Consider the following 57,671-nt stretch of genomic DNA (forward strand, 5'->3'; position numbering starts at 1 on the left):
TAATTATCATAATCATTTGTGGTTATAAACTCAACTGTCTATTAAGAATAAAATGGCAGGTTGCTGATGGTATTGATTTAATAGAAGAAATAAATAATGGATAAATAGCAATAGCTGTTACACGGATTAAAACTTTATAAATAAAACGAGTAACGAATAAAATATATTTAAGTATTTATAACGCAAAACGGGCCACACTAATTGTGGCCCGCTTCAACATTAACCAATACTCTGCGAATTAAAATAAACGCGCTTTAGCCTCGACAATGGCCGATGCGACTTGTTGGGGTGAAACACCACCTTTAGCAACACGCTTATCTAAACAAGATTGCAACGCCAGGATCGGATAAACATCATCGCCAATGACTGCACTAAATTTTTGCAAATCACTTAGGGATAGCGCCTCTAATGCTTTCCCCTGACGAATCGCCTCAACCACCGCTTCACCGACAATATGGTGTGCCTCGCGGAATGGTACGCCTTTGGCGACCAGATAATCAGCTAACTCAGTCGCATTGGCATAACCTTGCTCAGCCGCTTCTTTGCAACGTGGGCGTTTCACCTGAATGCCATCCAGCACCAACGCCGCCATATGCAAGCAGTCAAGCCAGGTATCCAGCGCATCAAACAGCCCTTCTTTGTCTTCTTGCATGTCTTTGTTATAAGCCAGAGGCAGGCCTTTGAGCGTCATCATCATCCCAGTCAATGCGCCCTGTACCCGACCACATTTCCCACGGATTAATTCCAGCGCATCTGGATTTTTCTTTTGCGGCATCAGGGAAGAGCCAGATGTAACACGATCCGATAAATCGACAAAAGCAGCTTCACCGCTGTTGAAGAAAATAAGATCTTCAGCAAAACGGGACAAATGCACCATACCAATACTGGCATCAGACAATAATTCCAACACATGGTCACGGTCAGAAACGCTGTCCAGACTATTACGAGTGGCCGAAGCAAAACCTAACCAACCCGCCAGTTGTTCGCGATCGATAGCGTAGGCCGTTCCAGCTAAAGCGCCACTGCCTAACGGGCTGACATCCAGACGTTTCAAGGTATCTTGCAGGCGGCTTTCATCACGGGCCAGCATTTCAGCATAGGCCAGGCACCAGTGTGCAAAGGTCACAGGTTGAGCGCGCTGCAAATGGGTATAACCCGGCATCACGGCATCCTGATTGGCTTCGGCAGTGATAACCAGCGCTTGTTGCAATTGCTGCACGGCGGTTTTTAACTCGGTTATCTGGAATTTGCACCACAATTTCAGGTCAGTTGCCACCTGGTCGTTACGGCTGCGCCCGGTATGCAGTTTTTTGCCTAAATCGCCTACTTTATCAATCAGTTTTGTTTCTACCCAACTGTGAATATCTTCGGCATCACTGTTCAAAATAGCCTGTGGATCGGCCTGAACTTCCTCTAATAAAACAGAGAGCGCCTGCTCAAGTTGTTGCTGTTCGGCCGCCGTTAAAACGCCAACTGTGACCAGTGCTTTCGACCAGGCAACAGAACCTATAATGTCCTGCTCTGCCAGTCGGTAATCAAACCGCAGGGAATCATTAAATTGCTTAAAACGCTGATCTGCCGCCTGACTGAACCGTCCGCCCCACAATGCCATAATCTTTCTTCCCTAGTTTCAGAATAAAAACTCATAATATACCCAAAGTAGTTGGAGTGGCAGCAAGGCAGCAAACGCACGAATCCCGTTGAGCTGACTCAAGTCAGTGATTCGGGTGAGTAAGAGCCGCTAACACCGCTGCAACTTCAAATAAGAAGGGTATTTAGGCCAGAATACGCGTGCCAATTGGCACACCGTTAAACAACGCCGGTAACTGATCTGCATGACGCCAACTGGCGATATCCACCGGACGGCCCAATGAACGAGCCGCATCCAGCGCGGCATTCACTTTAACCACCATGCCGTCAGTGATGATGCCCTGCGCAATCAGTTGCTCGGCTTTCTGTGCGGTCATTTCAGCAATGCGTTGGCCTTTGCCATCTAAAATCCCACTGACATCCGATAGCAAAATTAAATCGGCTCCCAATGTCGCGGCCAAAGCCGTCGCGGCCTGATCGGCATTTACATTCATCAGGCTGCCCTCTTTGGTGATACCAATAGAGCTGATGATTGGCATGTAATTTGCAGCCAGTAAGGTTTGCACTAAAGCCGGTGAGCCAGCTTCGGCTTTGCCCACATGACCAAGTGCCGCATCCAGCGGGGTGACCGACACGGTATTACCATCACCCAAGCATAAGCCAACGGCATTGATGTCATGTTTAACCGCCCAGGCCAGCAATGTTTTGTTGGCAGTACCTGCCAATGCACCGGTAATAATGTCAATTTGATCTGCTGGCGTCACACGCAGGCCGTTTTTCTTCACCACCGGCAACGCGAGTTTTTTCATCAGATCATCAACCAGGCAACCACCACCGTGCATAATCACAAGCGGGCGCTCATGCTTCTCACGATAGGTCACCAATGCAGTAAACAGGCGTTCCAGCGCTTCTTCGCTGTCGAGCAACACGCCACCTAATTTAATGACCAACGGGTTTATCATGTTTCGCCTCAATATAATTAGAAAAAATGTCAGTTCCGACTCGGTTACAACTTCTGCTGCTTAGCGTTTTATTGCTCACAACAGAGATTGGGTTTCCGCAAAGCCAAAACGTATATTCATGCATTGCACCGCTTGGGCCGCCGCGCCTTTCAGTAGGTTATCTTCTGTCGCGACAATAATTAAATGTTCACCCTGCACAGAGAAACCGATATCACAGAAAGGTAGACCCACCACCGCTTTCAGCGCCGGTACACCTTGCTTATAGAGGCGCACCAGTGGCTTATCCTGATAGGCATTGTGGTATGCCTCGGCGATATCTTGTGCCGTTACACCCGCTTTCAGGCGGCAGGTAATGGTCGCCAAAATACCGCGGGCGAAATTTCCCAGATGCGGGGTAAAAATCACCGGTGTGCCAAGGTGGGCGACAATTTCCGGCTGATGACGATGATTAAACAAACCATACGGCTGCAAACTCACTTCACAGAAACTGTTGCCAATACTGGCTTTACGCCCCGCGCCACTAACACCGCTGACGGCATTAATGACTGGCCATTGCGCATCATTGAGCAAATCACCATCAACCAACGGCTTAAGCGCCAGTTGGGATGCGGTTGGATAACAACCTGGTACCGCGATCAATTGGGCCTGCTTAATTTGTTCAGCCTGCCATTCAGCTAATCCATAGACCGCTTTATCCAGCCAATCGGCATGTTGATGCTCAAAACCGTAATATTGACTATAAAACGCCGTATCCTGAACGCGGAATGCGCCGGAGAGATCGAATACCACACAACCCGCCGCCAGGAATTGTGGCGCTAAATCATGGCTGACCTCGTGAGCGGTGGCGAGGAAGACAACATCCACACCTTTTGCCGCTTGAGTCACATCCACCAAGGGTTGCAGCGGAAGATCAATGATGCCTTTTAGTTGCGGATGCAGATCAGAAAGCAATTTTCCTGCATCTGCACTTTGCGCTGAAACCGTTAAACCGGTTATGTTCATATGTGGGTGACGATTAAGGTAAGCCGTAAGCTCCGCTCCGGCATAACCGCTGGCACCAACAATTAGTGTATTTAACATGGGGGCCTTCTGGGACATAAGTAGTCAAAACCGGTATTTGGGTTCTCAGCAAGGTTTTACTGTTCTCCCACGTGATTGAGCATTGACATTTTCGTAAATTTAAGGGTGTTTTTAGGTTCCCTTACGCTCAAGCTTAATGTATTTTTATTCATAATTAATGCATGAATATTGATACTACCCTAACCAAAGGCTGTCAACAGTGAAGATGAAATTACCTCCATTTATTGAGCTGTATCGGGCGCTAATCGCAACGCCATCGATCAGCGCAACCGATAGCGCCCTCGATCAAAGTAATGAGGCGTTAATCAACTTGTTGGCCGGATGGTTTGCTGATCTGGGTTTCCGCGTCGAAATCCAGCCGGTACCGGATACACGCCACAAATTTAATCTGCTTGCCTCTATTGGTGAAAACTCTGTCGGCAAAAAAAGCAGCGGAGAGGGTAGTGGCGGCCTGCTATTGGCCGGTCATACCGATACCGTGCCTTACGATGAAGGTCGCTGGACACGCGACCCTTTCACTCTGACCGAACATGACAATAAATTGTATGGTCTGGGTACTGCCGACATGAAAGGCTTCTTTGCCTTTATTCTTGATGCGGTGCGTGATATCGATGCCAGTACATTGGGTAAGCCGCTGTATATCCTCGCAACCGCCGATGAAGAAACCACCATGGCGGGCGCCCGCTATTTTGCCGCTTCCACCCAATTACGCCCTGACTTTGCCATTATCGGTGAGCCAACATCACTGCAACCGGTGCGTGCGCATAAAGGGCATATTTCCAATGCGATTCGTATTACCGGTCAGTCCGGTCACTCCAGTGATCCAGCGCGCGGCGTGAATGCTATTGATTTGATGCATGAATCGATTACCGAGCTAATGAAGCTGCGTACCACCCTGCAAGAGCGCTATAACAACCCGGCATTTGCTATCCCTTATCCCACCATGAATTTTGGTCATATTAATGGTGGTGATGCTGCAAACCGAATCTGTGCTTGCTGTGAATTACATATGGATATCCGCCCATTGCCGGGGCTGACATTAAGTGATCTGGATGAATTAATGACCGAAGCACTGGCCCCTGTTAGTGAGCGCTGGCCGGGCCGCTTGAGCATTGACCAACTGCATCCACCGATTCCGGGCTATGAATGTCCGACAGATCATCATATGGTCGGGGTTATCGAGAAATTACTGGGTGAGCGCACGGCGGTGGTGAACTACTGCACCGAAGCCCCGTTTATTCAGCAAATCTGCCCGACATTGGTGCTGGGGCCAGGTTCCATCAATCAAGCCCATCAGCCGGATGAATTTATCGACATGGCCTTTATCGAGCCAACGCGTGAGCTGATTGGTCAATTAGTCGATCATTTCTGCCAGCAATAGTTACCTCTTATGGGGTAGGTGATCAATTTTGCCCATTAGAAAGACTGATAACCTGCCTCTGGTAATTAAATTTCAGAAATATCCCCAAAAATGATGTTTTTTTGCTGAAAATAGTGTCAATTGGGGTATGGAATTGAACGTGGCGAGTGGATTTTTCCATCTCAGCATCTTGGGTGAAATTAATTTACATACTCATCAAGTTACGAAGGGTACTAAAAGAAATCATATGAACGAACAATATTCCGCAATGCGAAGTAACGTCAGTATGCTCGGTACGCTACTCGGGGACACCATCAAGGAAGCGCTCGGTGAACACATCCTTGAAAAAGTAGAAACCATCCGTAAATTATCCAAATCTTCGCGTGCCGGTAATGAAGCGAGCCGTCAGGAGCTACTGACGACACTGCAAAATTTATCCAACGACGAACTGCTGCCGGTCGCCCGTGCTTTTAGCCAATTCCTCAATCTGACGAATACGGCAGAGCAATATCACAGCATTTCACCGCATGGCGAAGCCGCAAGTAACCCGGAAGCTCTGGCCCAACTGTTCACCCGCTTAAAAAACAAAAAGCTGAGCGAGCAAGACATGCGCAGCGCGGTTGATGAGTTATCCATTGAACTGGTATTGACCGCTCACCCAACCGAAATTACTCGCCGTACTCTGATTCATAAACTGGTCGAAGTGAATACCTGCCTGAGCCAGTTGGATCACAATGATTTAGCCGATTACGAACGCAACAAGATCATGCGTCGTTTGCGGCAGTTAGTCGCACAATCATGGCATACCGACGAAATTCGTAAAATCCGCCCTTCCCCGGTTGATGAAGCCAAATGGGGCTTTGCTGTGGTTGAAAACAGCTTATGGGAAGGTGTGCCAGCTTTCCTGCGTGAATTTAACGAGCAGTTGCAAAACTCCCTCGATTACCGCTTGCCGGTAGAGGCGGTGCCGATCCGCTTCACTTCATGGATGGGTGGCGACCGTGACGGTAACCCGAATGTCACCGCTGAAATTACCCGCCATGTGCTGTTACTCAGCCGTTGGAAAGCGACCGATTTATTCCTGCGCGACATTCAGGTATTGGTGTCAGAGCTTTCCATGTCGGAATGTACGCCGGAACTGCGTGAATTAGCGGGCGGCGAAGAGGTGCTCGAACCTTATCGTGAACTGATGAAACGCGTGCGCACTCAGTTGACCAATACTCAGGCTTATCTGGAAGCACGTCTGAAGGGCGAGCGCGTATTACCGCCAACGGATTTACTGGTCAGCAATGACCAACTGTGGGATCCGCTATACGCCTGTTATCAATCCCTAAAAGCCTGTGGCATGGAGATCATCGCCAACGGCCAGTTACTCGATACCTTACGCCGCGTGCGCTGTTTTGGTGTGCCATTGGTGCGTATCGATGTGCGTCAGGAAAGCACCCGTCATACCGATGCGATTGCTGAACTGACCCGCTATCTGGGCCTCGGTGATTATGAAAGCTGGTCTGAAGCGGACAAACAAGCCTTCCTGATCCGTGAATTGAACTCTAAGCGCCCACTGGTTCCGCTGAAATGGGAACCCAGTGCCGATACCCAAGAAGTGTTAGAAACCTGTCGGGTGATTGCCGAAGCGCCGCAAGGTTCTATCGCCGCTTATGTGATTTCCATGGCGAAAGTGCCATCGGATGTGCTGGCGGTGCATTTACTGCTGAAAGAGGCGGGTTGCCCGTTCACTCTACCGGTCGCGCCATTGTTCGAAACGCTCGATGACCTGAACAATGCCGATGACGTGATGACCCAGCTACTGAATATCGACTGGTATCGCGGCCTGATCCAGGGCAAGCAGATGGTGATGATTGGCTATTCTGACTCGGCGAAAGATGCCGGTGTGATGGCCGCGTCCTGGGCGCAATATCGGGCACAAGATGCATTAATCAAAACCTGCGAAAAAGCCGGTATCTCCCTGACACTGTTTCATGGTCGCGGCGGTTCTATCGGCCGTGGTGGTGCACCCGCCCATGCCGCACTGCTTTCTCAGCCTCCGGGCAGTCTGAAAGGCGGCTTACGTGTCACCGAACAAGGTGAGATGATTCGCTTTAAGTTTGGTCTGCCGGAAGTCACCATCAGCAGTCTGGCCCTGTATGCCAGTGCGGTGCTGGAAGCCAATTTGTTGCCACCGCCGGAACCGAAGAAAGAGTGGAATGAGGTGATGGATATTCTGTCTGATGCCTCTTGTGAGATGTATCGCGGCTATGTGCGTGAAAATCCACAGTTCGTTCCTTACTTCCGCGCCGCCACCCCTGAATTGGAATTGGGCAAGCTGCCATTGGGTTCGCGCCCAGCCAAGCGCCGCCCGAACGGCGGAGTTGAAAGCCTGCGTGCTATTCCGTGGATCTTCGCCTGGACGCAAAACCGACTGATGTTACCAGCCTGGCTGGGTGCCGGTGCCGGCTTACAGAAAGCCATCGATGCAGGTAAGAAAGAAGTATTAGCCACCATGTGTCGTGACTGGCCGTTCTTCTCAACCCGCATTGGTATGCTGGAGATGGTGTTTGCCAAAGCCGATTTGTGGCTGGCTGAATATTACGATCAGCGTCTGGTGGATAAATCATTGTGGCCGTTAGGCCAGCAACTACGCGATCAACTGGAAGCCGATATTAAAGTGGTGCTGGCTATTGCCAACGATGACCACTTGATGGCGGATTTACCGTGGATTGCCGAGTCGATTGCGCTGCGTAATGTCTATACCGACCCACTAAACGTGCTGCAAGCCGAGCTGTTGCACCGTTCGCGCCAGCAAGAAAATGCCGCCGATGCCCGCGTTGAGCAAGCATTGATGGTAACTATTGCTGGGGTGGCGGCAGGGATGCGCAATACTGGTTAGTCACTAGTAGAATTATCGAGAATAAAAAGACAAAGCGGGCCGAGCGCCCGCTTTTTTATTTCTAAATCAATATATTAAATTCACTCAACCAATAGCTGGTATTTTTTAAATCGGTTTATGAAAGATTGCTATTGGCCGCCAGTTCATTATTGCGCCTTATAAAACCATTTTTATTAAAATTATTAGGAGTAAGACAATGAATATCGGAAGAGCAGCTCGTCTCAGCATGGCTAACATAGCTAGCACCAAACCTCAAAAAGTTACGACCAGCGAAATAAATAATTTAAGAACTCGGTTGGAAGGAGTAAAAAATACTAGTGGAGGATTAGGAAATGGTGCTTTTACAAGTGATAACACTAAAACGTTATCAGAGTTAAAAACAAATATTATAAGTTCGCAAACACGTCTTGTAGGACAGAAAACATCGATATTTGCAAACAAAAAAGGGCAACTTAAAGACCTTCTGAAAGAAATTAATTCACTATCGAAGAAAATGCCAGCACCCCAAATAGAGTCAAACAATACTTTTAACAAACTCGAGATGAAAGCCATTAAAACACAAGACAATAATAAGTCTCACAATCCTACCATCAGTCGTACTATTGGCTTAAACACCAATATTAGCTCGCATCGACAGTTTAATAATTAATTCTATATAGCAAACCCATCAGCCTGAAGTGCACCCTATTTCACCTGACGGGTTTAACTTTAACTACGGCCTGACCCCCAGCGTATGGCAAATTGCATAACTCAGTTCTGCCCGATTGAGGGTATAGAAATGGAAATCCTTCACCCCTTCGCGGCTAAGAATCTTCACCATATCCATCGCTACTGATGCACCGACCATTTTGCGCGTTTCTGGGTCGTTATCCAGCCCTTCAAAAATAGTGGTCATCCAATTAGGCACCCGCACATTGGTCATGGTGGCGAAGCGCTGGAGTTGTTTAAAGTTAGATACCGGCAAGATGCCCGGTACAATTTCAACATCAATACCGGTCGCTACACAGCGGTCACGAAAACGCAGGTAACTTTCAACATCAAAGAAAAACTGAGTGATAGCGCGGTTGGCACCGGCATCAATTTTGCGTTTCAGATTAATCAGATCAGCTTGCGCACTTTTGGCTTCGGGATGCACTTCTGGGTAAGCGGCAACGGAGATATCAAAATCACCCACATCCTTTAATAAACCGACCAAATCAGAAGCATACATTTCCGGCTTGCCGCTATCAGGTGGTAAATCACCGCGCAGCGCCACGATATGACGAATACCGCTGTTCCAGTAATCGGTCGCAATTTCACGTAGCTGGGTAGGAGAGGCATCAATGCAGGTCAGATGGGGTGCGGCTTCAAGCCCGGTGCGCTCTTTAATCCCTTTGATGATACTGTGGGTGCGATCACGCTCACCGGAGTTAGCCCCATAAGTCACTGAGACAAATTTTGGTTTCAGCGTGCTCAGGCGGTCAATCGAGCTCCACAGGGTATCTTCCATCTCGCTGGTACGCGGCGGGAAAAACTCAAAAGAAACATTAATCTGGCCTTGCAGCTCTGCCAAACTTTGATTCAGCGCTTCCCGCTGGTTTGCGTGGAAAAAACTCATACCCTGTTACCCCATTGCCTATTGTCATCATTTTGACGACTTATGTTATCTGTCATTTTATAAGCGTCTATACGTTTAGACGTCTAAATAGAAAATGACCGAAGTTGGCTAAAGAGTCAACTTTTAAATAAGTTTAGAACGATGATTAATATTCACACGTAATGCGCGGAAAATTCATGCAGCAGGAAATATGGCGATTTCGCCTCCCCTGCGACAGGCAGAGGAGGTGAATAAGTGCAGATTACAACAACTGGGACAGGCGGTTTAAATCAGACTGAATAGCACCGGCGGTGACATCGCGGCCGGCACCTGGGCCACGAATAACCAACGGGTTGTCGCGATACCAACGGCTCTCGATGGCAAAAACGTTATCGCACGGCAGCAAGGAGGCTAGCGGATGGTCAGCACGCACCGCTTCAACGCCCACTCGCGCCTTACCATTGGCATCAAAGCGCGCGACGTAACGGAGCACCAGACCCATTTCATTAGCGGCTTCTAAGCGCTGAATCATTTGCTGATTCAATGCTTCGCCATTTTCAAAAAATTGATCCACCGATCCAACATCTGCACCCGCCGGCACCAGCGATTCTACCCGCACCTGATTCGGTTCAATGTCATAACCGGCTTCACGAGCTAAAATCACCAGCTTGCGCATCACGTCTTGCCCGGAGAGATCAACTCGCGGATCGGGTTCGGTCAAGCCCTGTTGCCAGGCTTGATCCACCAGCTCGGTAAAGGGCACCGTGCCGTCAAATTGCAAGAACAACCAAGACAGAGTGCCAGAGAAAATACCGCTGATCGCCAGAATACTGTCGCCGCTATCGCGCAAATCGCGCACGGTATGATTGACCGGTAACCCCGCGCCCACCGTGGCGTTATACAACCAGTGGCGGCCAGTTTTGGCAAAAGCATCACGGATTTGGCGGTAATTATTACTGCTGGAGGCGCCGGCTAATTTATTGGCGCTGATAACGTGAAAACCATAGCTGGCGAAATCCAGATACTGCTCGGCAAGTGACTCACTGGCGGTCACATCCAACACCACCAAATCATCAAATGGGTGCGCGCGCATCCACAAGAACAAGGATTCTTCATCCTGCTCTTTGGCTTCATCATCATAAAATGCCAGCGTCCGGCTAGCGTCCAGCCCGTCATAGCTCAACAGGCTGCGGCGGCTATCCACCACACCGGCCAGCACGAACTCAAAACCACTGCGAGCTGAGATATTCTTCTGCTCACGGGCAAATAGCTCCAGCCAGCGCGCGCCGATATTACCTTTACCAAACAGCATCAAACCGATGCGCTTCTCGGCGCGGAACAGTGATTGGTGTAAGCCCTGAATTAAGTGCTCAGTCGGCCCGAGACGCAGCACCGCAACCATACTGATGCCGTCTTCCGCCTGCCAAATAAACTCGACTGGCTGATCTTTCAGTTGTTGATAGAAACGGTGGCTATGCAATGGGTTCTTGCAAACCCCAGCGCCGACCAAAGCGACCAGAGCCAACCCCTCGCGCAGGGATAATTTCCCCGGCAGCGTGGCATCCTCCAACACTCTTAATGCGCTGTTAACCACTTCGGAGGTATAGCAAAGTTGCAATAGGTTACGGTCAGGGTGAATGCCGGTAGCCAGCGGCTTGATTTGCGCGCGTTTGAGCAGCAAATCAATCTCTTTCTGTGCCAGCGAAAAATCATGGTGGCCGGCAATCTGTAATTCGATCAGGCAGACATCATCGTGACTGGTGACAATTTTGGCACCTGACCCGGAAGCCAACACCCGCTCAATACGGGTTGAACCCTGTTCTGGCTGATAGCTACAACGCAGTTGTAAATCAATATCGCTGCCGGAAACCGGCTGTAGGGTGCGGGTATGCAGCACCGGGGCCGCCAACCGAGCCAGTTCACTGGCTTCATCCAGTCGCAGTAAAGGTAACAAACAGGCATCTTTCACTTTGCGCGGATCAGCACTGTATACCCCCGCCACATCACTCCAGATGGTAACACGTTCGACCCCTGCCAGCGCCCCGACCTGAGTGGCCGAGTAGTCACTGCCGTTACGCCCCAACAACACGGTTTCACCGGCGTTATTGCGCGAAATAAACCCCGTCACCACCAGACGTTGGTGTGGGTGTTGTGCCATTAATTGCTGCAACAACGGATACGAACGGCCTTCGTCGATTTGTGGCTGTGCCGCGCGTTCAGCACGCAGGAAACTGCGAGCATCGAGCCAGTCGGCATCCATATCGAGTTTGTTCAATACTGCAGACATCAAGCGGGCCGACCAAATCTCACCATGACCAACCACTTCGGCATAGATTGCATCATCGACTTTGTTGTCCAACAGGCCAGCCAGGCGTTCCAAATCATGAATAAACTCACTAATCAGCGGTTCAGCCATTTCTGGCGACAATAAACCACTAATCAGGTCATGTTGGTAACGACGCAGGTTTTGCTGCACCTGATGAGCAGAAAGCCGGTCAGTTTGACTAAGCTTCAACCAGCTAATCAGCTGGTTAGTGGTGCTACCCGCCGCAGACACCACCATAAGGTCGCCGGGATGACTGTAGTTGGCCATAATATTGGCCACCCGCAGGTAACACTTCACATCCGCAAGACTACTACCACCAAATTTATGCAGTTGACGGCCGGTCACCGCCGCTGCTACCGCTGTTGCATTCATACTTACCTCGGTCTCGCCAACTGGAAAGCATTGTCCAGATCGGCAATCAAATCTTCGCTGTCTTCGATACCCACGGAAATTCGCAATAAACTATCAGTAATACCAGCGGCAGTGCGCGCTTCTGGCGCCATACCGGCATGGGTCATGGTCGCGGCATGAGAAATCAGGCTTTCAACGCCCCCCAAAGACTCTGCCAGGGTAAATAATTCAAGGGCAGAGAGGAAACGACGCAATACCTGCTCATCACCATCAAGCTCAAAACTGAGCATCGCACCAAAACCTGACTGCTGACGGCGAGCAATTTCGTGGCCGGGATGTTGTGGCAGAGAAGGATGATACAGCTTTTTCACTAAAGGCTGTTGCTCTAAATAGCGGACAATTTCATCTGCGTTACGCTGCTGTTGAGCCATACGCGGTGACAGCGTGCGTAACCCACGTAATAACAAGTAGCTGTCAAATGCCGCACCGGTCACGCCGATATTATTCGCCCACCATGCCAGCTCGACAGCCAACTCAGGATCTTTGGCAATGACCGCCCCCGCCACCACATCAGAATGACCGTTCAGATATTTGGTACAGGAATGCACCACCAGATCCGCCCCCAAAGCCAGCGGCTGCTGTAACGCCGGGCTAAGGAAGGTGTTATCGCAAACCGTTAATGCGCCGACGGCATGTGCGGCTTTGCAGATAGCGGCAATATCCACCACTCGCAACAGCGGGTTACTTGGGGTTTCAATCAAAACCAACTTGGGTTTTTCAGCCAATGCCTGACTCAATGCCACGTCATCGCCCTGGTCAACAAACAGCACCCGATAGGCACCGCGTTTGCTTAAGCTGTCGAACAGACGATAGCTACCGCCGTAACAGTCATGCGGAGCAACCAGCAGATCGCCGGGTTTAAGGAAGGTGGTGCAGACCAAATGAATCGCCGACATCCCGCTGCTGGTCATTACCGCACCTGCGCCCCCTTCCAGCTCAGCCAATGCCCGTTGCACCACATCGCGCGTCGGGTTACCGCGACGAGAATAGTCATGGGCGCGCGGCTGATTAAAATCGATAAAATTATAGGTACTGGAGAGGTGAATCGGGGGGACAACGCAGCCGTATTGCTCGTCATCGTTCAACCCGCTACGCACTGCTATGGTTGCCTGTTTACGCGTCATATGGATTTCCACCAACCGGATATCGAGAAAATGTTACGCCAGAGTAGACGCACAAATTACGGACGTCAATACATCTGGACATCTAAACTTCTTTGCGTATAGATTGAGCAATGGGATAATAACCGCTAAAATTATAGAGGTTTTAGATATCCTTATGATGTCAGTCAGGTTTCAGTGGTGCCTTGTTTAACCATGAATTTGTTTAACCACAAAGATGGCATAGAAAGGTAATAGCTATCAATAAATAGCAAAAAAGGTTATTTCAGTGACATTAGTCTAGTAAAATCGACATTTATTTAGTGAGAACAGCGAAGATCGGGCATAATTGGCCGGTTTTCAGAACTTGGTATTTTTCCGACAAATTTAAGGTGTCCCATGGCTGAGTGGAACGGCGAGTATGTCAGCCCTTACGCTGAACACGGTAAGAAAAGCGAGCAGGTCAAAAAGATTACGGTATCCATTCCGCTGAAGGTTTTAAAAATCCTCACCGATGAACGGACCCGCCGTCAGGTGAACAACCTACGCCATGCCACCAACAGTGAGTTGTTGTGTGAGGCTTTTTTGCATGCATTTACCGGTCAGCCGCTACCGAATGACGAAGATCTGCGCAAAGAACGCAGTGATGAAATCCCGGAAGCCGCGAAGATTTTAATGCGTGAATTGGGTGTTGATCCCGATACCTGGGAATATTGATTTCCAGCTACCGTCCGGTTCAATCTGGACCTGATAGTAGAAATGAAAAAAAGGCCCCTGGAGGCCTTTTTTCGTCTGACGGGCAATAATTACTTCTTAGCACCCGGCACGCTGAAACGCTTGTTAAAGCGGTCAACACGGCCACCGGTCGCAACATCACGCTGCTTGCCAGTGTAGAACGGGTGGCATTCGCCGCACACGTCCAGATTCAGGTCATGACCAACAGTAGAGTTGATCTTGATAACGTTACCGCAAGAGCAAGAAGCAGTAACTAAGTCGTATTTAGGGTGGATACCTTGTTTCATGGAAACCTCTATATTAGGCCGTGTCGCTATCCAGCCCTGTTCCGCCAGACACCACACGATTAGAAAATAACAAGCGCTGATAAAACAAACAACGGTTGCTAACAGAATTTGATATCAAACTATATCAAAGGCGGCGAATAATACAGAATTTGACCAAGCCGTGCAATCGAATCCGCACATTGTGTAGCATGCGGTGTAAACTATTCAATCTTTTATTTAGACCATTTTATTTAGCAGGATAAGAATGTATGCCCGTTGTTCAAGTGGCGTTACCCGTTCCGCTGGCCCGCACCTTTGACTACCGCCTTGACAGTGCCACGGCCTGCCCGGTAGTGGGTGCTCGCGTCAGTGTGCCATTTGGTAAACGCAACGCCATCGGTATTGTCGTGGGTATCAGCGAGACCAGTGCATTTCCCCTTGAACAACTCAAAGCTATTGATGCGGTGCTGGACGGTGACAGCTTATTTCCACCCAGCCTGTGGCGCATTCTTTGTTGGGCAACAGAGTATTATCATTATCCCATCGGCGAAGTGCTGTTCCACGCCTTGCCCATTCTATTGCGTCAGGGAAAACCCGCGCAATCTGCCCCCTTGTGGCAATGGTTCGCCACTGAACAGGGCCGCGCCACGCCGCCAGAAAGTTTAAAACGCGCGCCCAAGCAGCAGCAAGCTCTGGCCGCATTATTACAAAAGCCAGTTTATCGCCATCAAGTTAATGAAATGGCATTAACGGAAAGTGCGCTGCAAGCATTGCGTAGCAAAGGATTAATTGACCTGCGGGCACAAGAAGTGGCAACCACAGACTGGCGCGACGGTTTTTCCGTGCTCGGCGAACGCCTGCGGCTCAATACCGAACAAGCCACCGCTGTCGGGGCGATTCGCAGTGAAGATACTCAGTTTGCCGCCTGGTTGCTGGCCGGGGTAACGGGATCGGGTAAAACTGAAGTTTATCTCAGTGTGCTGGAAAATATTCTGGCGCAGGGCCGTCAGGCGCTGGTTTTGGTTCCTGAAATTGGCCTAACACCGCAAACTATCGCCCGTTTTCGCGAGCGCTTCAATGCGCCAGTTGAAGTGCTTCATTCCGGTTTAAACGACAGTGAACGCTTATCCGTTTGGCTACGGGCGCGTAATGGCGAAGCCGCCATTGTAATAGGGACTCGCTCCGCGCTGTTCACGCCATTCTCCCGTCTCGGCGTCATCATTATTGATGAAGAGCATGATAGCTCCTATAAACAGCAAGAAGGCTGGCGTTACCATGCCCGCGATTTAGCGGTATTCCGTGCACGCGAAGAAGGTATTCCTATCGTGATGGGGACGGCAACCCCCGCGCTGGAAACCTTACATAATGTGCAAATGGGTAAATATCGCCAGTTAACACTATCGAAACGAGCAGGTAATGCCAAACCGGCAGTGCAGCACTTGCTAGATCTCAAAGGGTTGCCACTCAAAGTCGGCCTGTCTCAGCCGCTGCTAAAACGGATGAAAGCCCATTTGCAGGCCGACAATCAGGTGATTCTGTTCCTTAACCGCCGGGGTTACGCACCCGCGTTGTTATGCCATGAGTGTGGCTGGATTGCCGAATGCCAGCGCTGTGACCACTATTATACCTTGCACCAGAATTACCGCCAATTGCGCTGCCACCACTGCGACAGCCAGCGCCCAGTGCCACAGCAATGCCCTAAATGCGGCTCAACACATCTGATGTCCGTCGGTGTCGGTACCGAACAGTTAGAAAATGAGCTGGCACCGCTGTTCCCAGACACGCCGATCTCCCGTATTGACCGCGATACCACCAGCCGCAAAGGCTCGCTGGAACAGCATCTGGCTGATGTGCATCAAGGGGGGGCGCGGATATTGATTGGCACCCAAATGCTGGCGAAAGGTCATCACTTCCCCGATGTGACTCTGGTGGCTTTGCTGGATGTCGACGGTGCATTATTCTCGGCAGATTTCCGTTCGGCAGAGCGCTTCGCACAGCTCTATACGCAAGTGTCAGGCCGTGCGGGTCGTGCAGGTAAGCAAGGCGAGGTCATCTTACAAACCCATCACCCTGAGCATCCATTGCTGCAAATCCTGCTGCAACAGGGCTACGATGCCTTTGCCAAACAAGCACTAGCCGAGCGCAAAAGCGTATTTTTACCGCCTTATACCAGCCATATCATCGTGCGCAGTGAAGACCACGATAACCAGCAATCGGCACTGTTTTTGCAACAATTGCGTAATTTACTGGAAGCCAGTCCGCTGAAAGATGATGCATTATGGATTATGGGGCCGGTTCCAGCATTACAGGCGAAACGTGGTGGGCGCTTCCGCTGGCAATTATTGTTACAGCACCCCTCGCGGCAATTACTGCAACGACTGATTAAAACATCTCAGCCACTGATCAATACTTTGCCGCAAGCGCGGAAAGTTAAGTGGACATTAGATGTTGACCCCATAGACAGCTAAGCGGCTGATGCCACCACGATGTTAGCTGTAACACCAATGATTTTTGGCGTAGAACGGCATCACAAAGCAATCGTTTACACTGCTTTATGCGAGCCAGTGCGAAAAACTCCACTTCCGTCACACTTTTAATGCAAATTAGGTAACAAATTGCCCTCACTATCTGTATAGAATGATGGAAAGCCCGCATTGAGCATGAGTGCTGGCTCGGAGCCAGAGCAAGGAGAAAGGCGTTGGAACATAAGAAAGAATTCACCATGGCCACCATGAAAGACGTTGCCGAAATGGCAGGTGTTTCAACTGCGACGGTATCGCGCGCATTGATGAACCCGGAAAAGGTTTCAACAGTGACCCGGCAAAAAGTGGAACAAGCTGTTCTGGCTGTGGGCTACTCCCCTCACGCTTTATCTCGTAATATTAAACGTAATGAGTCGCGCACTATTCTGGTTATCGTCCCAGATATCAGCGACCCCTTTTTTGCTGACATCATTCAGGGCATTGAACATGCCGCAGCCCAACAAGGCTACCTGATCTTAATTGGTGATTGCGCACAACAAACCCAGCAAGAGCGAACTTTCGTTAACCTGATCATCACTAAACAAATTGATGGCATGTTGCTGTTAGGCTCCAACCTGCCGTTTGATGCCAGTAAGGAAGAGCAGCGCAATTTGCCGCCGATGGTGATGGCAAACGAGTTTGCACCGGAGCTGGAGCTGCCCACCGTACATATCGATAACCTGACCGCCGCCTATGAAGCCGTTAATTATCTGCATGAGTTAGGCCACAAGCGCATTGCCTGTGTTGCCGGGCCGGAGCATTTCCCCTTATGCCAATACCGGCTACAGGGTTATATCCAGGCGCTCCGCCGTAATGGTATTACGGTCGACAGTGACTATATTCTTCGCGGTGATTTTAGTTATGAAGCTGGAGCGGAAACCTTTGCCACTCTAATGGGGCTACCTCACCCCCCTACAGCAATATTTTGTCACAATGATGTCATGGCAATAGGGGCGATGTGGCAGGCCAAGAGAATGGGGCTGCGCGTCCCGCAGGATATCTCAGTGGTCGGCTTCGATGACCTGAAACTGTCACAGTATTGCGATCCCCCCTTGACCACCGTGGCACAACCACGCTATCAAATTGGTCAGCAAGCCATGCTACTATTGCTTGAACAGTTACAAGGGCATTCAGTACAAAGTGGCTCCCGCTTGTTAGACACCGAATTAATCATCAGGGAAAGTACTGCTGCGCCTAAACGCTAGGCAAATATTCAAGGGTTCAGTAACATGACGGACTTATTCCATCATCACGACGCAGCGAAACGATAGTGGCACAAAGAGATTATGTAAGCCGAGGGCGCTCAGGAGCGCGGCGCAAAAGCACCAGCCGAAAAAAACGCAGTGCTCCAGCAGTATCCAAAACCGTGATGGCACTGGCCGTCGCGCTATTAGTGGTATTTGTTGGTGGACTTTATTTCATCACCCACAACAAACCGGGTGAACTTCCGTTACTGCCTAGTCATGACCCGCGCACCGGCAATGGCTTGCCGCCGAAACCGGAAGAGCGTTGGCGTTATATTAAGGAGTTGGAAAATCGTCAGATTGGCGTGCCAACACCAACAGAACCGTCTGCTGGTGGTGAAGTTAATTCCCAGACACAACTGACTAATGAGCAGCGCCAATTGCTTGAGCAGATGCAAGCGGATATGCGTCAGCAACCGACACAGCTTTCAGAAGTGCCATATAACCAAGGGATGCAGGTGCCACGCTCCGCAGTGACCATCAAACCACCGGTCACCAATATGCAGCAGCAGCCCTTAACGCCGCCACGTCAGACGACAACGCAGCCAATACCGGCACCTCAGCCACAGGTCACACCGCCGCGTACGCAGCAACCTACTGCGTCGGTAACACAGGCAGCAACACCACCGAAGCCGGAAAAAGAGAAAGAAAAAGCACAACGCTGGATGGTGCAATGTGGTTCATTCAAAGCCGCTGACCAGGCTGAATCTATTCGCGCTCAATTGGCATTTGAAGGCATCGAAAGCCGCATTACCGCAGGCGGTGGCTGGAATCGCGTGGTACTCGGCCCATACAGCACCAAGGCTGCGGCCGATAAAGCCTTACAGCGTTTGAAAGGCGCAGGTCAATCAGGATGCATTCCCCTCGCTGTTGGGGGTTGAAAAGCCATAATCCTCCCCCATTTATAATCTCAATATGCCCCATACTGTTTTTCTGAATTCAGTATGGGGACTCATTCAGTCTGCAACGAGGGTCCGCTCGTGACAACAATTGTAAGTGTACGTCGTAATGGTCATGTCGTTATCGGTGGTGATGGCCAGGTCACTCTGGGCAATACCGTAATGAAGGGCAACGCTAAAAAAGTACGCCGCCTTTATAACAATAAAGTCATTGCCGGTTTTGCTGGCGGTACGGCTGATGCCTTTACCCTGTTTGAGCTATTTGAGCGCAAACTTGAGATGCATCAGGGCCACCTGACTAAAGCTGCCGTTGAGTTAGCCAAAGATTGGCGTACCGACCGCATGTTACGCAAACTTGAGGCATTGTTGGCTGTCGCGGACGAAACTGCATCACTCATCATCACCGGTAACGGCGATGTGGTTCAGCCAGAAGATGACCTGATTGCTATCGGCTCAGGCGGGCCTTATGCCCAGTCTGCTGCGCGCGCGCTGCTAGAAAATACCGAATTGGGTGCACGAGATATCGTTGAGAAATCTCTGAGCATTGCGGGGGATATCTGTATCTATACCAACCGCTTCCAAACCATTGAAGAATTAACGTACTAGACGTTATTAACATACAGAGCGTAAGGATAGAGTGACATGTCTGAAATGACCCCACGCGAAATCGTCAGCGAACTTGATAGCTACATTATCGGCCAGGATAAAGCTAAACGCGCAGTGGCTATTGCCCTGCGTAACCGCTGGCGTCGGATGCAGCTTAGCGAAGAGCTGCGCCATGAAGTTACCCCTAAAAATATTCTGATGATCGGCCCAACCGGTGTGGGTAAAACTGAAATTGCCCGCCGTTTGGCAAAACTGGCCAATGCTCCGTTCATCAAGGTAGAAGCGACTAAATTCACCGAAGTTGGCTATGTTGGTAAAGAAGTGGACTCTATTATCCGCGATCTGACCGATGCCGCAGTGAAAATGGTTCGTCATCAATCCATTGAAAAAATGCGTTATCGGGCCGAAGAGTTAGCCGAAGAACGTATTCTGGATGTGTTAATCCCACCGGCCAAGAATAACTGGGGCCAACCGGATGAGACCCAAGAGCCATCGCCGACACGTCAAGCCTTCCGTAAGAAGCTGCGTGAAGGTCAGTTGGATGACAAAGAGATTGAAATCGATCTGGCGGCTGCGCCGGTAGGCGTCGAAATCATGGCTCCTCCGGGCATGGAAGAGATGACTAACCAGTTGCAATCCATGTTCCAGAATATTGCTGGGCAAAAACAAAAACCGCGCAAAATCAAAATCAAAGAAGCATTTAAACTGCTGATTGAGGAAGAAGCGGCGAAACTGGTTAATCCAGAAGAACTGAAACAGCAGGCGATTGATGCGGTCGAGCAGCACGGGATCGTATTTATCGACGAAATCGATAAAATCTGTAAACGCGGCCAAACGTCAGGCCCGGATGTATCCCGCGAAGGGGTACAACGTGACTTGCTGCCATTGGTAGAAGGTTGCACCGTATCAACTAAACACGGCATGGTGAAAACTGACCATATCCTGTTTATTGCCTCCGGTGCATTCCAGGTCTCCAGCCCGTCAGACCTTATCCCTGAATTGCAAGGTCGCTTGCCAATTCGGGTAGAATTGCAGGCCCTGACGACAGATGATTTTGAGCGCATCCTGACCGAACCGAGTGCTTCACTAACTGAGCAGTATAAAGCGCTGATGGCAACTGAAGGGGTGACTGTTGAGTTTACCCGTGAAGGCATCCGTAAAATCGCTGAAGCGGCATGGCAGGTTAATGAGCGCACCGAGAATATCGGCGCACGCCGTTTGCACACGGTGCTGGAGCGTCTGATGGAGGATATCTCTTATGACGCCAGTGAGAGCAATGGTCAATCCATTACTATTGATGCTGCATATGTCGGTAAGCACCTGGATGAGTTGGTTGCAGATGAAGATCTGAGTCGTTTTATCCTATAATTCGCTTTATAAGCCTTTGCTGGATAAAATGGTTCGCCAAATTAAGAGTGGGAGGCGCTGCCTCCCACTCTTATTTTTATCGTATGATCGCTTTTACGTTTTTAACTCGCCGACATGGGCGGACCAGACTCCTATACAATGAAGCAGAACATGAGCCAATCAACTAATACCCGCTTAACCAGCACCAGCCAGACCCAGGCTTGGCTGGAAAGCCTGCGGCCAAGAACATTGCCACTGGCCTTTGCCTCTATCGTTACCGGTTCAGCGCTGGCTGTCTGGCTCGATAGTTTCAAGCCGGCAGTCGCATTGCTCGCCTTATTAACCGCTGGCCTGCTGCAAATTTTGTCCAATCTCGCCAATGATTATGGCGATGCCATCAAGGGCAGTGATACCGAAGAGCGTATCGGGCCATTGCGCGGCATGCAAAAAGGGATAATTACGCGCCACCAGATGAAAGTCGCGCTAATCATCACTGTGAGTCTGACCGTCATCTCAGGTATCGCACTCATTGCCGTGGCTTGTGAAAAACCCAGCGACGTTTTAGGCTTTTTACTGCTCGGGCTGATGGCAATTGTGGCTGCCATTACCTACACCGTGGGCAGCAAACCCTATGGCTATATGGGGTTAGGTGATATCTCGGTATTAGTATTCTTCGGCTGGCTGAGTGTCGCCGGGACTTACTATCTTCAGGCTGGCCACTTTGACAGTATCGTCATGTTGCCAGCTACTGCCTGTGGTTTACTGGCAACCGCTGTTTTGAATATTAATAATTTGCGTGATATCGAAAATGACAAAGCAAATGGCAAAAACACACTGGCGGTGCGTTTAGGCCCGGTCGTCGCACGTTATTACCATGCCCTGCTGATTATTGCGGCTATCTTCTGCCTGATATTATTCAATATTCTTTATCTGCATAGCTGGGCAGGTTGGATCTTTGTTCTGGCCATTCCCTTGTTAGCCAGACACGCGCTGTTTGTACTGCGTGACCCTACCGCCGCTGGCATGCGCCCGATGCTCGAACATATGGTCAAAGCTGCGCTACTGACCAATATCCTGTTTGCTATCGGTCTGGTACTGAGTTAATCCCGCCTCTTTTTTCTCCGGGTTGTGGTCGATAAAATCTGCCCGGAGAAATTTAACAATTGATGATTTTGCCAACAGTGGTCAGAAAGGGATATACTTAGCATCCCAGCCGCAACCAGACGTTAATCCTATGAAATATGATACTTCCGAACTCTGTGATATCTATCATGAAGAGATAAATGTGGTAGAACCACTGTTCTCCAATTTTGGCGGACGTACTTCATTTGGTGGCAAAATAACCACTGTAAAATGTTTCGAAGATAACGGCTTGTTGTTTGACCTACTCGAAGAAAATGGTCTTGGCCGTGTTTTAGTGGTTGATGGCGGTGGCTCCGTGCGCCGTGCATTAATCAATGCTGAACTTGCTGATTTAGCATTGAAAAACGAGTGGGAAGGCATCGTTGTTTACGGCGCTGTTCGTCAGGTTGATGAACTGGCCGAATTGGATATTGGTATCCAGGCGATGGCCGCCATTCCAGTCGGTGCTGCAGATGAGGGCATTGGTGAGAGTGATATTCGCGTTAATTTTGGCGGGGTGACATTCTTTTCCGGTGACCACTTGTATGCAGACAACACCGGGATCATCTTGTCTGAAGAACCTTTGGATATTGAATAGTATCTCTCTGATTTGCATATGATAATTATTAGATAGGGCGATATTGATATCGCCCTATTTGCACTTCAAACTCAACGTGGCTATGTGACTAGCGGCTTTCAACAACGCGTTGGTGATGCTTTAAGCCAACTGGCACTCAGACTTCTTCCATCTTTCCCAACAGTGCCCGCAGACGATCCTGCCACACATGCTGTTCTTGTTTCAGTTGCTCATTTTCGCGCACCAGGGCTTCACGACCACCAGCCGCTTCCTGAACTTCTTGAGACAGGGTGTTATTTTTCTCTTTCAGCTCTTCAATTTCCATCTGTAACAAAGTGATGGTATCAATCGCCTGCTGAACTTTAACTTCCAATTTCTCAAATACTTCAAATGACATTCTTCGGTCCCCTTATGAGTCGCAAGGCGTACATCTCTTGATCGCAGTCATCATTGTTAACTTCAGTTGCCACATAAGTGGGAGCAACTATCGATAAATGAAACTGCTGTGAATACTTATTTATCGCGCTATATATCCATCAAACGAGTGCAGCACGCACTCTATTTTAGGTGTCCCATCGCCCAGGCGAAGCAGCTTGATAAAACGATGGTCTTGTAAAGCGCCGCCCTTGTAAAGCGATTGTATGTAGCCAGTCCCCCCCTGTCTAGCGCCATGCCGGTACAAACCACACTCTGTTGCAATTTCATGTCAGGAACCATCAGTAAAAACTGAAAAACCTCTACGACCAATCCTGTAAAGTTATACATGCGCTTAACAACTGGAGATAAAAGTACTGGTCTGATCACACTTTCAAAGTCCTTTAACAGCCGTGAATAACGCGAAATCGCTCATTTTTATGACGTACCACACACATTTTGATTTCGCTATTTCTCGTTTGTGCTCGTTAACGATAAATTTACATCAACCCTTTTATAATTCGAAGGGTAAAAATAAGAAATACCCTATAAATCTCTGTCTCTAGGACATCTACTATGAGCCAAACCGCTAGTTCGACCTTGAAGGGCCAATGTATCGCGGAGTTTCTCGGTACTGCTCTACTCATCTTTTTTGGTGTGGGCTGTGTCGCTGCATTAAAGTTGGCTGGGGCCAGTTTTGGGCAGTGGGAAATTAGTATTATTTGGGGCCTGGGTGTTGCCATGGCCATCTATTTAACCGCAGCCATTTCAGGCGCACATCTTAATCCGGCAGTCACCATTGCATTGTGGTTATTTGCCTGCTTCGATCGCCGCAAAGTTCTCCCTTACATTGTGGCGCAAATTGCCGGTGCATTTTGTGCCGCGGCCTTAGTGTTCGGCCTCTACTACAATCTGTTTATCGATTTCGAACAAACTCATCAGATAGCACGCGGCAGTGTTGAAAGCCTGGATCAGGCTGGCATCTTCTCGACTTATCCCAATCCACACATTTCTGTTTTCCAGGCTTTCCTGGTTGAAACTGTTATTACCGCAATTTTGATGTGTCTGATCCTGGCGCTGACTGATGATGGCAACGGCATTCCACGTGGCCCATTGGCGCCATTGTTGATTGGTATTTTGATTGCCGTTATCGGCGCTTCTATGGGGCCACTGACTGGGTTCGCATTAAACCCGGCTCGTGATTTTGGTCCAAAGCTATTTGCTTATTTTGCAGGCTGGGGCGAAATCGCCTTCACTGGCGGACGTGATATTCCTTACTTCCTAGTACCCATCTTTGGGCCTATCGTCGGCGCATTGGTCGGTGCATTCGGTTATCGCGCCCTGATTGGTCGCCATTTGCCATGCGATGTGTGTGTCGCTGACGATGAAGAAACCACGGTTACGACCACAGAACGCAAAGCGTAAATAATAGATACTGGAAGAATATACCCACCGTAATTGGAGTTGTGGGTATAAACGGCAACTTAAAAGTAGGCTAATTATGACAACTGAAAATACTACTCAAAAGAAATACATTGTCGCGCTTGATCAGGGAACCACCAGTTCCAGAGCAGTGGTGTTAGATCACGATGCCAATATCGTGAGTATCTCTCAGCGTGAATTTGAGCAAATCTACCCTAAAGCAGGATGGGTTGAGCATGACCCAATGGAAATTTGGGCTACCCAAAGTTCTACATTGGTTGAAGTGCTGGCCAAAGCCGGTATCAGTTCAGATGAAATTGCGGGTATCGGTATCACCAACCAACGTGAAACCACCATTGTCTGGGACAAAACAACAGGTAAACCGGTATATAACGCCATTGTCTGGCAATGCCGCCGTACTGCTGATATCTGTGAAAAACTGAAAAAAGAAGGGCTGGAAGAGTATATCCGCCACAACACCGGGCTGGTGGTCGACCCTTACTTCTCCGGCACCAAGGTGAAATGGATCCTTGATAACGTAGAAGGCGCGCGTGAGCGTGCTGAGCGCGGCGAGTTGCTGTTTGGTACTGTTGACACCTGGCTGGTGTGGAACATGACACAAGGCCGTGTACACGTAACAGATTACACCAACGCATCACGTACCATGATGTTTAATATCCGCACCAAAGAGTGGGATGAACGTATGCTGACAGCGCTGAATATTCCGCGCTCAATGCTACCAGAAGTTCGCCCATCCTCAGAAGTTTACGGTCAGACCAACATTGGTGGTAAAGGCGGGACTCGTATTCCCATCGCCGGGATCGCCGGTGACCAGCAAGCCGCGCTGTTCGGCCAGCTTTGTGTCCAACCAGGGATGGCAAAAAACACCTACGGCACTGGCTGCTTCCTGCTGATGAACACCGGTACAGAAGCGGTTCAATCCAAGAATGGCCTGCTAACCACCATCGCCTGCGGCCCTCGCGGTGAAGTTAACTATGCACTGGAAGGTGCGGTGTTTATTGGCGGTGCATCTATCCAATGGTTGCGTGATGAGTTGAAGCTTATCAGCGATGCCGATGACTCTGAATACTTCGCCACCAAAGTAAAAGACAGCAACGGTGTGTATGTAGTGCCTGCTTTCACCGGCCTCGGGGCTCCTTATTGGGATCCGTATGCGCGTGGTGCAATTTTCGGCCTGACCCGTGGGGTTAACAGCAACCATATTATCCGTGCAACACTCGAATCTATTGCTTATCAGACTCGTGATGTACTGGATGCTATGCAAGCGGATTCCGGTGAGCGCCTGAAATCGCTGCGCGTTGATGGTGGTGCAGTTGCGAACAACTTCCTGATGCAGTTCCAGGCTGACATTCTGGGCACGCGTGTTGAGCGCCCTGAAGTACGTGAAAGTACAGCACTGGGTGCCGCATTCCTGGCAGGTCTGGCAACTGGCTTCTGGAATGATTTGGATGAAGTGAAGAGCAAAGCCACCATTGAGCGTGAATTCCGTCCAGGGATAGAAACTACTGAGCGTGATTACCGTTACAAAGGCTGGAAGAAAGCCGTGGCCCGCGCCCAAGCATGGGAAGAGCACGAGGAGTAACGGCCCGCCGGCTTTAAGCTAAAAATGTTTTATGCAATCGACGCCCCATCACTCCCCCTGATGGGGCGTTTTTATGGTGAAAAAAAACACCACATCAAAAGACACGCTTGCGGCTTCACGTCACAAAAGTGGTAGAATTCCGGCTTCCATTCTTCTATACCACCTCAATTAACAGGTTAATGATGAAACGTGAATTAGCCATCGAGTTTTCCCGTGTCACCGAAGCTGCCGCGCTGGCAGGTTATAAGTGGCTGGGTCGGGGCGATAAAAATGCTGCCGACGGTGCTGCTGTAAAAGCCATGCGTATTATGCTCAATCAGGTCAATATTGATGGGCAGATTGTTATCGGCGAAGGTGAAATCGATGAAGCTCCAATGCTGTATATCGGCGAAAATGTCGGCACAGGCCAAGGCGATGCGGTTGATATCGCGGTAGATCCCATTGAAGGCACCCGTATGACTGCAATGGGTCAGGCTAATGCACTGGCGGTGCTGGCGGTGGGAGATAAAGGCACATTTTTACACGCGCCAGATATGTATATGGAAAAACTGGTGGTTGGCCCCGGAGCGAAAGGCGCTATCGACCTTAACCTGCCGCTGGAACTCAACTTACGTAATGTAGCCATCAAGCTGAATAAGCCACTGACCGATTTAACGGTTATTACGCTCGCTAAACCGCGCCATGACGGCATCATCGCCGAAATGCAGCAACTGGGTGTCAAAGTGTTCGCTATCCCCGATGGCGATGTTGCGGCTTCCATTTTGACCTGCATGCCAGAAAGTGAAGTGGATGTGATGTACTGCATCGGCGGAGCACCTGAAGGCGTGATTTCTGCTGCGGTCATCCGCGCCCTGGATGGTGATATGCAAGGCCGTTTGCTACCTCGTCATCAAGTAAAAGGTGATAACGAAGATAACCGCCGCATTGGTGAAGAAGAACTGGTGCGCTGCAAATCAATGGGTATTGAGGCAGGTAAAGTGCTGTTACTGGGTGATATGGCCCGTAATGATAATGTGATTTTCTCTGCCACCGGCATTACCAAAGGTGATCTGCTGGAAGGCATTTATCGCAAAGGGAACATGGCAACCACCGAGACACTGCTGATTCGCGGTAAATCCCGCACTATCCGCCGTATCCGTTCCACCCATTTCCTTGATCGCAAAGATCCGGCGCTGCATGAATTCTTGCTGTAATTAGTCTCACGAATTCTTTAGCAAAAAATTAAAATGGTGGCGGCTGATAAAGTTAAACGAAGGGGAAGCGTGCCGTTGGGGTCGTAGCGATGCCAGTCGCCGGAGCGCCCATCGGTGCGTTAACCCCTTCGCTCACAAGAATCTCTTCGTAGTTAAACCCGATGTTCTTGCGGTTGCATCCGGTGAGATAACGGCCACCAGCACAGCAAAATCAAGACTGCCATAGCAAACATCAGCAGCCCCAGGCTGAATTGCCCGGTTTGCGGCAACATGGCTGATAACCAGGTCGCCAGACCTGAACCGACATTCTGTAACCCGCCGACCAAAGCCCCCGCCGCACCGGCCAGATAAGGGAATGGCTCCATCGCCCCTGTCGTGGCAAGCGGGAATAACATCCCAGCACCAAAGAAGAACAGCGCCGCCGGTATCACCAGCGTCCAAATATTCATAACGCCAAACCAGCCAGGTATCCACATCATCAAGCCCGCCAGCAGACAACTGATCACTGAATGCCACATCAGGTTATGGAAAGTTTTACCATCGCGACCGGCATACCATGCACCAAAGAATGCGGCAGGAATGGGCAGGATAAATAGGATACTGACCGTCACCCCGCTCAACCCCAGCACACCGCCCATCAACACACCGGCACTGGCCTCAAACACTGCAATTCCCGCCAATGCTCCAATCAGCATCACCAAGTAACAGCTAAAGGCGCGATCTGATAATAATAAGCGGAAGCTGGCCAGCATGCGCCGCTTCTCAGTTTGCTGCGGACGAGTTTCTGGCAACCAACGAAACATGCAAAATGCCACGCCACCACATAAAAAGAGCAGAAAAGCATAGCATGCACGCCAGCCAAACAGGCTTGCCAGCACCCCACCGATGACCGGAGCCATGAGCGGGCTGACCAAAATTCCCATGTTCAGCATACTGTTAGCGTAACGCAGTGCGGTGCCAGCATATAAATCTCGCGGCATGGTTCGTGCCATCACACCTGCGACACCCGTCCCCATACCTTGCAAAGCACTGGCCGCGACTAACAAGGACAAACTATTTGCCAGCCAGGCTCCTAATGCGCCCAACATAAATATCATCATGCCCGCCAATATGACTGGCCGACGCCCAATCCGGTCAGATAGTGGGCCATAAATCAGTTGCGAGAAGCCATAGGTTAATAAATAGGCCGCCATCACGCGCTGTACAGTGCCGGGACGCACCGAAAGGTCGCGGGCGATATCCGCGACAACAGGAACGTAAATGGTTTGTGCCATTTGACCGACTGCAACTAACAGAATCAACATCACCAGCAGGTGGAAATTTTCTATTTTTCTCATAATCTTAACTAATTGTTAGCCGGACTTCGTGTCACATATACCTGGCAGCGAAAACCATATTTTGCGACACACCTCACTATTTTTGCGACACCACTTACTGGGCGCATAAGCTAACAAATTCAGATTTTTTAGCGAGCCAGCACGACATATTGCCAAATAGCCAACTGGCAGATAAAAACACCATTGTCGTAAAGTTAACTGTCCATATTGCGTGACTACAACAAGTGCGAAGGGTGTCACACGTAATCGATAATACTTTTCAACCAAATGACCTAAAATATCGCCTGCGCTTTAGGTACTACTTTCGATAAGTATTTGAATAAAGGGAATCATAATTATGGCTGAATGGGTTAGTGGCAAAATTACTCACATTGAACACTGGACGGACGCGTTGTTCAGTATTCGGGTCAATGCGCCAATTGACCCCTTTACTGCCGGTCAATTTGCCAAGCTGGCATTAGATATTGACGGCGAGCGGGTACAGCGGGCCTATTCCTACGTCAATGCGCCAAGTGACAAGAATCTGGAGTTCTATCTGGTCACCGTGCCAGAGGGGAAACTCAGCCCACGACTTGACCAACTGGCAGTGGGTGGCGAAGTGATGGTGACCAAGCAAGCGGCGGGCTTCTTTGTGTTGGAAGAAATTCCGGATTGCGACACGTTATGGATGCTGGCAACCGGCACGGCCATTGGCCCGTATCTGTCTATTTTGCAGGAAGGGCGCGATTTGGAGCGCTTTAAAAATCTGGTACTGGTTCATGCTGCTCGCTTTGCCCGCGATTTTAGTTATCTGCCGCTAATGCAACAGCTTGAGCAGCGCTATAACGGCAAATTGCGTATCCAGACGGTTGTCAGCCGTGAAGAATCCCCAGGGTCATTGACCGGCAGAGTCCCCGCACTGATTGAAAATGGCTCACTGGAAGCGGCAGTCGGCTTGAAAATTGATGCGGAAGATAGCCATGTCATGCTGTGCGGTAACCCGCAAATGGTACGTGATACTCAGCAAATGCTGAAAGAACAGCGCGGGATGCGTAAACATTTACGCCGTAAACCGGGGCACATGACCAGCGAACAATATTGGTAACCAGAAGCACCGTGGGCCAAGGGTTGACCACGCCGAGGGGCACTCCGACGGCTTACGCCGTTACGACCCCTGCGGCATGTTTCCCCTTGGTTTAATTTAGCTAACATCGTGAAGATGTTACTGTGATTTTTCAGCCAAAAACTTCACCGGCACGGCCTCTGGGCCAAAGCGGTTTTCCCCCTCAGTGCCAAGAAATGCGCCACAGTCGATAAGCATCATGACCATAATAAGTGTGGGAATAAATCGCCCGACACCCCATTGCCAGATCGGCGCGAGCATCTGCCAGTTACCGGCCATCAGCATCCATGCCAGTACCACCAATAATGCCCACCAACCGGCTTTATTGCGGTCATGTAGCCGTTTAACCACCACTGCCGCCGTGGGCCACAGTAAAAATACGATAGCAAAAGCGGCGGTTTGAGTTGACAGCCAATTCTGCCCTGCCAATGTGAAAATAATCAGCATTGCCAATAACCACAGCCCAATCCAGATCCAAAAATCACGCCGCCCGATACGGCCTTTCAACGAGAAACACCACTGCTGTATTGTCATCAATAACTCGACCCATTTAACTGATATAACCTAAAGTTGATATGTTCGATAGAGTAACCCAACGCTGCAACTAACCTATAATCTTTGCAGTGAATTTTGACAATCACCACCAATTACCGTTTTAATTCCCTCCACACACTCTTAACAACGGCGTAGCCATGAGAAAAGAAATAACCGCAATGCTGACAATACTGCTGCTAATAGCAACGGTTAGCCGCGCTCATGCCGATCCCGACGCTGGCAGTTATCAGCAGGCTGAAGAGACTCAACCAACGGCACCTTATCTGCTTTCTGGTGCACCAACTTTTGATTTAACCTTGGTGAAATTCCGTGAGCGGTATAATCACGCCAACCCAACCTTGCCACTCAGTGAGTTTCACGCCATCACGGTCAAAGATGATGCGCCCCCGTTAACACGGGCAGCCAGCAAGATTAATGAAAACCTCTATGCTTCCACGGCGCTGGAGAGAGGTACGGGTAAGATAAAAACCATACAAATTACTTATTTACCGATCAAAGGCAGTGAAGAAAAAGCCGCCCGATTGGTCGCAGTAAATTATATGGCAGCACTAATGCGTCAGTTTGAACCGACGCTCACGCTCGAACAAAGTATCAGTAATGTGCAGCAACTGCTGACCCAGGGCAAAGGATCACCTTTCTTCGCCCATTCTGTCGGCGCAATTCGCTATGTGGTGGCAGATAATGGCGAAAAAGGGCTTACCTTCGCTGTTGAACCGATTAAGCTGTCACTATCTGATGCATAATCTCGCCGCAATTAATGACGAAAAGCAAAGCCATTACCGCTAATCATCTCTATACTGTTGGACAGGTAAACTGCCTGTCGGGCAGTCATTATTATTGACCCTCGTGTCCCCTTGTTGGAGGAAGAAACATGCGTCATCCATTAGTTATGGGTAACTGGAAACTGAACGGTAGCACTCACATGGTTAACGAGCTTATCGCTAACCTGCGTAAAGAACTGAGCACTGTTGAAGGTTGTGGCGTGGCTATTGCCCCACCAGCTATCTATCTGAGTCAGGCTAAACATGCATTATCGGGCAGCCGTATCGCGCTGGGCGCACAGAACGTTGATGTCAATCTGTCTGGTGCATTTACCGGTGAAACCTCTGCTGAAATGCTGAAAGATATCGGTGCTCAATACATCATCATTGGTCACTCTGAACGCCGTACTTATCACAAAGAAAGTGATGAATTCATCGCGAAGAAATTCGGCGTACTGAAAGAAGTCGGCCTGACCCCTGTATTGTGCATCGGTGAAACCGAAGCAGAAAACGAAGCCGGTCAAACTGAAGCCGTTTGCGCTAAGCAATTAGACGCTGTACTGAACACCTTGGGTGCTACAGCATTCGAAGGCGCGGTTATCGCTTATGAGCCAATCTGGGCTATCGGTACCGGCAAATCAGCAACTCCTGCGCAGGCGCAAGCGGTTCACAAATTTATCCGTGACCACATCGCCAAACAAGATGCCGCCATTGCCGCACAAGTTATCATCCAGTACGGCGGTTCTGTTAACGATAAGAACGCAGCAGAACTGTTCACCCAGCCTGATATCGATGGCGCACTGGTGGGTGGTGCATCACTGAAAGCTGATGCTTTCGCGGTTATCGTGAAAGCAGCCGCAGCAGCTAAAAAAGCCTAATTTAGGTTTTAAGCTCTCAATTAGGCTGGGGCTGATGCTCCGGCCTTTTATTGATATTTTCATGAATTCCTTTCTTATATAAATCAATACCGTCAGCACCTATCGAGCCAAGAAATTTGCTTATCTGAGCCTCTTGATTGGAAAGCTTCTTTTGATCAGTCGGGTTTAAACGCTTCACCTGTTGGCTGATACTAAGATCACAGCTTAAATGGGTTTTCTTCTGTGCATCAAAAAAATGAATAAGATTGCTATCTTTAAATTTAATCAGATTACAGGCATGCCCTCGTGTCGCACCCGGTAGCAACTGCCAACTCGCCGGGCGATGAATCACAATAACGCCATTCAGTTCATCCTCGCGTTTCAATTGCTGTAATATAATAGTCAGCAGTTCATTAACAGAGTTAGTGCTATTCACTGGCAGCCCCATTATCCCTTTGACATCTGCACCTCTAAGCTCCGGCATTGCCAGATGTAATACATTGCTCTCGAATGTTTCTGCAACGGCTGTGGCACAAGAAGCACAGTTAGTTTGTCCAAAACCGTGAATACCAAAAAGTGCAAGCAAAGCAGCCAGAGGCCGCAGTAACAAAGGCGGCTTACCCTCACGATTTACTGTACCCAACAAATAGTTTGCCAGGTAATTCTCTTTGGTGCCAAAGCAGGAATAGTTGCCAGGTTTTATACCAAAAGAGTCTTTCTTATTTTCTATGGCCGTGGGCGGTGTATAGGTGGCTAGCTTTTCTAAGTTGTGGGTTTCCGAGTCCACATGCTCATACCTTGCATCTACGCTATGCTGTGATACAAAGCTCTCGCGGTTTCTTATTAGGTCTGAATTTTCATTTTGTTGAGCCTGTGAGTTCGTATTGATTATATTTTCTGATCTCATTCCCTTATCCCCATTAATTGATAAACCTAATTAACCGAGTTAATTCAATAACGCATTTTTCACTGCGTGGCGAATCGGGGAGTTTTTATCTATAAGAAAGGGGAATATTGTGAAAATAATTAAATCATGGGCGCTGCTAACAAAACAAAGCGCCCGTAAGCATTAACTTACGGGCACTGAGTCTACTTCTGCTATCAAATCATTATGTTATATTTTCTTGCTTTATCGCTTACTAATTTCGTCAAATACGCCGCCAGTTGCAAAGTGCACCTGCTGTGCTTTCGTCCAACCACCGAACACATCATCAATGGTAATCAGCTTCAGTTGCGGGAATTCCTTGGTAAACTTGGCCGCGACCGCCGGATCACGTGGGCGATAGTAATTCTTCGCGGCGATAGTCTGGCCTTCAGGTGAATACAGATACTTCAGATACGCATCAGCCACTTCACGGGTGCCGCGTTTATCCACCACTTTATCCACGACCGAAACCGTCGGTTCAGCCAAAATAGAGATACTTGGCGTGATGATATCAAACTGGTCTTTACCCACTTCATTCACCGCCAGCAGAGCTTCATTTTCCCAGGCAATCAATACATCACCAATACCACGCTCAACAAAGGTATTGGTTGCGCCACGCGCACCAGAATCCAACACTTCCACATTCTTATACAACTGTTTGACAAACTCTTGCGCTTTGGCCTGATCGTTATTGTTGTGCTCTAACGCGTAGGCCCATGCTGCCAGATAGTTCCAGCGCGCACCGCCAGAAGTTTTCGGATTCGGCGTAATAACCGAGGTACCCGGTTTTACTAAATCCGACCAATCATGAATCTGTTTTGGGTTCCCTTTACGCACCAGGAAGACGATAGTTGAAGTGTAAGGCGCAGAGTTATCTGGCAGGCGCTTGATCCAATCTTTATCAATACGACCACGCTCAGCAATAGCATCGACGTCATAAGCCAGAGCCAAAGTCACAACATCAGCTTCAATACCATTAATCACCGAGGTCGCCTGCTTACCAGAACCACCATGTGATTGGCGCACAGTCACTTTATCACCGGTTTTCTCTTGCCAGTGCTTACTGAATGCCTGGTTATACTCTTGATAAAACTCACGTGTCGGATCATATGACACATTCAGCAATTGAATATCTTTTGCTATGGCACCTGATGCCAACAGCAGTAATGAAAGACCTACACCCCATTTACGCATTAACCCGCTCCCCAGATTTATTGTTATTAACCAAATTGGTTGGCCTGATACTGAGCGTGCCAGAAACTTTCCTGCCAATTAAAGAATAAAAAATTTTTGATTATACCAATATGAAATATATAACCTGTTGAATGCAAAAAGCCCCCGCGAGCGGAGGCTTTGTTTTCGGGCTATTAGCTGTTTTAGAACAGTTTTTTCGCCGTGTCGTACCAATCTTCTTTAAATTTACTTTTCTTGTTTTCTGGCGCAATACAAACGGAGATTAATTCATGCACCATCTTCTCGTTCTGTACACCCACGCAGAAGCCACCGCGTGAGTAATCATGATTTTCCAACAACAGGTCAACAGCATAAGCACCCATGCGGGAGGCCAGAATACGGTCATAAGGAACCGGCGCACCACCGCGCTGGATATGACCTAATACTGTGCCACGGGTTTCACGGCCCGTTTCTTTCTCAATGTATTTAGCCAGCTCGTCGATATTGTCCAGTTTTTCGGTAATAGCAACAATGGCATGCTTTTTACCTTTCTCGATTCCCGCTTTGATTTCTTTAACCAAATCATCGCGTTTGAACTCAACTTCAGGAATAGCGATAAACTCACAACCCCCGGCAATGGCCGCCGCCAGAGTCAAATCGCCACAATAGCGGCCCATCACTTCCACGATGGAAATGCGCTGATGCGAAGAAGAGGTATCACGTAAACGGTCAATAGCTTCGACTACAGTACCCAATGCAGTGAAAAAACCGATGGTGTAATCAGTACCAGCCACATCGTTATCAATGGTGCCCGGCAAACCGACACAATGAATACCACCTTCTTTGGTCAGCAAGTCTGCACCAGCATAAGAACCGTCACCACCGATAACCACCAGGCCATCAATGCCACGCTCTTTCATGTTCTGTAAGGCGACTTTACGTTTTTCCGGATCACGGAACTCTGGGAAACGCGCTGAACCGAGGAAAGTACCACCGCGGTTAATCATATCTGACACGCTATAGCGGTCCAGCTTCCTCATGCGATTCTCAAACAAGCCAAGATAGCCATCTTCAATACCGTAAACTTCCAATCCTGCTGACAAAGCTGCACGAACAACCCCACGAATGGCTGCATTCATACCCGGCGCATCACCGCCGCTTGTTAGTACACCGATTTTCTTGACCATGACTACCTCTGAACTTGTAGATGCGATTTTTTAAAATTCTTTATTTGCCGATTATGTCTTGCACAGGCGAACAGTACAGAAAATCAGCTTGATGAGCTTAATATTGAATATTATAGCAAAAAGACCAAGCTGAATTGATTCAAGTCATGCCATTTGGCGGTATTTTCTTCATGATTGAACCATTATGTAACCACAGTTTACCTGTAGTTAATGTAGCAATAGTTAATGTAGCAATAACTGATGAACAAATTATAACTCCCAATGCGCATGACGTTCTTTTGGCACCACCGCAGTGGGATCTTGATGGATAAGGATATCGGCACCTGGGAACCGATGTAATAATGCCCGTTCCACTTGATCCGCCAAAATATGCGCTTCCATCAACGGCAACATATCTTCCATTTCGAGATGGAGTTGGATAAAGCGTGTTGGCCCCGACTGACGAGTACGCAAGTCATGAGCGCCAATCACACCCGGCCATGACGTCACAATATTGATAATTTCCTGCCGCTCATCATCGGGTAAAGCGCGATCCAGCAAGGCTTGCACCGCCTCATAACCCATACGCAGTGCGCTATAGAGAATATAAACCCCAATCCCCAATGCAAACAACGCATCCGCCCGATGAAACCCATACCAACTCAATGCCAATGCAATAAGAATAGCACCATTCATCATGACGTCAGATTGATAGTGCAACATATCAGCTCGAATGGCCTGGCTTTGCGTTTTTCGTACCACCCAGCGCTGAAAAGTAACTAATATCAATGTACTGAATAAAGCGATTAATGTGACCCAGATACCAAGACCCGGATCTTGCAATGGCTCCGGTGAAGCCAAATGTTGAAAACCGGTCAGGAACAGGAATAATGCCGAGCCGGAAATAAACATACTTTGCGCCAGCGCGGCCAGTGATTCGGCCTTACCATGACCAAAAGTGTGTTCTTCATCAGCCGGTTGCAGCGAGTAGCGCACCACAAAAAGGTTGGTCAAAGAGGCGGCCAGATCCACCAGTGAGTCAACTAATGCAGCCAACAAACTCACTGATCCGGTGTGCCACCAGGCAAAAATTTTAATTATCAGTAAGATTGATGCCAGCACCGTGGCACTGAGCGCAGCAGCTTTAACCAGGCGCGCATATTGCGGATCCATAACTCATTCCGAATAATATTCAGGGGTTATTAGTATAACGGAATTGAGACAAAAAAAAGCCCTCCATCATGGAGGGCGAAAGACAGGGATGGTGTCTATGGCAAGGAAAACAGGGTATTACTGGGTACTACTTACTTCTGGGCAGAAGAGGGTTGTGCTGCTGGCGCCTGCTGCATTTTCTCAATGCGCTGCTGGTGCTTTTGGTTCAGGGCAGCTTTTTGCTCTGGTGTGAGCAAGTTAAACATTTGGTTACGTACCTTGGCCATTTCGACCTGACGGTCAATCTGGTCTTTAGACATTTTCTCTGCCTGCGCTCTTACAGCAGCTTCGTCGAATTTGTCTGCGGTAATCAGCTTGTGCATTGCTTCGCGGTCGGCGAGATCAACTCGAGGTTGGTCTTGGCGAGACTGGCGCATCAGGTCACGCATTTGCTGGCGTTGCTGTTCGGTCAGATTGACGCCATCAAACATGTTATGGTGACCGCGACCGTCTTTCTTGTTCATCATCGCACCGTCACCGTGGCACCAGCCATCAGTGGCCCCAGCCTTATCACCGGCGAAGGCGGCTTGAGAGCCGAGAACTAACATTGACGCCATGATTAACGTTGCTACTTTAGTTACTTTGCGCATCATTTAACTCCTGGTTTCTATCTGCTAAGCGATTTACTGCTCTGCGATTCAATAAGGAGCAGTCTACCGGCCCGGCTGCAAACTAGCGTCAGTGCATGTAAAACTGGAGTCAGGGCATGTAAAGCTAAGTAAAGTCATGGAATACCGGCAATTGATAACGTATTTTGCGTCAAGAGGAGAAACAATCATGCATAAAATCCTATTAGTTGATGATGATCGTGAACTGACGTCGCTGTTGAAAGAATTATTGGAAATGGAAGGTTTCAATGTTGTTGTTGCTCACGATGGTGAACAAGCATTAAACCTGCTGGACAGTTCTATCGACTTGTTATTACTTGATATTATGATGCCACGCAAAAACGGTATCGAAACCTTGAAAGAGTTACGTCAACACCACCAGACCCCAGTGATTATGCTGACGGCTCGTGGTAGTGATTTGGATCGGGTCTTGGGTCTGGAGCTGGGGGCAGATGATTATCTCGCAAAACCCTTTAATGACCGAGAACTGGTGGCACGCATTCGGGCTATCTTGCGCCGCTCTAACTGGAGTGAGCAGCAGCAAAATGTCGACCAAGGCGCGCCAACCCTGGAAGTTGATTGCCTGCAATTGAACCCGGGCCGTCAAGAAGCCAGCTTTGAAGGGCAGTCTCTGGAACTGACCGGGACTGAATTTACCTTACTCTACCTGTTGGCTCAGCACCTCGGCCAAGTGGTCTCACGCGAACATCTCAGCCAGGAAGTGCTGGGCAAACGATTGACGCCTTTTGACCGTGCTATTGATATGCATATTTCAAACCTACGCCGTAAGTTGCCGGATCGTAAAGACGGGCTACCTTGGTTTAAAACCCTGCGCGGGCGCGGGTATCTGATGGTCTCTGAAACATGATTAACAGTTTAACGGCGCGAATTTTTGCGATTTTCTGGTTTACTTTAGCGCTGGTATTAATGCTGGTGTTGATGGTGCCAAAGCTCGATTCGCGTCAAATGACCACCTTGCTCGATAGCGAACAGCGTCAGGGAACGATGCTGGAGCAACACATTGAGGCCGAACTGGCCAGCGACCCGGCCAACGATCTCATGTGGTGGCGCAGGCTTTATCGCGCCATCGAAAAGTGGGCGCCGCCGGGTCAACATTTAGTATTAGTGACCACCGAGGGCCGTGTCATCGGGGCTCAGCGTCACGAAATGCAAATGGTGCGTAACTTTATCGGGCAGTCAGATAACTCAGATCAGCCGAAAAAGAAAAAATATGGCCGCGTTGAGATGGTCGGGCCATTCTCTATTCGCGATGGAGAGGATAACTATCAACTCTATCTGCTACGCCCTGCCAGCAGCCCACAATCAGATTTTATTAATTTGATGTTTGATCGGCCGCTGTTGTTATTGATTGCCACCATGCTCATCAGTGCACCGCTGCTACTATGGCTGGCATGGAGTCTGGCAAAACCGGCGCGTAAGTTGAAAAATGCCGCTGATGATGTAGCGCGAGGTAACCTGAAACAGCACCCTGAATTGGAGTCCGGGCCACAAGAGTTTTTGGCCACCGGTGCCAGTTTTAACCAGATGATCAGCGCACTCGACAGGATGGTTGTAGCCCAGCAACGGCTGATTTCTGATATCTCCCATGAATTGCGTACCCCACTAACCCGCCTGCAATTGGCGACTGCGCTGATGCGCCGCCGTCATGGTGAAGGTAAGGAACTGGAGCGCATCGAAATGGAAGCGCAACGGCTAGATAGCATGATCAACGATTTGCTGGTGTTATCCCGTAGTCAGCATAAAAACGAGTTACATCGCGAGCCGATTAAGGCCAATGAACTTTGGTCTGATGTGCTGGAAAACGCGCAGTTCGAAGCTGACCAAATGGGCAAAACACTGGAAGTGACTGCCCCACCGGGGCCTTGGACCTTATTTGGCAATCCTGCGGCCCTTGACAGCGCGCTGGAGAATATCGTGCGTAACGCGCTACGTTACTCCCACCATCACATTGCCGTGGCGTTCAGTTCGGATAACCAAGGGATAACCATCACTGTCGATGATGATGGGCCTGGTGTCAGCCCGGAAGACCGTGAACAGATATTCCGACCATTCTACCGCACGGATGAAGCGCGAGATCGTGAGTCTGGCGGGACAGGTTTGGGATTGGCGATTGTGGAAACAGCGGTTAATCAGCATCGCGGTTGGGTGCGAGCCGAAGACAGCCCATTAGGCGGGCTGCGCCTGATAATCTGGCTGCCACTGCACCCACTCAAAGTTTAATGCGCTGCTTGCGCACCTGGCTTGTTAACGGCAATGCCAAGTGCGCAAGGTATCATTTCGACAACCCGATCATGCCGGATCGGGCTGATCCCTGGTTCCCGCTTCCTGCTGCTCTTTTTCCAGCAACCGCTTCTTGCGCTCAATCCCCCAGCGATAACCTGACAATGCGCCATCCTGGCGAATGACCCGGTGACAAGGAATGGCAACAGCTAACATGTTGGCAGCACAAGCACCTGCGACCGCTCGTACCGCTTTCGGTGCGCCAATTTTAGCGGCGATATCAGCATAGCTGGCAGTATCTCCGGCCGGTATTTCTCGCAATGCTTGCCAAACCCGCTGTTGGAATGCCGTGCCACGAATATCCAGTGGCAAATCCAGCCCAAGCTGCGGAGCCTCGACTAACCCCACCACCTGCGCGAACCATTGCTCAAACTCAGCATCCCCACCGATCAACTCCGCCTGAGGAAACTTATCCTGCAATTGCTGCACCAACAGGGCCGGGTCGTCACCTAACAAAATAGCGCATATCCCCAGTTCACTTTTCGCCATCAGGATTGCGCCGAGAGAACTTTCCCCAACAGCAAAACGCAGCGCAGTATCGCGGCCACCCTGGCGGTAGCGGGTCGGCGTCATGCCCAATAACTGATTAGATTGCTCGTAAAAACGACCATTAGAGTTATAACCTGCTTCAAAAATTGCATCAGTTACTGAGCCTTGCCCCGCCAATTGCTGGCGAATGCGCGCATTGCGGGTCGCGGTGGCATACGCCTTGGGAGTTAGCCCGGTAATAGATTTAAATAACCGGTGGAAATGAAAAGCACTGAGATTCAATTCAGCCGCCAATGCATCAAGTGTAAAGGGCGTTTCGGCTTGCTCAATTAATCGACATGCCTGGCTGATTTTCTCTGCGTGCTGTTGCGCTTGGGATAACTGAGTGGGCCGGCAACGTTTACAGGGCCGATAACCAGCAAGTTCTGCCGCATCATTATCAGTATAGAATTCAATGTGTTCTACTTTAGCCTGACGGGACGAGCATGAGGGCCGGCAATATACACCGGTGGTTTTCACCGCATAAACAAACTGACCATCGGCGGTTTTATCACGGTTAACAATGGCAACCCAACGTGGGTCCAGTGCATTGTCTATAATTCCCCTAACTGATGTCATGATGAATACCCCATTGATACTGACTATGGTGATCAGCTTATAAAAGCACCACGGTTGGCACACTCCGCTCCTTGCTTTCAAATTTTTGTTTTACGGCTTCCATCAAGAATAGGCAACCGCTGCACTGGAAGAGGGTTTCTGGTACCCTACGCCCCTCATTATTGGGGGACATATGCTTAATATCGTTTTATTTGAACCCGAAATCCCGCCGAATACCGGCAATATTATCCGGTTATGTGCGAATACTGGCTGCCAGCTCCATCTGATTAAACCTTTAGGTTTCACCTGGGATGACAAACGCTTACGCCGCGCGGGTCTTGATTATCATGAGTTTGCTAATATTAAGCACCACCATGACTATCAAGCCTTTTTAGACAGTGAAAACCTCGACGGCGCACAATCTGCTGGCACAAATCCGGCTCGCTTATTTGCCCTGACGACCAAAGGAACACCGGCCCACAGCGCGGTAAATTATCAGGTGAATGATTATCTGCTGTTTGGCCCGGAAACCCGCGGCTTACCGCCCAATGTTCTGGATGCATTACCTGCTCAACAAAAAATCAGAATTCCAATGCTGGCCGCCAGCCGCAGCATGAACCTGTCAAATGCTGTATCTGTAGTGGTGTACGAAGCCTGGCGGCAATTAGGCTATCCGGGTGCGTTACTGAAAGAGTAGTTTTTTTGACCAAAATATGTCGGCGGTCGGCTGGCAACTCAATAGAAAGGTGTCTATCCAAAGTAATTGGAGTTGTAGCAAGGCAGCAAACGAACTCATCCCGATGAGCTGACTCAAGTCAGTGATTCGGGTGAGTAAGTGCGGCTAACACAGCTACAGCTTTAAGTACGAAGGATAAGATTAGATGCCGTCGCCGTACTCAAACCCGTGGCTAACCCCATTGAAATGCTGATCCATATCCAATGATGGTTTATCACTCTCTGGTTTACCGACAATGCGAGCTGGCACACCGGCGGCTGTCGTATGGGGAGGTACAGCCTGCAATACCACTGACCCCGCACCAATTTTGGCACCACGGCCGACTTCGATATTTCCCAAAATTTTTGCACCCGCGCCAATCATCACACCTTCACGGATCTTCGGATGACGGTCGCCACTGGTTTTACCGGTACCACCCAAAGTGACGGATTGCAGAATAGAAACATCATTCTCGACCACGGCGGTTTCACCAATCACAATACCGGTGGCGTGGTCTAGCATGATGCCGCAACCAATGGTTGCCGCTGGATGGATGTCCACACCAAAAGCGACAGAAACTTGATTTTGCAGGTAAATTGCCAGTGCTTTACGATCCTGCGCCCATAACCAGTGGCCGATGCGGTAAGCCTGTAAGGCATGGAAACCTTTCAGATACAGCAATGGCGTGGAGTATTTATCAACCGCCGGATCGCGCAAACGTACCGCCAAAATATCGCGGGCAGCAGAGACAATCATCTGTGCATCGGCACGATAGGCATCTTCAACCACCTCGCGGATGGCAATCGCGGGCATGATAGGATTTGCCAATTTATTCGCCAGAATATAGCTCAGTGCGCTGCCTAAATTCTCATGCTTCAATAATGTCGCATGAAAAAAACTTGCCAGCATGGGTTCACACTCGGCCAGTGCTCTCGCTTCTGATTTAATGCTACTCCAAACCAGCTCTAACTCTTCTGACGACATTGCCTACTCCTGCCCATAAACAAGCCACTTCGGGGAACGACCGAAGTGACTGATACCCTAAGATCTTGAAACAACAAGGATTTCGGGTATGTCTTTATTATTTTATTTCAGCTGAACAGCTAAATGCCGCTTTTCTCATCTTTTTTGGTCCGACCCAATAAGGTCAGTGCCGCTTCACGCGCATTTTTGTGGCTGTACAGCACCTGATAAATTTGTTCAGTGATTGGCATCTCTACGCCATTACGCTGAGCCAGCGCCAGAACTTCCTTGGTATTGCGGTAACCTTCAACCACTTGACCAATTTTATCCTGCGCCTCTTGTACGCCTAATCCCTGACCAAGCATGATGCCAAACCGACGGTTACGGGATTGGTTATCTGTGCAGGTTAGCACCAAATCACCTAGCCCTGCCATGCCCATAAAGGTGGAGGGATCAGCGCCTAATGCAGAGCCAAGACGCGTCATTTCCGCCAAACCACGGGTTATCAAAGCGGTGCGCGCATTGGCACCAAAACCAATGCCGTCGGACATCCCGGCACCAATCGCAATCACGTTTTTAACCGCGCCACCCAGTTGCACCCCGATAAAGTCAGGATTGCTGTAAACGCGGAAACTTTTACCACAGTGCAACAGCTGTTGCAGGTCTTCACTAAACTGCACATCAGTCGATGCCAGTGCAATTGCTGTAGGTAAACCGGCGGCCAGCTCTTTGGCAAAGGTCGGCCCGGAAACCACAGCCAACGGGATGCTTTCTCCCAGCACTTCCCGCGCGACATCAGCCAGCAAGCGACCGGTTTCGGCCTCAAGCCCTTTGGTAGCCCAAACAATACGTGCATCTGGCCGCAAGTGGGGTTTGAGCTGATTTAATACCGCCCCGAAGACATGGCTCGGCACAACCACCAGCACATCACGACTGGCAGCCAGCGCACGTGCCAGGTCAGTTTCCAATAACAAGGTGTCGGGGAAAGGGACATCGGGCAGGAAAGCCTGGTTACAACGATCTTGTTGCAGGGTTTGAATATGTTTAGGGTCGTGACCCCATAACACAACTTGATAGCCATTACGCGCCAGCGTAATGGCTAATGCGGTGCCGTAAGATCCGGCACCGATGACAGTCATTGAAGCATGGGTGGTGTTCATCAGGCATCCTGACGTTGTTCAGCACCTTCGCCTTCAGCCTGCTGTTGCAGATAGTTCATGAACAGGGCATCAAAGTTAACCGGTGCCAGATTCAGCTGTGGGAAAGTACCGCGAGAAACCAGACTGGTGATGCATTCACGTGCATACGGGAACAGAATGTTCGGGCAGTATGCACCTAAGCAATGCGCCAGTTGGGTACCGTCGATACCTGCGATGGAGAAGATGCCGCCCTGCTGTACTTCACACAGGAATGCCGTTTCTTCGCCCAAAGAGGCGGTAACAGTCACACGCAGTACCACTTCATACACATCTTCAGCCAGCTGACTGGAAGCAGTATCAAGATCAAGTTTAACTTCTGGCTGCCAATCCTGCTGGAAAACCTGCGGAGCATTTGGTGCTTCGAAAGAGATATCTTTGGTGTAGATACGTTGGATCTGGAAAGCCATCTCGGTGTTGTTTTGTTCTGACATGTGTATAGATACCCTAAAGTTAGACGTCCTTATTAAACAGCACTTTCGCCGTGGGCTCTTTCCATTACATTAATGGGGCCCACTGACGAGTTAAAGCAGCGGGTCAAGCCCACCGCGCGCATCCAGGGCGTGTAAATCATCACAGCCGCCGATATGCTGCCCATCAATAAATACCTGAGGTACCGTCGTCCGCCCGCTGCGAGCAATCATCTCTTCACGTTTGGCTGGGTCGTTATCAATTGCGATTTCATGAAAAGCGGCACCTTTGCTGTTCAGTAGCGCTTTAGCACGATGACAGAATGGGCAGGTTGCTTTGGTATAAATCTCAATTTTCGCCATGGTACACCTCAGTTAAAGTTACAATCTATTGATATAGCGAATACAAATATTACTTGCCGCGCGCCAGTGGCAGATTCTCGCCACTCCAGCCGGAGATACCTTCTTTCAAGGTAAACACCCGCTCAAAACCAGCTTTATTCAGCAGCTCAGCAGAAGCACGGGAGGTTGTCCCTGTGGCACAAACTACAATGATAGGCTGTGCTTTATGCTTTTCCAACTCCGCCAGATTGCCGTTTTTAATATCACTTGGCAGCAAATTAATTGAGCTGGCGATATGACCCTTGCGGTAATCATCACGAGTGCGGATATCAACCACTACCGCATCTTCTTTATTAATCAGACGCGTCGCTTCACCACGAGTAATCTCTTTAACTTTTGACAGCGTTGTTTTAAAACTGGTGAAAATGACGGCGACGAACAACGCCACCCAAGCCAAGCTCAACACCGGATGCTGGCTAATGAATTGCATAATTTCTTGCAACATGGGGGTAAAAACTCCCGTTAGTTAGGGGATAATATTCAAGGTCACAGAGTATACCTGCGCGTTGCGGCAAATACAGCCAATATGCAAGTGCTATTGCAGAAACTGCGAGCAATCTCGGGAAGTTTTGTCGTCCCTTTGATGATTTTTACGCAAAACCCCACACCAATGTTGATCTCTTTGGGCTATTTTTAACCGGTTTTGTAGTAAATTACCGCCTTTCTAATAAGAAAGAGGTTATGCAATGTCGAGCACTAAAAAACCGCTGGTTCTGACAATTTTGGATGGCTATGGCCACCGCGAAGAACAGCAAGATAATGCCATTCTGAATGCTAAAACACCGGTTATGGACCGTTTATGGCAGCAACAGCCTCATACCTTGATTGCCGCTTCAGGTCTGGATGTTGGTTTGCCAGATGGGCAAATGGGTAACTCTGAAGTGGGTCATGTCAATCTGGGTGCTGGTCGTATTGTTTACCAGGATTTGACCCGCCTCGATAAAGAAATCAAAGACGGTGATTTTTTCACTAATCCAACCCTGACTGCCGCCGTGGATAAAGCAGTTAAAGCTGGCAAAGCGGTTCATATCATGGGACTGCTATCTGCCGGTGGTGTACATAGTCATGAAGACCATATTCTGGCGATGGTTGAACTGGCGGCCAAACGTGGTGCCACAGCAATTTATCTGCATGCCTTCCTTGATGGACGTGACACCCCACCGCGCAGTGCTGAGCCTTCACTGAAACGATTCACTGAAAAATTTGCAGCGCTGGGCAAAGGCCGCATTGCCTCTATCATTGGTCGCTACTATGCCATGGATCGCGATAACCGCTGGGATCGTGTACAGCTGGCCTACGACTTGCTGACTCAGGCAAAAGGCGAGTTCACCGCAGATAACGCGGTTGCCGGCCTGCAAGCCGCTTACGCACGTAATGAAAATGATGAATTCGTCAAACCAACCGTTATTCAGGACGCAGGCGAACCCGACGCGGCCATGAACGATGGTGATGCGTTGATTTTCATGAACTTCCGTGCTGACCGCGCCCGCCAAATCACCCGCACCTTTGTGAATGCCGACTTTGACGGCTTCAAACGCGATAAAGTGGTTAACTTCGGTGATTTCGTGATGCTAACTGAGTATGCGGCCGATATTAAAGTTGCCTGTGCTTATCCGCCAGCTTCACTGGAGAATACCTTCGGTGAGTGGCTGATGAAGCATGACAAAACACAGTTGCGCATTTCTGAAACTGAAAAATATGCCCACGTCACTTTCTTCTATAACGGCGGCGTTGAAGAGCCATTCAAAGGCGAAGATCGCATTCTGATTAACTCACCGAAAGTGGCAACCTATGACCTGCAACCAGAAATGAGCTCCGCAGAACTGACTGAGAAATTGGTCGGGGCTATTGCCAGCGGTAAATATGATGTGATCATTTGTAACTACCCAAATGGCGATATGGTCGGCCATACCGGTGATTATGATGCCGCAGTAAAAGCAGTAGAAACTCTGGATAATTGCATTGAACAAGTAGTTGCTGCCGTGAAAGCAGTGGATGGTCAATTGTTGATTACCGCAGACCACGGCAACGCTGAGCAGATGCGTGACCCGGCGACCGGTCAGGCGCACACCGCCCATACCAGCTTGCCTGTTCCGCTGATTTATGTCGGCAATAAAGCAGTTAAAGCGGTCGAAGGTGGCAAACTTTCTGATATCGCACCAACCATGCTGTCACTGGTGGAAATGGAAATCCCGCAAGAGATGACTGGTAAGCCGCTGTTCATCGTGGAATAATCCTTCGTTATGAAGGAAAAGGCGTCATTTGCTATATCAATGGTTACGGAAGATACCATCATCGGTAATACAGAACAGTTGTCTGTATTGCCGAATAAGTTGATGCGTCGTCCGTGGTCAGCACTGTACGCCGGCGTTTTTTGCGCTGGCGTATTGCTGTTGCCACTATCCAGCCATGCTGCTGATGCCCCTGCTGCAAAAACGGCAGATAACAAAACCCAGTTAAAAACTATTCAGCAAGATATCGCTGAAAAGGAAAAAAGTGTCCAGCAACAAAAGCAGCAACGCAGTGCCTTGCTCGACCAATTGAAAAAACAAGAAAATACCATTGCTCAGGCCAGTCGCAGCTTGCGCGAAACTCAAAGTACGTTGACGGAACTGGATAAAGAAATATCCAGCCTCACCGCCTCGATTGGCAAGCTGCAAAAACAGCAGTCCCAGCAACAAAATCTGCTGTCGAAACAACTTGATGCAGCCTTTAAACAAGGCCAGCACAGCGGTTTACAACTCATTTTAAGTGGTGAAGAGAGCCAGCGCAGTGAGCGTATTTTGGCCTATTTCAGTTATCTCAATGAAGCCCGACAAAAATCCATTGAGGAGTTGAAACAAACTCGCACCGACTTATCTGTTGAGAAAAAAACGCTGGAGCAAAAGAAAAACCAGCAAAAAGTTTTATTGGATGAGCAGAAAGCTCAGCAGCAAAAGCTGGAAGAAGCTCGAACTGCGCGCAAACAAACCCTCACGTCGTTGGAGGCCTCGCTGGAAAAAGATCAACAAGGTCTGGCGGAGCTAAAACTGAACGAATCACGTTTGCGCGATCAAATCGCCAAAGCCGAACGTGAAGCCAAAGCCCGTGCAGAGCGGGAAGCGAAAGAAGCGGCTCGCGTGCGCGAACAAGTTAAAGCCAAAGAGCAACAAGCCAAGAAAACCGGTTCCAGCTACAAACCTAGTGAAAGTGAGCGCTCATTAATGGCGCGAACGGGTGGCCTGGGGCGTCCAGGTGGTCAAGCCGTCTGGCCTGTTCGGGGTAACGTAACCCATCGCTTCGGCGAAGCCTTGCAAGGTGAACTCCGCTGGAAAGGGATGGTCATTTCCGCGCCAGAAGGTAGCGAAGTCAAAGCGATTGCGGATGGCCGGGTGCTACTGGCGGACTGGTTGCAAGGTTATGGCCTGGTCGTGGTGGTTGAGCACGGCAAAGGTGATATGAGTTTATATGGCTATAACCAAAGCGCGTTGGTCAATGTTGGCGCTCAGGTGAAAGCAGGCCAGCCGATAGCACTGGTTGGTACCAGTGGCGGTCAAGGTGAACCATCACTCTATTTCGAAATTCGCCGTCAGGGACAAGCTGTTAACCCACAACCTTGGTTAGGAAGATAGAGAACAACATTAGGGAACACCTATTGCGCTATTTCAATACACACCGGTTAATCATCGTAAGCACCCTACTCATCGCGAACACCACACTGGCGGGTAAACTTTCCATCGTTATTGATGACTTTGGTTATCGCCCGCAGAACGAAAACAAGGTGTTACAGATGCCGCTGCCTATTTCAGTGGCTATCTTACCTAATGCTCCCTATGCCAAAGAGATGGCTGTCAAAGCCCATAATCAAGGGCGGGAAATCCTGATCCACCTGCCGATGGCGCCGCTGAGCAAGCAACCGCTGGAGCGCGATACATTACAGCCATCAATGAGTAGCGAAGAGATCCAACGTATCATTCGCCAGGCGGTGAATAACGTTCCTTACGCCACCGGTATGAATAACCACATGGGCAGTGCCATGACCTCCAGCTTGCCGGGCATGCAGAAAGTCATGCAGGTACTGGAACACTATCAACTCTATTTCCTCGACAGTGTGACCATAGGCAATAGCCAAGCCAGCCGCGCGGCCGAAGGCACTGGCGTCAAAGTGATTAAGCGCAAAGTCTTTTTGGATGACTCACAAAATGAAGCTGCGATTCGCCAACAATTTAACCGCGCAGTAGAACTGGCGCGCCGTAATGGCTCGGCTATTGCGATTGGGCACCCGCATCCGGCCACCATTAAAGTGCTGCAACAGATGTTGCCTCAATTACCTGCGGATATTGTTTTGGTCAAAGCTAGCGCTCTGCTGAATGAACCAGTACACAATATTACTGAACACATTAATAGTGGCAGCGGCACTGTTTCACCGGGTAAATCAAAACCACGTGATCCGGCCAAAGGCCAGCGCCTGAAAGCTATCAAGCAATGCAACGCAAAAGCTGGCTATGCTCCAGAGAAAATCTACGCCGATAAGATGTTTATTGTTTTAGGTGAGAGCTTGATGCAAAGCCCGGCGGTGACATTTGTGCAGAAACATTGGCAGCAATATTTCCCGCCAGCGGTACCGATTGATAAACCTAAAGCGGATAAGTCCAAAGCTAAAAATCCGTAATTTGCTTAATAAAAACGAAGCCATCGTCATCTGATGGCCGAGGTTAATGATAAAGTGCCCGTATCGGTGAAAACAGGCAGATCGTAAAGACGCCGTAAACCCTTCCCTGGGGGCTTGAGCCGCGCCATCCGTGGCGCGGACGCTTTACTCTTCTACCTGTCCTCACCTTGCAAGATCGAGTCGTTGGGGTTTGTCCGCTGTCTGATCAATCCCAGTTTAATATTACCTTACCTGACTTACCCGAACGCATGGCGTCAAAGCCTTGCTGGAATTCATCGATGGAGAAACGATGGGTGATAATCGGAGTTAAATCCAAACCAGATTGAATCAATGCGGCCATTTTGTACCAGGTTTCGAACATCTCACGACCATAAATCCCTTTGATAAACAGCCCCTTGAATATCACCTGATTCCAATCGATAGACATATCAGATGGCGGTATCCCCAGCATCGCAATACGGCCACCGTGATTCATTGAATTAAGCAATGCACGGAATGCTGGCGGCGCACCGGACATTTCCAAACCGACATCAAACCCTTCAGTCATCCCCAGTTCGGCCATCACATCATTCAGATTTTCTTTACTGACGTTAACCGCACGAGTCACACCCATTTTCCGCGCCAGATCCAGACGATATTCATTCACATCTGTAATGACAACATGGCGAGCGCCGACATGCTTACACACCGCAGCAGCCATAATACCAATCGGGCCTGCGCCGGAAACCAGCACGTCTTCCCCAACTAAATCAAAGGATAACGCGGTATGTACCGCATTACCGAAGGGATCAAAAATGGCCGCAAGTTCATCAGAAATATTGTCAGGGATTTTGAAGGCATTAAAGGCCGGAATCACCAGATATTCTGCAAAAGAACCAGGACGATTTACGCCGACACCCACGGTATTGCGGCAAAGATGGGTACGACCGCCGCGACAGTTACGGCAATGCCCACAGGTGATATGACCTTCGCCAGACACCCGGTCACCAATATTAAAACCTTTAACTTCCTGACCGATAGCCACAACTTCACCGACATATTCATGGCCGACGACCATCGGAACAGGAATAGTTTTTTGTGACCATTCATCCCAGTTATAAATATGCACATCAGTGCCGCAAATAGCGGTTTTGCGAATTTTGATCATGATGTCGTTGTGGCCCAGCTCCGGCTGCGCCACGTCGGTCATCCAAATACCTTCTTCTGCTTTTAGTTTGGATAGTGCTTTCATCAAAATCCCTTACGCAATAACGTTAAGCTGTTTGCCAATACGGATGAAGGCTTCAACAGCCCGCTCAACCTGCTCTGGCGTATGGTCTGCCGACATCTGGGTGCGGATCCGCGCCTGACCTTTCGGCACCACCGGATAGAAGAAACCGGTAACGTAAATGCCTTCTTTCAGCAATGCATTGGCAAATTCTTGCGCCAGTGTCGCATCACCGAGCATGACGGGAATAATGGCGTGATCAGCACCAGCTAAGGTGAACCCGGCGGCACTCATTTTCTCGCGGAATAAACGTGCATTCGACCATAAGCGATCACGCAGTTCAGCACCGTCTTCCAATAGCGATAACACTTCAATAGAAGCCGCTACTATTGCTGGAGCCAATGAATTTGAGAACAAATAAGGTCGTGAACGCTGGCGCAACCACTCAACCACTTCTTTGCGGCCAGCAGTATAACCACCTGATGCGCCGCCCAGTGCTTTACCCAAGGTGCCAGTGATGATATCAACGCGATCCATCACCTCGCAGTATTCATGAGTACCACGGCCATTCGCGCCAACGAAACCAACGGCATGGGAGTCATCGACCATCACTAATGCCCCATATTGATCAGCCAGGTCGCAGACACCTTTCAGGTTAGCAATCACGCCATCCATGGAAAATACGCCGTCAGTAGCAATCATAATATGATGTGCACCATCTGCTTTGGCTTGTTCCAGCTGCGCTTTCAATTCGCTCATATCATTATTGGCATAGCGGTAACGCTTGGCTTTACATAGCCGTACTCCATCGATGATTGAAGCATGATTCAGCGCATCAGAAATAATGGCATCCTCTGGCCCCAGCAGAGTTTCAAACAAACCGCCGTTAGCATCAAAACAAGATGAATAAAGAATGGCGTCTTCCATTCCCAGGAAAGTGGCCAGCTTCTGTTCCAACTCTTTATGGGTATCTTGAGTACCACAGATAAACCGTACCGAGGCCATACCAAAGCCATGAGTATCCATGCCTTTTTTGGCCGCTGCGATCAGGCGAGGATGGTTTGCCAAACCCAAATAGTTGTTGGCGCAGAAATTAATGACACTACGGCCATCCGCCACAGCAATATCTGCTTGCTGAGCGGAAGTGATGATCCGCTCATTTTTATACAGCCCTTCAGCACGGGTCGTTTCGAGTTGTTCTTCTAATTGCTTATAAAAGGACTGTCTACAATAAGGCAGGGACATGCGGTTATCTCCAGAATGGGCTTTTTCACCCTACATTTTACTGCCTGACAGGTGAACTGACGAGAAACCTTGTCTTATATTATAAAAAATGCAGCACATATCACGGTGAACATTCCGAAAGCCGCATAGAAACAGAGAGATTAGCCCCTTCCGGCTGTGCGCTATCCTATGAAATGTTATGATAACGGCAAATAGAGTGTGGGGCATTGTGCCCGACCAAGAAGATTAGCAAGGGTGAACCTGATGATTATCGTCACTGGCGGCGCCGGTTTTATTGGCAGTAACATCGTTAAGGCACTGAATAATATCGGTTATAAAGATATTCTGGTCGTGGATAACCTGAAAGACGGCACCAAATTCGTCAATCTGGTTGATCTGGATATCGCTGATTACATGGATAAAGAAGATTTTGTTGCCAGCATTGTTGCTGGTGATGATATGGGTGATATCGACGCGATTTTCCACGAGGGTGCCTGTTCTTCCACCACTGAGTGGGATGGCAAGTACATGATGGATAACAACTATCAGTATTCTAAAGATATCCTGCATTTCTGTCTCGATCGCGGAATTCCATTCCTGTATGCCTCTTCCGCTGCCACCTACGGCGGCCGTACTGATAATTTCATTGAAGATCGTCAGTACGAACAACCACTTAATGTTTATGGCTACTCCAAATTCCTGTTCGATCAATATGTGCGCGAAATTCTGCCACAAGCTGATTCACAGATTTGTGGGTTCCGTTACTTCAATGTTTATGGCCCACGCGAAGGCCATAAAGGCAGCATGGCGAGCGTTGCTTTCCATCTGAACAACCAGATCAATGCCGGCGAAAATCCTAAATTGTTCTCCGGCAGTGAAAACTTCAAACGCGACTTCATTTATGTTGGCGATGTTGCTGACGTGAATCTGTGGTTCTGGCAAAACGGTGTATCCGGTATTTTCAACTGTGGTACTGGTCGTGCGGAATCTTTCCAGGCGGTTGCCGATGCGGTGGTGGATTTCCACCAAAGCGGGCCAGTGGAATACATTGAATTCCCTGAAAAACTGAAAGGCCGCTATCAGGCATACACGCAAGCTGATCTCACTAATTTGCGTGCTGCCGGTTACGATAAGCCGTTCAAAACCGTCGCCGAAGGCGTCAAAGAATACCTGACCTGGCTCAATCGCTCAGTCTAAATAACTTGCTGCAAGGAATTGATAAACGGTATGAAAATACTGGTCATCGGCCCTTCTTGGGTTGGCGATATGATGATGTCGCAAAGTCTTTACCGCACCCTGAAGGCCGAATATCCGGCAGCAGATATTGATGTGATGGCACCCGCGTGGTGCCGTCCGCTTTTGGCCAGAATGCCGGAAGTTCGCCATGCCGTCCCGATGCCGTTAGGTCATGGGGTTTTTGCTTTTGAGGAGCGTCGCCGCTTAGGGTTGGCCTTGCGTGAAACAGGCTATGATCGCGCTTACGTGTTACCAAACTCGTTTAAATCTGCCCTGATACCTTATTTTTCAGGGATTAAACAGCGCACTGGCTGGCGTGGCGAGATGCGCTACTTCTTGCTCAATGACATGCGCATTCTGGATAAACAAGCGTTCCCGATGATGGTTCAGCGCTATGTCGCATTGGCCTACGATAAAGAGCGCATTCACTCAGCCGATGATTTACCTCAGCCTTTGCTATGGCCACAATTGCAGGTTCAGGATGAAGAAATTGCAGAAATTACTGCGTCATTCAACCTGACAGATAATCGCCCAATTATTGGTTTCTGCCCTGGCGCAGAGTTCGGCCCGGCAAAACGCTGGCCACATTATCACTATGCCGCGTTGGCCCAGAAACTGATTGATTCCGGTTACCAAGTCATCTTGTTAGGCTCAGCCAAAGATAATGAAGCTGGTGAAGAAATCCGTCAGGCGCTGGATGAAAGTGCTCGCGAATATTGCCTCAATTTTGCAGGCCAAACATCATTGGATCAAGCCGTGGTAATGATTGCTGCCTGCAACGCCGTGGTCAGTAATGACTCAGGTTTGATGCATGTAGCAGCAGCATTAAATAAGCCATTAGTGGCTTTATATGGCCCAAGCAGCCCGGATTTCACCCCCCCGCTGTCTGACAAAGCCACGGTTATTCGCCTGATTACCGGCTATCACAAAGTGCGTAAAGGCGACAGCGCGCAGGGTTATCATCAGAGCTTGATTGATATTCAGCCAGAACAAGTGATGGCTGCCCTTGAGAAGCAACTCTCAGCACAAACCAGCTCTGTGAAAGAGGGCGATTAATGCATGTATTGATCGTTAAAACCTCATCAATGGGCGATGTTTTACATACATTACCTGCGTTGACTGATGCCATGAATGCCATTCCCGGCATTCACTTTGATTGGGTGGTAGAAGAGGGTTTCAGCCAAATTCCCGGTTGGCATCCTGCTGTAGATAAAGTGATCCCAGTGGCTATCCGCCGTTGGCGTAAAAATTGGTTTGGTAGTGATACCCGGCAAGAGCGCTGTGATTTTAAACGTGTTGTGCAGCAGCGCAGTTATGATGTGGTGATTGATGCTCAGGGGTTGATTAAGAGTGCCGCACTGATCACCCGCATCGCCAAAGGGGTTCGGCATGGTCCAGATTGCAAAAGTGCCCGCGAACCCTTTGCCAGTTGGTTTTATAACTGCCGCCATGAGATTGATACTAAACAACATGCCGTTGAGCGCATACGCCAACTGTTTGCCAAAAGCCTTGGCTATGACAAACCAGAAAGTGTCGGCGATTATGCTATTGCGCAGCGCTTTTTAAACGAGTTGCCCAACGATGCTGGCCAGTATCTGGTCTTCCTGCATGCCACCACTCGCGACAGTAAACACTGGCCTGAGAGCCACTGGCGGAAACTGATTGAGCTGGTTGCGCCGACGGGTTTAAAAATTAAATTACCCTGGGGTGCGGAACATGAGTATCAGCGCGCTTTGCGGCTGGCAGAGCATTTCCCTCATGTCGAGGTATTGCCTAAGCTCAGTCTCCAACAGGTGGCAGAGGTTCTGGCAGGTGCAAAAGCGGTAGTTTCCGTTGATACCGGTCTTAGCCATCTGACCGCCGCACTGGATCGCCCCAACATTACCCTGTTCGGCCCAACGGATCCTGGTTTGATTGGCGGCTACGGGAAAAATCAGATTGCGGTGATTTCCGAGCAAAAAAGCATGGATACCATTACCGCTGAAACCATTATGGCGCGATTGGATACGTTGATTTCATAAGCGATTATTATTTCTAGTCGGATTATGACTGCTCGTAAAATCCCTTAGTAAACATTTACTGTGTAATAACAATCGGCTCTGATAATTATCTAAGCCGATTGATCTCGACACTCAAATAGTTAAGCAGCGCTAATCTGTTAAATCAGTTATTAAGCGAGTCTATTAACTCACTTTTTGCTAATAACACCTCATGATTTTCTCTACATGTTTAATTAATTACTCAATACAATTCCGATAAAACTTAAATTTTATGAACGCGAGATAAACCGCTAAATAACAAACAATTACCAGCTAAAAATATCACCATTGAATAAGCTGAAGATATCTACAGCTACACAATTATTGTTTTATGTAGATAATGAAAATTATTCTCACTTTTAAACAAGAAAATTCAATTTTATCCCCGCCATTTGTTGAAATTTTATATTCTTTTTTATGAATATCCTGAGCCTGCTCTGGTTATCGGCCAGCCCCAGTGGAAAAGAGCCTTTCTTGTTCAAATATGGTATTATTCTTAATAATCCATATAAATGAAATTGATAGAATGTTGCTGCGTTTATATCAGGTACTACTCTACCTTATTCAACCTCTGATTTGGCTGCGATTGCTGTTACGTAGCCGTAAAGCCCCCGCTTACCGCAAGCGCTGGGGGGAACGTTATGGTTTTTGTGCTGGTAAAGTTGTTGCTGGCGGTATCATGCTGCATTCAGTTTCAGTTGGTGAAACACTGGCTGCTATCCCATTAGTCAGAGCATTACGCCATCGCTACCCGTCATTGCCCATTACCGTGACCACCATGACACCAACGGGTTCTGAGCGTGTCCAGTCCGCATTTGGCAACGATGTTCACCACGTTTATCTGCCTTATGACCTTCCAGGCTCCGTAAACCGTTTTCTTGATCAGGTGAATCCCAAGTTAGTCATCATCATGGAAACTGAATTGTGGCCAAACCTCATTAATGCACTACACCGTCGCAAAATACCTTTAGTGATTGCCAATGCGCGCCTTTCTGCCCGTTCCGCCGCTGGTTACAAAAAGATCGGTAGCTTTATCCGTAACATGCTGCAACGGATCACACTGATTGCCGCGCAAAATCAAGAAGATGGCGACCGCTTTATTGAGTTGGGCCTAAAGCGTTCACAACTGACGGTTACCGGTAGCCTGAAGTTCGATATCTCTGTAACACCTGAATTAGCCGCCAGAGCCGTCACATTACGCCGCCAGTGGGCACCACATAGACCGGTTTGGATAGCAACCAGTACCCACGACGGCGAAGAAACTATCTTGCTGGAAGCCCATCGCCAATTATTGCAGCAGTTCCCGACATTGCTGCTTATTCTGGTGCCACGCCACCCAGAACGCTTCCCGAAAGCGATTGAATTAACACAAAAAGCAGGGCTGAGTTACACATTACGTAGCAAAGGCGAAGTGCCTTCAAGCAGCACACAAGTGGTGATCGGCGATACTATGGGCGAGCTGATGCTGCTATACGGTATTGCTGATTTAGCTTTTGTTGGCGGCAGCCTGGTTGAGCGCGGCGGTCATAATCCACTGGAAGCGGCGGCGCATGCCATCCCAGTGTTGATGGGGCCACATACATTCAACTTTAAGGATATCTGCGCCAAGCTGGAACAAGCCGAAGGGTTGATTACGGTAACCGATACCCTGTCGCTGGTGAAAGAAATCACCCTGCTACTCACGGATGAAGATTGTCGCCTCTATTATGGTCGCCATGCGGTTGATGTATTGCATGAAAACCAGGGCGCGCTGCAACGGTTATTACACTTGCTGGAGCCTTATCTACCACAACGGAGCCACTAAATGAGTGCCAAAAAACGCCTGTCGGTGGTGATGATTGTTAAAAATGAAGCCTCACTGCTGGCGGATTGTTTGGCGTCAGTTACCTGGGCTGATGAAATAGTGGTATTGGATTCAGGAAGTGAAGATGAAACCGTCGCACTGGCCGAACAATATGGCGCGAAAGTTTACAGCAATACAGAATGGCCCGGTTACGGTAAGCAGCGGCAATTAGCCCAGCAATATGCCACTGGCGATTATATTTTGATGCTGGATGCTGATGAGCGCGTAACGCCAGAGCTTAAAAGTGCGATCGAAACTGTGTTATTGGCACCAGAAGAAGGTGCGGTTTATAGCTGTGCACGGCGGAACCTGTTTTTAGGCCGTTTTATGCGTCATAGCGGCTGGTATCCCGATAGAGTCACTCGACTATATCCACGTGAGCGGTACTGTTACAACGATGATTTAGTTCATGAATCACTTGATAGCGGTTCTGCAAAAGTTATCCCACTCGCGGGTGATTTATTGCATCTGACCTGTCGTGACTTTTTTGCCTTTCAACGAAAACAACTCAGCTATGCTCAGGCTTGGGCCAATCAGCGCTATCAGCAAGGTAAAAGTTGCAGTTATTTTGCGATTATCAGCCATACTCTCGGAGCATTCTGTAAGACATGGCTATTCCGTGCTGGCTTCCTTGATGGTAAACAAGGGCTATTGCTGGCGGTAGTCAACGCGCAATATACCTTTAATAAATATGCGGCTCTGTGGGCACTGAGCCACCAATATCAGAAAAGTGAGAATTCATGACCACTAAAGCCATCTATCCGGGGACCTTTGATCCTATTACCAATGGGCATTTGGACTTGGTCACCCGCGCTTCAGAAATGTTTAGCCATGTGATACTGGCGATTGCAGATAGCTCCAGCAAAAAACCGATGTTTACACTGGCTGAGCGGGTAGCATTGGCAAAGCAAGTCACAGCACCACTGAAAAATGTGGAAGTCTTGGGATTCAGTGAGTTGATGGCTGAGTTTGCCAAAAAGCATAATGCGAATATTTTAGTGCGAGGTTTGCGCTCGGTCTCTGATTTCGAGTATGAATGGCAACTGGCAAATATGAATCGTCACCTAATGCCAAAACTGGAAAGTGTCTTCCTGATGCCATCAGAAAAATGGTCGTTTATCTCTTCCTCTCTGGTGAAAGAAGTAGCGCGCCACGGTGGCGACATCACGCCATTTCTTCCTGCTCCGGTCACCAAAGCACTGATGTCAAAACTGGCTAAATAGAATTAATGCTGGCAGTGGCGGCAAAAAAAGGTGCTGCGCTGCCCATGTTTTGCAATTTCAATCACATTGCCACAGCGTCGACATAGCTCTCCTGCCCGCCCGTATACCTGTAATTCTTGCGCGAAATAACCCGGTTTACCATCTGACTGTAAAAAATCGCGCAATGTGGTGCCACCCTGCTCAATAGAGTGCAATAGCACAGCTTTGATTGTTGCCACCAGCTCTGTTATCTCGGTT

General features: G+C 49.1%; 53 protein-coding genes (1 of these 53 running past the window's edge). 29 read left to right on the plus strand and 24 right to left on the minus strand.

Annotated features, from left to right (window positions below; all coding sequences use genetic code 11):
* Window positions 1–238: 238 nt before the first annotated feature.
* The 3 genes from argH to argC all read right to left on the minus strand — a co-directional run bounded on the left by argH (window position 239) and on the right by argC (window position 3,632).
* Complete coding sequence (gene argH, locus HU019_RS08905; RefSeq protein ID WP_174848478.1) at window positions 239–1,612, minus strand: argininosuccinate lyase; 1,374 nt, start codon at window positions 1,610–1,612, stop codon at window positions 239–241.
* Between the two features lie 163 nt (window positions 1,613–1,775).
* Window positions 1,776–2,552 carry an acetylglutamate kinase gene (gene argB, locus HU019_RS08910; protein WP_019084401.1) on the minus strand — a complete coding sequence of 259 codons (777 nt, stop codon included), beginning with the start codon at window positions 2,550–2,552 and terminating at the stop codon, window positions 1,776–1,778.
* Between the two features lie 75 nt (window positions 2,553–2,627).
* Window positions 2,628–3,632: an N-acetyl-gamma-glutamyl-phosphate reductase gene (argC, locus tag HU019_RS08915; protein WP_174848477.1), complete on the minus strand. Its 1,005-nt coding sequence runs from the start codon at window positions 3,630–3,632 to the stop codon at window positions 2,628–2,630.
* A gap of 205 nt (window positions 3,633–3,837) precedes the next feature.
* On the opposite strand from argC, the gene argE reads away from it, so the two are divergent.
* From argE to HU019_RS08930, 3 genes are all read left to right on the plus strand, one after another.
* Window positions 3,838–5,013 carry an acetylornithine deacetylase gene (gene argE / locus HU019_RS08920; RefSeq protein ID WP_174848481.1) on the plus strand — a complete coding sequence of 392 codons (1,176 nt, stop codon included), beginning with the start codon at window positions 3,838–3,840 and terminating at the stop codon, window positions 5,011–5,013.
* A 226-nt stretch (window positions 5,014–5,239) separates the two neighbouring features.
* Complete coding sequence (gene ppc / locus HU019_RS08925) at window positions 5,240–7,879, plus strand: phosphoenolpyruvate carboxylase (RefSeq protein ID WP_174848476.1); 2,640 nt, start codon at window positions 5,240–5,242, stop codon at window positions 7,877–7,879.
* Window positions 7,880–8,075: 196 nt separating this feature from the next.
* Window positions 8,076–8,528 carry a hypothetical protein gene (locus HU019_RS08930; RefSeq protein WP_174848475.1) on the plus strand — a complete coding sequence of 151 codons (453 nt, stop codon included), beginning with the start codon at window positions 8,076–8,078 and terminating at the stop codon, window positions 8,526–8,528.
* 63 nt (window positions 8,529–8,591) lie between these two features.
* Here the strand turns inward: HU019_RS08930 and metF are convergent, their stop codons facing one another.
* The 3 genes from metF to metB all read right to left on the minus strand — a co-directional run bounded on the left by metF (window position 8,592) and on the right by metB (window position 13,316).
* Window positions 8,592–9,476 (minus strand): methylenetetrahydrofolate reductase, encoded by an 885-nt coding sequence (gene metF / locus HU019_RS08935; RefSeq protein WP_174848474.1) that lies wholly within the window; start codon window positions 9,474–9,476, stop codon window positions 8,592–8,594.
* Window positions 9,477–9,717: 241 nt separating this feature from the next.
* Window positions 9,718–12,153 (minus strand): bifunctional aspartate kinase/homoserine dehydrogenase II, encoded by a 2,436-nt coding sequence (locus HU019_RS08940; protein ID WP_050076959.1) that lies wholly within the window; start codon window positions 12,151–12,153, stop codon window positions 9,718–9,720.
* 2 nt (window positions 12,154–12,155) lie between these two features.
* Window positions 12,156–13,316, minus strand: coding sequence for a cystathionine gamma-synthase (metB, locus tag HU019_RS08945; protein ID WP_005175839.1), 1,161 nt, complete (start codon window positions 13,314–13,316; stop codon window positions 12,156–12,158).
* A 375-nt stretch (window positions 13,317–13,691) separates the two neighbouring features.
* Between metB and metJ the strand changes: the two genes are divergently transcribed.
* Window positions 13,692–14,009, plus strand: a complete 318-nt coding sequence (gene metJ, locus HU019_RS08950; RefSeq protein ID WP_004392248.1) for a met regulon transcriptional regulator MetJ — start codon at window positions 13,692–13,694, stop codon at window positions 14,007–14,009.
* Window positions 14,010–14,098: 89 nt separating this feature from the next.
* Here the strand turns inward: metJ and rpmE are convergent, their stop codons facing one another.
* A complete protein-coding gene (gene rpmE, locus HU019_RS08955) occupies window positions 14,099–14,314 on the minus strand; it encodes a 50S ribosomal protein L31 (RefSeq protein ID WP_005163858.1) in 216 nt (71 codons plus the stop codon).
* A 248-nt stretch (window positions 14,315–14,562) separates the two neighbouring features.
* Here rpmE and priA point away from each other — a divergent pair, with 248 nt between their 5' ends.
* The 7 genes from priA to rraA all read left to right on the plus strand — a co-directional run bounded on the left by priA (window position 14,563) and on the right by rraA (window position 22,631).
* Window positions 14,563–16,761 (plus strand): primosomal protein N', encoded by a 2,199-nt coding sequence (gene priA / locus HU019_RS08960; RefSeq protein ID WP_174848473.1) that lies wholly within the window; start codon window positions 14,563–14,565, stop codon window positions 16,759–16,761.
* Window positions 16,762–16,991: 230 nt separating this feature from the next.
* Complete coding sequence (gene cytR / locus HU019_RS08965) at window positions 16,992–18,020, plus strand: DNA-binding transcriptional regulator CytR (protein WP_174848472.1); 1,029 nt, start codon at window positions 16,992–16,994, stop codon at window positions 18,018–18,020.
* Between the two features lie 65 nt (window positions 18,021–18,085).
* Window positions 18,086–18,940 carry a cell division protein FtsN gene (ftsN, locus tag HU019_RS08970; protein WP_174848471.1) on the plus strand — a complete coding sequence of 285 codons (855 nt, stop codon included), beginning with the start codon at window positions 18,086–18,088 and terminating at the stop codon, window positions 18,938–18,940.
* 99 nt (window positions 18,941–19,039) lie between these two features.
* Entirely contained in the window at window positions 19,040–19,564 is a 525-nt protein-coding gene (hslV, locus tag HU019_RS08975; protein ID WP_004714422.1) for an ATP-dependent protease subunit HslV, read from the plus strand.
* A 36-nt stretch (window positions 19,565–19,600) separates the two neighbouring features.
* Entirely contained in the window at window positions 19,601–20,932 is a 1,332-nt protein-coding gene (hslU, locus tag HU019_RS08980) for an HslU--HslV peptidase ATPase subunit (RefSeq protein ID WP_174848470.1), read from the plus strand.
* Window positions 20,933–21,082: 150 nt separating this feature from the next.
* Window positions 21,083–22,015 (plus strand): 1,4-dihydroxy-2-naphthoate polyprenyltransferase, encoded by a 933-nt coding sequence (locus HU019_RS08985; protein WP_174848469.1) that lies wholly within the window; start codon window positions 21,083–21,085, stop codon window positions 22,013–22,015.
* A 130-nt stretch (window positions 22,016–22,145) separates the two neighbouring features.
* Window positions 22,146–22,631, plus strand: coding sequence for a ribonuclease E activity regulator RraA (gene rraA / locus HU019_RS08990; RefSeq protein ID WP_174848468.1), 486 nt, complete (start codon window positions 22,146–22,148; stop codon window positions 22,629–22,631).
* Between the two features lie 136 nt (window positions 22,632–22,767).
* Here the strand turns inward: rraA and zapB are convergent, their stop codons facing one another.
* Window positions 22,768–23,007 (minus strand): septal ring assembly protein ZapB, encoded by a 240-nt coding sequence (gene zapB, locus HU019_RS08995; RefSeq protein ID WP_004392238.1) that lies wholly within the window; start codon window positions 23,005–23,007, stop codon window positions 22,768–22,770.
* Window positions 23,008–23,600: 593 nt separating this feature from the next.
* Here zapB and HU019_RS09000 point away from each other — a divergent pair.
* The 3 genes from HU019_RS09000 (at window position 23,601) to glpX (ending at window position 27,242) form a co-directional block, all read left to right on the plus strand.
* The gene (locus HU019_RS09000; protein ID WP_174848467.1) at window positions 23,601–24,449 is read left to right on the plus strand and encodes an MIP/aquaporin family protein; all 849 of its coding nucleotides are present in this window, start codon (window positions 23,601–23,603) and stop codon (window positions 24,447–24,449) included.
* A gap of 76 nt (window positions 24,450–24,525) precedes the next feature.
* Window positions 24,526–26,049, plus strand: coding sequence for a glycerol kinase GlpK (glpK, locus tag HU019_RS09005; protein WP_174848466.1), 1,524 nt, complete (start codon window positions 24,526–24,528; stop codon window positions 26,047–26,049).
* A 182-nt stretch (window positions 26,050–26,231) separates the two neighbouring features.
* Window positions 26,232–27,242 carry a class II fructose-bisphosphatase gene (gene glpX / locus HU019_RS09010; protein ID WP_011815289.1) on the plus strand — a complete coding sequence of 337 codons (1,011 nt, stop codon included), beginning with the start codon at window positions 26,232–26,234 and terminating at the stop codon, window positions 27,240–27,242.
* Window positions 27,243–27,394: 152 nt separating this feature from the next.
* Here glpX and emrD read toward each other — a convergent pair whose 3' ends face one another.
* Window positions 27,395–28,579, minus strand: a complete 1,185-nt coding sequence (emrD, locus tag HU019_RS09015) for a multidrug efflux MFS transporter EmrD (protein WP_174848465.1) — start codon at window positions 28,577–28,579, stop codon at window positions 27,395–27,397.
* A gap of 337 nt (window positions 28,580–28,916) precedes the next feature.
* On the opposite strand from emrD, the gene fpr reads away from it, so the two are divergent.
* Complete coding sequence (gene fpr, locus HU019_RS09020; RefSeq protein ID WP_174848464.1) at window positions 28,917–29,663, plus strand: ferredoxin--NADP(+) reductase; 747 nt, start codon at window positions 28,917–28,919, stop codon at window positions 29,661–29,663.
* A 117-nt stretch (window positions 29,664–29,780) separates the two neighbouring features.
* Here fpr and HU019_RS09025 read toward each other — a convergent pair whose 3' ends face one another.
* Window positions 29,781–30,215, minus strand: a complete 435-nt coding sequence (locus tag HU019_RS09025; protein WP_005175880.1) for a DUF805 domain-containing protein — start codon at window positions 30,213–30,215, stop codon at window positions 29,781–29,783.
* A 158-nt stretch (window positions 30,216–30,373) separates the two neighbouring features.
* Between HU019_RS09025 and HU019_RS09030 the strand changes: the two genes are divergently transcribed.
* Window positions 30,374–30,979, plus strand: a complete 606-nt coding sequence (locus HU019_RS09030; protein WP_174848463.1) for a DUF1454 family protein — start codon at window positions 30,374–30,376, stop codon at window positions 30,977–30,979.
* A gap of 128 nt (window positions 30,980–31,107) precedes the next feature.
* Complete coding sequence (tpiA, locus tag HU019_RS09035; RefSeq protein WP_174848462.1) at window positions 31,108–31,875, plus strand: triose-phosphate isomerase; 768 nt, start codon at window positions 31,108–31,110, stop codon at window positions 31,873–31,875.
* A 16-nt stretch (window positions 31,876–31,891) separates the two neighbouring features.
* On the opposite strand, the gene HU019_RS09040 is transcribed toward tpiA, so the two are convergent.
* The 5 genes from HU019_RS09040 to cpxP form a co-directional block, all read right to left on the minus strand.
* On the minus strand, window positions 31,892–32,761 hold the full coding sequence (locus HU019_RS09040) for a hypothetical protein (RefSeq protein ID WP_174848461.1): 870 nt from the start codon (window positions 32,759–32,761) through the stop codon (window positions 31,892–31,894).
* A 222-nt stretch (window positions 32,762–32,983) separates the two neighbouring features.
* Window positions 32,984–33,973 carry a sulfate ABC transporter substrate-binding protein gene (locus tag HU019_RS09045; protein WP_174848460.1) on the minus strand — a complete coding sequence of 330 codons (990 nt, stop codon included), beginning with the start codon at window positions 33,971–33,973 and terminating at the stop codon, window positions 32,984–32,986.
* 182 nt (window positions 33,974–34,155) lie between these two features.
* Entirely contained in the window at window positions 34,156–35,139 is a 984-nt protein-coding gene (gene pfkA, locus HU019_RS09050) for a 6-phosphofructokinase (RefSeq protein WP_174848459.1), read from the minus strand.
* 249 nt (window positions 35,140–35,388) lie between these two features.
* On the minus strand, window positions 35,389–36,291 hold the full coding sequence (fieF, locus tag HU019_RS09055; protein WP_005175896.1) for a CDF family cation-efflux transporter FieF: 903 nt from the start codon (window positions 36,289–36,291) through the stop codon (window positions 35,389–35,391).
* Between the two features lie 131 nt (window positions 36,292–36,422).
* Entirely contained in the window at window positions 36,423–36,920 is a 498-nt protein-coding gene (cpxP, locus tag HU019_RS09060; protein ID WP_019080295.1) for a cell-envelope stress modulator CpxP, read from the minus strand.
* Window positions 36,921–37,107: 187 nt separating this feature from the next.
* On the opposite strand from cpxP, the gene cpxR reads away from it, so the two are divergent.
* Window positions 37,108–37,806 (plus strand): envelope stress response regulator transcription factor CpxR, encoded by a 699-nt coding sequence (gene cpxR / locus HU019_RS09065; protein ID WP_005164706.1) that lies wholly within the window; start codon window positions 37,108–37,110, stop codon window positions 37,804–37,806.
* Window positions 37,803–39,179: an envelope stress sensor histidine kinase CpxA gene (cpxA, locus tag HU019_RS09070; RefSeq protein WP_019084388.1), complete on the plus strand. Its 1,377-nt coding sequence runs from the start codon at window positions 37,803–37,805 to the stop codon at window positions 39,177–39,179. The genes cpxR and cpxA overlap by 4 nt, the downstream gene beginning before the upstream one ends.
* Before the next feature lie 69 nt (window positions 39,180–39,248).
* On the opposite strand, the gene ada is transcribed toward cpxA, so the two are convergent.
* Complete coding sequence (gene ada / locus HU019_RS09075) at window positions 39,249–40,325, minus strand: bifunctional DNA-binding transcriptional regulator/O6-methylguanine-DNA methyltransferase Ada (RefSeq protein ID WP_174848480.1); 1,077 nt, start codon at window positions 40,323–40,325, stop codon at window positions 39,249–39,251.
* Between the two features lie 193 nt (window positions 40,326–40,518).
* On the opposite strand from ada, the gene trmL reads away from it, so the two are divergent.
* A complete protein-coding gene (gene trmL / locus HU019_RS09080) occupies window positions 40,519–41,022 on the plus strand; it encodes a tRNA (uridine(34)/cytosine(34)/5-carboxymethylaminomethyluridine(34)-2'-O)-methyltransferase TrmL (RefSeq protein ID WP_019080299.1) in 504 nt (167 codons plus the stop codon).
* 180 nt (window positions 41,023–41,202) lie between these two features.
* On the opposite strand, the gene cysE is transcribed toward trmL, so the two are convergent.
* From cysE to HU019_RS09105, 5 genes are all read right to left on the minus strand, one after another.
* Window positions 41,203–42,024 carry a serine O-acetyltransferase gene (gene cysE / locus HU019_RS09085; RefSeq protein WP_011815280.1) on the minus strand — a complete coding sequence of 274 codons (822 nt, stop codon included), beginning with the start codon at window positions 42,022–42,024 and terminating at the stop codon, window positions 41,203–41,205.
* Window positions 42,025–42,143: 119 nt separating this feature from the next.
* Complete coding sequence (gene gpsA / locus HU019_RS09090) at window positions 42,144–43,163, minus strand: NAD(P)H-dependent glycerol-3-phosphate dehydrogenase (RefSeq protein ID WP_174848458.1); 1,020 nt, start codon at window positions 43,161–43,163, stop codon at window positions 42,144–42,146.
* On the minus strand, window positions 43,163–43,633 hold the full coding sequence (gene secB, locus HU019_RS09095; protein ID WP_005164715.1) for a protein-export chaperone SecB: 471 nt from the start codon (window positions 43,631–43,633) through the stop codon (window positions 43,163–43,165). The genes gpsA and secB overlap by 1 nt, the downstream gene beginning before the upstream one ends.
* Before the next feature lie 90 nt (window positions 43,634–43,723).
* On the minus strand, window positions 43,724–43,972 hold the full coding sequence (gene grxC / locus HU019_RS09100) for a glutaredoxin 3 (protein WP_005164717.1): 249 nt from the start codon (window positions 43,970–43,972) through the stop codon (window positions 43,724–43,726).
* Between the two features lie 49 nt (window positions 43,973–44,021).
* On the minus strand, window positions 44,022–44,456 hold the full coding sequence (locus tag HU019_RS09105) for a rhodanese-like domain-containing protein (RefSeq protein ID WP_005180986.1): 435 nt from the start codon (window positions 44,454–44,456) through the stop codon (window positions 44,022–44,024).
* 241 nt (window positions 44,457–44,697) lie between these two features.
* Between HU019_RS09105 and gpmM the strand changes: the two genes are divergently transcribed.
* From gpmM to HU019_RS09120, 3 genes are read left to right on the plus strand one after another with little or no spacing between them, the layout of a single operon-like run.
* Complete coding sequence (gene gpmM / locus HU019_RS09110; protein ID WP_174848457.1) at window positions 44,698–46,245, plus strand: 2,3-bisphosphoglycerate-independent phosphoglycerate mutase; 1,548 nt, start codon at window positions 44,698–44,700, stop codon at window positions 46,243–46,245.
* A gap of 9 nt (window positions 46,246–46,254) precedes the next feature.
* Window positions 46,255–47,622: a murein hydrolase activator EnvC gene (gene envC / locus HU019_RS09115; protein ID WP_174848456.1), complete on the plus strand. Its 1,368-nt coding sequence runs from the start codon at window positions 46,255–46,257 to the stop codon at window positions 47,620–47,622.
* A 23-nt stretch (window positions 47,623–47,645) separates the two neighbouring features.
* A complete protein-coding gene (locus HU019_RS09120) occupies window positions 47,646–48,662 on the plus strand; it encodes a divergent polysaccharide deacetylase family protein (RefSeq protein WP_174848455.1) in 1,017 nt (338 codons plus the stop codon).
* A gap of 205 nt (window positions 48,663–48,867) precedes the next feature.
* Here HU019_RS09120 and tdh read toward each other — a convergent pair whose 3' ends face one another.
* Together tdh and kbl are read right to left on the minus strand one after the other, a co-directional pair.
* Window positions 48,868–49,893 carry an L-threonine 3-dehydrogenase gene (tdh, locus tag HU019_RS09125; RefSeq protein WP_174848454.1) on the minus strand — a complete coding sequence of 342 codons (1,026 nt, stop codon included), beginning with the start codon at window positions 49,891–49,893 and terminating at the stop codon, window positions 48,868–48,870.
* Between the two features lie 9 nt (window positions 49,894–49,902).
* Window positions 49,903–51,114, minus strand: coding sequence for a glycine C-acetyltransferase (gene kbl, locus HU019_RS09130; protein WP_174848453.1), 1,212 nt, complete (start codon window positions 51,112–51,114; stop codon window positions 49,903–49,905).
* Window positions 51,115–51,357: 243 nt separating this feature from the next.
* Between kbl and rfaD the strand changes: the two genes are divergently transcribed.
* From rfaD to coaD, 6 genes are all read left to right on the plus strand, one after another.
* A complete protein-coding gene (rfaD, locus tag HU019_RS09135; protein WP_011815275.1) occupies window positions 51,358–52,290 on the plus strand; it encodes an ADP-glyceromanno-heptose 6-epimerase in 933 nt (310 codons plus the stop codon).
* 30 nt (window positions 52,291–52,320) lie between these two features.
* Entirely contained in the window at window positions 52,321–53,385 is a 1,065-nt protein-coding gene (rfaF, locus tag HU019_RS09140) for an ADP-heptose--LPS heptosyltransferase RfaF (protein WP_174848452.1), read from the plus strand.
* Complete coding sequence (rfaC, locus tag HU019_RS09145; protein WP_174848451.1) at window positions 53,385–54,350, plus strand: lipopolysaccharide heptosyltransferase RfaC; 966 nt, start codon at window positions 53,385–53,387, stop codon at window positions 54,348–54,350. The genes rfaF and rfaC overlap by 1 nt, the downstream gene beginning before the upstream one ends.
* A gap of 544 nt (window positions 54,351–54,894) precedes the next feature.
* Window positions 54,895–56,172, plus strand: coding sequence for a lipid IV(A) 3-deoxy-D-manno-octulosonic acid transferase (waaA, locus tag HU019_RS09150; protein ID WP_407083986.1), 1,278 nt, complete (start codon window positions 54,895–54,897; stop codon window positions 56,170–56,172).
* The gene (locus tag HU019_RS09155) at window positions 56,173–56,955 is read left to right on the plus strand and encodes a glycosyltransferase family 2 protein (protein WP_174848450.1); all 783 of its coding nucleotides are present in this window, start codon (window positions 56,173–56,175) and stop codon (window positions 56,953–56,955) included. It begins immediately after the preceding gene.
* Window positions 56,952–57,434: a pantetheine-phosphate adenylyltransferase gene (gene coaD, locus HU019_RS09160; protein WP_174848449.1), complete on the plus strand. Its 483-nt coding sequence runs from the start codon at window positions 56,952–56,954 to the stop codon at window positions 57,432–57,434. The genes HU019_RS09155 and coaD overlap by 4 nt, the downstream gene beginning before the upstream one ends.
* A 2-nt stretch (window positions 57,435–57,436) precedes the next feature.
* Here coaD and mutM read toward each other — a convergent pair whose 3' ends face one another.
* On the minus strand, window positions 57,437–57,671 hold the final stretch of the coding sequence (gene mutM / locus HU019_RS09165) for a bifunctional DNA-formamidopyrimidine glycosylase/DNA-(apurinic or apyrimidinic site) lyase (protein ID WP_174848448.1). The gene runs 575 nt beyond the window's last position; 235 of the gene's 810 nt are visible here — the last part of the coding sequence; its start codon lies beyond the right edge, outside the window; its stop codon occupies window positions 57,437–57,439.

The sequence above is a fragment of the Yersinia artesiana genome (assembly GCF_902726545.1).
Classification (GTDB): Bacteria; Pseudomonadota; Gammaproteobacteria; order Enterobacterales; family Enterobacteriaceae; genus Yersinia; species Yersinia artesiana.

Excerpts from the sequence above, each read along its gene's own strand:
- argH (WP_174848478.1), bottom strand. The coding sequence starts at position 1,612 with ATGGCATTGTGGGGCGGACGGTTCAGTCAGGCGGCAGATCAGCGTTTT.
- argB (WP_019084401.1), bottom strand. The coding sequence starts at position 2,552 with ATGATAAACCCGTTGGTCATTAAATTAGGTGGCGTGTTGCTCGACAGC.
- argC (WP_174848477.1), bottom strand. The coding sequence starts at position 3,632 with ATGTTAAATACACTAATTGTTGGTGCCAGCGGTTATGCCGGAGCGGAG.
- argE (WP_174848481.1), top strand. The coding sequence starts at position 3,838 with ATGAAATTACCTCCATTTATTGAGCTGTATCGGGCGCTAATCGCAACG.
- ppc (WP_174848476.1), top strand. The coding sequence starts at position 5,240 with ATGAACGAACAATATTCCGCAATGCGAAGTAACGTCAGTATGCTCGGT.
- HU019_RS08930 (WP_174848475.1), top strand. The coding sequence starts at position 8,076 with ATGAATATCGGAAGAGCAGCTCGTCTCAGCATGGCTAACATAGCTAGC.
- metF (WP_174848474.1), bottom strand. The coding sequence starts at position 9,476 with ATGAGTTTTTTCCACGCAAACCAGCGGGAAGCGCTGAATCAAAGTTTG.
- HU019_RS08940 (WP_050076959.1), bottom strand. The coding sequence starts at position 12,153 with ATGAATGCAACAGCGGTAGCAGCGGCGGTGACCGGCCGTCAACTGCAT.
- metB (WP_005175839.1), bottom strand. The coding sequence starts at position 13,316 with ATGACGCGTAAACAGGCAACCATAGCAGTGCGTAGCGGGTTGAACGAT.
- metJ (WP_004392248.1), top strand. The coding sequence starts at position 13,692 with ATGGCTGAGTGGAACGGCGAGTATGTCAGCCCTTACGCTGAACACGGT.
- rpmE (WP_005163858.1), bottom strand. The coding sequence starts at position 14,314 with ATGAAACAAGGTATCCACCCTAAATACGACTTAGTTACTGCTTCTTGC.
- priA (WP_174848473.1), top strand. The coding sequence starts at position 14,563 with ATGCCCGTTGTTCAAGTGGCGTTACCCGTTCCGCTGGCCCGCACCTTT.
- hslU (WP_174848470.1), top strand. The coding sequence starts at position 19,601 with ATGTCTGAAATGACCCCACGCGAAATCGTCAGCGAACTTGATAGCTAC.
- HU019_RS08985 (WP_174848469.1), top strand. The coding sequence starts at position 21,083 with ATGAGCCAATCAACTAATACCCGCTTAACCAGCACCAGCCAGACCCAG.
- rraA (WP_174848468.1), top strand. The coding sequence starts at position 22,146 with ATGAAATATGATACTTCCGAACTCTGTGATATCTATCATGAAGAGATA.
- zapB (WP_004392238.1), bottom strand. The coding sequence starts at position 23,007 with ATGTCATTTGAAGTATTTGAGAAATTGGAAGTTAAAGTTCAGCAGGCG.
- HU019_RS09000 (WP_174848467.1), top strand. The coding sequence starts at position 23,601 with ATGAGCCAAACCGCTAGTTCGACCTTGAAGGGCCAATGTATCGCGGAG.
- glpK (WP_174848466.1), top strand. The coding sequence starts at position 24,526 with ATGACAACTGAAAATACTACTCAAAAGAAATACATTGTCGCGCTTGAT.
- glpX (WP_011815289.1), top strand. The coding sequence starts at position 26,232 with ATGAAACGTGAATTAGCCATCGAGTTTTCCCGTGTCACCGAAGCTGCC.
- emrD (WP_174848465.1), bottom strand. The coding sequence starts at position 28,579 with ATGAGAAAAATAGAAAATTTCCACCTGCTGGTGATGTTGATTCTGTTA.
- fpr (WP_174848464.1), top strand. The coding sequence starts at position 28,917 with ATGGCTGAATGGGTTAGTGGCAAAATTACTCACATTGAACACTGGACG.
- HU019_RS09025 (WP_005175880.1), bottom strand. The coding sequence starts at position 30,215 with ATGACAATACAGCAGTGGTGTTTCTCGTTGAAAGGCCGTATCGGGCGG.
- HU019_RS09030 (WP_174848463.1), top strand. The coding sequence starts at position 30,374 with ATGAGAAAAGAAATAACCGCAATGCTGACAATACTGCTGCTAATAGCA.
- tpiA (WP_174848462.1), top strand. The coding sequence starts at position 31,108 with ATGCGTCATCCATTAGTTATGGGTAACTGGAAACTGAACGGTAGCACT.
- HU019_RS09040 (WP_174848461.1), bottom strand. The coding sequence starts at position 32,761 with ATGAGATCAGAAAATATAATCAATACGAACTCACAGGCTCAACAAAAT.
- HU019_RS09045 (WP_174848460.1), bottom strand. The coding sequence starts at position 33,973 with ATGCGTAAATGGGGTGTAGGTCTTTCATTACTGCTGTTGGCATCAGGT.
- pfkA (WP_174848459.1), bottom strand. The coding sequence starts at position 35,139 with ATGGTCAAGAAAATCGGTGTACTAACAAGCGGCGGTGATGCGCCGGGT.
- fieF (WP_005175896.1), bottom strand. The coding sequence starts at position 36,291 with ATGGATCCGCAATATGCGCGCCTGGTTAAAGCTGCTGCGCTCAGTGCC.
- cpxP (WP_019080295.1), bottom strand. The coding sequence starts at position 36,920 with ATGCGCAAAGTAACTAAAGTAGCAACGTTAATCATGGCGTCAATGTTA.
- cpxR (WP_005164706.1), top strand. The coding sequence starts at position 37,108 with ATGCATAAAATCCTATTAGTTGATGATGATCGTGAACTGACGTCGCTG.
- cpxA (WP_019084388.1), top strand. The coding sequence starts at position 37,803 with ATGATTAACAGTTTAACGGCGCGAATTTTTGCGATTTTCTGGTTTACT.
- trmL (WP_019080299.1), top strand. The coding sequence starts at position 40,519 with ATGCTTAATATCGTTTTATTTGAACCCGAAATCCCGCCGAATACCGGC.
- cysE (WP_011815280.1), bottom strand. The coding sequence starts at position 42,024 with ATGTCGTCAGAAGAGTTAGAGCTGGTTTGGAGTAGCATTAAATCAGAA.
- gpsA (WP_174848458.1), bottom strand. The coding sequence starts at position 43,163 with ATGAACACCACCCATGCTTCAATGACTGTCATCGGTGCCGGATCTTAC.
- secB (WP_005164715.1), bottom strand. The coding sequence starts at position 43,633 with ATGTCAGAACAAAACAACACCGAGATGGCTTTCCAGATCCAACGTATC.
- grxC (WP_005164717.1), bottom strand. The coding sequence starts at position 43,972 with ATGGCGAAAATTGAGATTTATACCAAAGCAACCTGCCCATTCTGTCAT.
- HU019_RS09105 (WP_005180986.1), bottom strand. The coding sequence starts at position 44,456 with ATGTTGCAAGAAATTATGCAATTCATTAGCCAGCATCCGGTGTTGAGC.
- gpmM (WP_174848457.1), top strand. The coding sequence starts at position 44,698 with ATGTCGAGCACTAAAAAACCGCTGGTTCTGACAATTTTGGATGGCTAT.
- envC (WP_174848456.1), top strand. The coding sequence starts at position 46,255 with ATGAAGGAAAAGGCGTCATTTGCTATATCAATGGTTACGGAAGATACC.
- tdh (WP_174848454.1), bottom strand. The coding sequence starts at position 49,893 with ATGAAAGCACTATCCAAACTAAAAGCAGAAGAAGGTATTTGGATGACC.
- kbl (WP_174848453.1), bottom strand. The coding sequence starts at position 51,114 with ATGTCCCTGCCTTATTGTAGACAGTCCTTTTATAAGCAATTAGAAGAA.
- rfaD (WP_011815275.1), top strand. The coding sequence starts at position 51,358 with ATGATTATCGTCACTGGCGGCGCCGGTTTTATTGGCAGTAACATCGTT.
- rfaF (WP_174848452.1), top strand. The coding sequence starts at position 52,321 with ATGAAAATACTGGTCATCGGCCCTTCTTGGGTTGGCGATATGATGATG.
- rfaC (WP_174848451.1), top strand. The coding sequence starts at position 53,385 with ATGCATGTATTGATCGTTAAAACCTCATCAATGGGCGATGTTTTACAT.
- waaA (WP_407083986.1), top strand. The coding sequence starts at position 54,895 with ATGTTGCTGCGTTTATATCAGGTACTACTCTACCTTATTCAACCTCTG.
- HU019_RS09155 (WP_174848450.1), top strand. The coding sequence starts at position 56,173 with ATGAGTGCCAAAAAACGCCTGTCGGTGGTGATGATTGTTAAAAATGAA.
- coaD (WP_174848449.1), top strand. The coding sequence starts at position 56,952 with ATGACCACTAAAGCCATCTATCCGGGGACCTTTGATCCTATTACCAAT.